The organism is Sinorhizobium numidicum, from assembly GCF_029892045.1.
GTDB classification, from domain to species: Bacteria; Pseudomonadota; Alphaproteobacteria; order Rhizobiales; family Rhizobiaceae; genus Sinorhizobium; species Sinorhizobium numidicum.
In genome coordinates, this window is sequence record NZ_CP120368.1 from 337757 (window position 1) to 392824 (window position 55068).

A 55068-nucleotide genomic window follows, 5' to 3' on the forward strand; every position below is an offset into this window, starting at 1 on the left:
GCGTTCGTGCGCGTCTGCTCGGGCAAGCTCGAGCGCGGCATGAAGGCTCGGCTCTCGCGCACCGGCAAGCAGATGGGGCTCTCAGCGCCGCAGTTCTTCTTCGCTTCGCAGCGCCAACTCGCCGATACCGCCTTTGCCGGCGACGTGGTCGGCATCCCGAACCACGGGACGCTCCGGATCGGCGATACGCTGACCGAGGGCGAGCCGCTCGTGTTCCAGGGCGTACCGAACTTCGCGCCGGAGATCCTTCGCCGCGTCCGGCTTGAGGACGCGATGAAGGCAAAGAAGCTGAAGGAAGCGCTGCAGCAGATGGCGGAGGAAGGCGTCGTGCAGCTCTTCTCGCCGGATGACGGTTCACCTGCGATCGTCGGTGTCGTCGGCGCGCTGCAGCTCGACGTTCTGAAAGAACGACTGCAGGCGGAATATGGCCTGCCTGTCTCCTTCGAAATGTCACGCTTCTCCGTCTGCCGCTGGGTTTCCGCCGATCAGCCAGCCGAGCTCGACAAGTTCATCGCCGCGCGCCGGGGCGACATCGCGCGCGATCTCGACGGCGATCCGGTGTTCTTGGCGCAGGACAGCTTTTCGCTTCGCTATGAGGCGGAACGCTATCCGGCGATCAAGATGGTCGCGATCAAGGAGTATCACGTCGCCAAGGCGGCGTGACACGCACTGCCCGCCGTGCCTCAAAAATCGAAGCGCGGTGCCAGGCGGTCCAATACCGCGCTCCGGGGATCGACCGCCCAGACCGTGCCTATGGCCTCGCCCAGCTGATCGGTAAGCCGCTTGATATCGGTCGGCGCGCCGGCATGCAGCGCTTCGGCGACGATCAGCACGCTTGTCGTCTCGTTGCGCACAGCCGAATAGCCGCTCTGGCGATTGGTCCAGCGCCGCGCATGCGCTCGTCCTTCCTGGTCGGCGAAAATCACCTCGTGTTCCTCCGGATGCTCGATTTCGCCCGCAAAAGTGGCGTAGGTCTCTTTCCCGGATGCATGGCGAACTTCGAGATATCCGCTCACCTTTTGTAAACCGAATACCGCGATCGGAATGGCAAAAGCGAGCGAAGCCGCGTTGCAAAGGTCGATCAGCGGATGAATTTTCGGCAGCGCTCCTTCCTTTCGGAAGCGTCTTAGAAGCGCCTCGGCGGCGCAGCGATATTGTGTCGGTTTCAGCCCCATCCGCGAGAACGCGCGCCGCCAAGCCTGTATTTCCGGGAATTCTCCCTCCGCGTTTCCCGCGAGCCGCGCCCTCGCCACTGACTCGAAACGGGCGGTATGCATGTCGACCGAAACGCCGCTGCTGCGGATGCCCCTTGCATACAGCACGCCTGCGGCGAGTTCGGGATAGTCTTTCCAGATGTCTTCTGAATGGCGGATATACATGGCGATACGTTACCAGCTTGTGGAACAGACAGAGAACATGTTACCGAAGGAGACCCGTTAGGGCTCCGCTCTCCGTCGGCGGCTCGACATTTCGGGTGCGCGAAGCGCCAGGCTAAGAACGGCAATCAGAACGAATGAGATGCCGATCAACTGGTTAGGCGCGATCGATTCCCCGAGGAAGAAGAAGGCGAGAAGAACGGCCGAAACCGGCGCGAGTGCCGTGAACACTGAAGCCTCCGTGCCGCTCACTTTCGCCAGACCCGCATACCAGAGCAGGAAGCCGCCGACCGTGGGCACAAGCGCATAATAGATGACGGCGCCGACAGCGTCGGCCGTTATGGTTGCTGTCCACGGCGTTTCGAGCAGCGCAGCTGGCGCGGCAACTGCAACGCCGAGGCCTGCCATCAAAGTCGACAATGCCAGCGGCGGAATCTCGGTTTTCAGTCGCTTGTTGATAAGGATGAACAGGCCCTCGCAGATGACTGCGCCCAAGATCAGCACGCCGCCGAAAAACGAGTGCCCGCCGCCGCCCCCGTTGAAGACAATTGACAGAACGCCGGCTGCGGCAAGCACGATCGCCAGCAGCGCGAAGCGGTGAGGCCTCTCTCCAAGGATGAGGATAGCGATCGCGGCCGAAACGACCGGGAGCGTGCCGATGATGACACCGGCATCGGCGGCCGGCGTCAGCTTGAGGCCGGAAATGAGCAATGTCGTATATCCGACGCTGCCGGCGCCAGCCTGCACGAGCAGGATGAGCCATTCGCGCGGTTGTGGTTTCGGCCACGCCGTCGCCGTGACGCGCATCGCCAGAAGCAAAAGCGGAAAGGCTATGGCGAACCGCAGCGCGGTTGCGGTGAAAGGCGATAGCCCGGAGGCTATGACCTTGCTCGCGGCCACTGTGCTGCCGACCAGCACCATCGCGAGCGACAAATAAAGATATCCCTGAAGCTGTTTCGACATTTTGCCGCCATTTCCTTCGATGAATGGCAGCAAAAAAATACGATCGCCGCTTTCTGGTCTTGAACGGAATTGCAGCTACAGCGCCGTGCGTCTTTTCAGACGCACAAAGGTCGCTGCAGCAGGCGACGTCAGTTCAGGGCTTGCGCATAGAGACCGGGAGAAAATCCGTATTTGCGCACGAAAACGCGCGTCATGTGGCTCTGGTCGGCGAAGCCGCCGGCAATCGCCGCCTCGGCGAGCGGCGTGCCTTCGGCGATCAGCCGGCGAACGATATCGATCCGCCGCTGCACGAGATAGGCATGCGGCGTCAGGCCGGTTGCCTTGGCAAACCCGCGCACCACCTGGAATCGGCTCAAGCCGCTTTCACGGGCGAGGTCGGCAAGCGTGAGCGAAGCCAGCGGATCGTCGTCTATCAGGCTCCGGGCCTTGGCGATCGACTTTGGCTCCTTGACCGGAGCACTGGATTGCGGCCCAAGACACATCGCCTCGGCGAGCAGCGTCACAGCCAGTTCCTCCCAGCGAAGCATAGCGTCGGGTCTGACCGCTGTCGCCGCAACCGCGAAAATCGCGCGGAAGCGGTTGGCAAGAGCGGCATTCCTCATAACCGGGTCGGCGAACTCGCAATTCGTTCGTCGCCCCTCACTGATGTCGCTGACGACGGCGTCGACCAGGGACGGCTCGAGGTAGAGCATCCGCCAGGAGCGGCCGGCACCGATCGGCGCGCCGTCATGGACCTCGCCCGGATTGACGGTGATCACGTCGCCCGCTTCCGCTTCGACGATCCCGCGCCCGCTCAGCGACTTTTGTGCGCCCTGGTGGATGAGGCCGATTCCGAATTGCTCGTGCGTATGCCGCGCAAAGGCATGCCCTGTAGCAGCCTCGACCACGTCGACCCCGGCCATACGCCGCGGCAGCACCTTGAAATGGCCTTTCGTCATGTTCCGTTCGCCCGCCGCTGATCTTCGTCGCCAATGGCGTTAAGCTGGTATAGCTTTTCCGCGTCTGTGCGGCAAAGCGAATTGCCGAAGCATGGGGCAAGCTCGGCCGGTGCGTCGATGAGCAGGCAAGCTTCGAAGGAGGTTGCAAATGCAATACACGGGGTGGGCCTTGAGGCGCTTGCGGATTTTGCGGGGAATGAAGCAGAGCCACGTGGCGGAGCTCCTCAGCGTGACGCAGGCGACCATGTCGCGCTGGGAGTGTGGCGTCTTGACGCCTTCCGAAAGCCAGCAGATGGCGCTTGCGCGCCTCTTCGAAACGGTCACCACGTCTTCGGCCGACGCCGCCCTCAAGCGGCTGGTCGAAACCTCGACGAGCAAGGTTCATTTGATTTGCGACCGCTCACACCGGCTGCTTGCGGCGTCGCCTGCCCGGCGATCGGAATGGCGGCGCGACATGCTCGGAACCCCGATATTTCGCTATGCCTCGCCAGAAATCCGGAAGACGGAGACCGATCTCGCGAACCTTGGCTGGCACGAAGGCCGAATGGCTTCGCTGATCGTCGACACCGGGCCGAATGCGGATGACGATGTGCCGATCGTTGCCGGCCGGGTCCTTTGGGAGCGCATGCCGCTCGCGGAGGGCGCCACGGGCCGTCTCGTTACCACGCTGACGTGATCCGGCGCATATTTTATGCGTTGCCTCCTTCCTTCGGTCTTGGCTAGCGTTGCGTTACCTCGGAGAGAAGGACGAATGCATGACAATACTGGTAACCGGAAGTGCCGGCCATTTGGGCGAGGCGCTGATGCGAATATTGCGGACGGCGGGACGCGACGCGCGCGGCGTGGATATCAAAGCCTCCGACTTCACCGACCACGTCGGATCGATTTCCGACCGCGCCTTCGTTCATCATGCAATGAAAGGCGTTCGGGCGGTTATCCATGCGGCGACGCTGCATAAGCCCCATGTCGCCACCCATGATTATTCCGAATTTGTCGAGACCAATATCGCGGGCACGCTTAATCTGCTCGAAACGTCGACGGATATCAGCGTCGGCGCCTTCGTTTTTACCAGTACCACCAGCGCTTTCGGATCGGCCCTGACGCCGGAGCCCGGTGCGCCGGCAGCCTGGATCACCGAGGACGTAACCCCGATTCCGCGCAATATCTACGGCGTCAGCAAGGTCGCCGCAGAGCAACTTTGCGAGCTCTTCGCCCGCCGGCACGGCCTTGCGACGGTCATTCTACGCACCTCGCGTTTCTTTCCCGAGGCCGATGACGATGCGGAAATCCGCACCCGCTACGAGACGGACAATGCGCAGGCGAACGAACTGCTCTATCGACGCGCCGACATCGAGGATGTGGCGAGCGCCCATCTGCTGGCGATCGAAAAGGCAAGCGATATTCGTTTCGGCCGCTATATCGTTTCGGCCCCCACGCCATTCACGCGCGCTGATCTCGCCGAGCTGCGGACCGACGCGCGAACCGTCGTTCGGCGTCATTTCCCGGAATGCGAGGCGCTATATGCGGCGCGCGGATGGCACCTTTTCCCGACCATCGATCGCGTCTATGTCAGCGCCCGTGCCATGGCGTCGCTCGGCTGGCGACCGAAATACGATTTCAACCATGTGCTTTCATGCTTGCGGCGCGGCGACGACTTCCGCAGCCCGCTGGCGGGTGAAATCGGCGCCAAGGGTTATCACGATACGGTCTTTGCGGATGGACCCTATCCGGTTGCGTGAGGTGAGCTATTCCCGAGGCCGGCCTGGGAACGCGCTGATCTCGCCGACCCAGGGCAGGGCGGAGGAGCACCAGATCTGCGAGCGCGGCGTAAGCTCGCGCCGCTGGTTGATCGTGCCCAAACGGATGCCGACTTCCTCAGCGTCCTCGTCCGTCCCCGTCGTATAGATCGGTGAACCGCATTGCGGGCAGAAGAACTGCAGGCGCTTGCGCCCATTTTCGGCGACCTTCAGGTAAAGCTTCGGCTCGCCGCCGGTCAGCCGGAAGGCGGCTCGCGACGTGCCCGCGGTCACGCGATAGGCGGAGCCCGTCAATTGCTGGCAGTCGGTGCAATGGCAGATCGATACGTCTTCCGGATCGATCTCCGCCTCATAGGTCACGAAGCCGCAATGGCACTGGCCGTCGATCCGCATCGAAACACTCCTCGTAGCTCTCCCTGACGAAGATACGATAGGGCGCCGGTGCTGTTAGTCCAGAGCGCTTATCGCGGTGCCTCAAACGCCGGTGAACAGCCACTCGTGTTCCTTGGCGTTGTGAAATTTCCAGACCCGCTTCGGGCCGGCCATGACGTTGAGGTAATAGGAGTCGTAGCCGTGCACCGCCGCGACCGGATGATATCCCTTCGGCACGAGCGTCACGTCGCCGTCTTCCACCGCCATCGTCTCGTCAAGCGAGCGATCGTCCGTATAGACGCGCTGCATCGCAAAGCCCTGCGGCGGGTTAAGACGGTGGTAGTAGGTCTCCTCAAGGTAGCTTTCGGCCGGTAGGTTGTCCTGGTCGTGCTTGTGCGGCGGGTAGGAGGAGGTGTGTCCGCCCGGCGTGATCACCTCGACGACGAGCAGCGACTGCGCCGATCCGTCGTCCTCCGGCATGATGTTGGTGACGTAACGGGTGTTGGTGCCCTTGCCGCGCGTCGTCTGCGGATGCGTGCCGGGGCGGATGACCTTGGCCTTGAAGCCTTCGCCGCCGGGCGCCGAGCAGATGGCGAGGTCGAGATCGGTCGTCGCCTCAGCGTGCCATTTGCTGCCTTTGGGCACGTAGACCGCATAGGGCTGGCCCTCGAAGGGCGTCATGCGTTCCCCGAGCTCGCCGAAGTCCTCGCCGTCGACAGAGATTTTCGCCTTGCCGCTGACGAGCACGAGGCAGAACTCCTTCGCGCCCGCTTCGCCGCCGGTCGTCTCCCCGGGCTTCAGCCGGTTGAGCGCGAAACCGACATAGGTCCAACCGGCGCTCTCCGGTGTGATCTCCTGCATCAGGCCGGACTGTGTCTTCGGTTTGACGAGCAGTTTGGACATTTCGACGGTCTCCTGACTTCTATTCTTTAGTCGCCGCATTCCGCGGCCGCCCCTTGCCTTAGGCCCTCTCCCCGCAAGCGGGGAGAGGGGCGTTCGAGCTTGTCGCTTGTCCCTTCGCCCCGCCTGCGGAGAGGACGGATGAGGAGCTTACTTGTCGAGCCCCGTTTCCTTCGCAAATGCCTTCAGCGATTTCAGCCCTAGCGACTGATATTCGAAGGGGTTGCGGACGGCCGAGTCCTGCTCGGCTTCGATCACCAACCAGCCATTATAGCCATGTTCGGCGGCGACTTTCAGCACGGGCAGGAAGTCTACGCCGCCTTCCGCGTCGCCGGGAACCGTGAAGACGCCGCGGCGCACGCCCTCGAGGAAGGAGAGGCCCTCGCTTTCGACGACGGTGCGGATCGCCGGACGGACGTTCTTGCAATGGATGTGGCGGACCCGGTGCATGTATTTCCGCGCCAGTTCGGCCGGATCGGAACCGCCGAACCAGGCGTGGCCGGTATCGAGCAGCAGCTTCGTTGCGGGACCCGTGTTCTGCATCAGCAGGTCGATCTCCTCGCCGGTCTGGACGATTGTTCCCATGTGGTGGTGATAGACGAGATCGATGCCCTGATCGGCGCAATATTCAGCGATCGCTTCGAGGTCGGCGCCGAACTTCGTCCACTCACCGGCCGGCAGCATCGGCTTGTCCTTGACGAGGGACTTGGAGTCGTCGCCATGGATCGCATTCGAGGTTTCGCAGGCGATCGCCACCTTGCAGCCATTGTGCTTCAGGAGGTCGAGATGCGGCTGGATCGCCTTCTTCTCGGCCTCGACGTCATGGGTCAGAAGATTGGTGGAGTGCCAGCCGGAGACGAAGACGAGATCGTAGGCGGCGAGCTTCTGCTTCAGCGCTTCCGGATCGGACGGCATTTTGTGGCCCTTCTCGATGCCGTCGAAACCGATCTTCTGGCAATCGGAAAGGCAATCCTCGAGCGTCAGATGCGCGCCGATCGAATGATCGTCGTCGTTGCTCCAGGCAATCGGGTTGGTTCCGTAGCGGATCATGTATTTCACTCTCTATTGCGTCATTCGCTTGGTGCGGATCGTTCGTTGTCTCTGCGTGGAGCAGTGGTGGCGGTGAGCTGTTTCCCCGGACGTGGAAAAGCGCTCGCGGGAAAACGCGAGCGCCGATTGCTGGCCTCAGCCGAAGCGTTGCGACTGGAGGGCCTTCTCGTAACCTTCTCGGGCCGCCTTCACCTGATCGCGCTCCGATACTTCCGGCACCGCGACGTCCCACCAGTGGCCGCCTGCCTCGGTCGTGATCAGCGGGTCGGTATCGATGACGATGACGGTTGTGCGCGGTTCGCTTGCGGTTTCCGCGAGCGCCGATTCGAGTTCGGGGATCGAGCCGACCTTGCGGGTGACGGCGCCCATCGCAGCGGCATGCGCGGCGAAGTCGATCTGCGGCAATTCCACGTGGTGCGTGTCCCGCAAGAGATTGTTGAAGTTGGCACCGCCGGTTTCCATCTGCAGCCGGTTGATGCAGCCATAGCCTGCATTGTCGAGCAGCACGATGGTGATCTTGGCACCCAGCATGATCGAGGAGGCGATCTCCGAGTTCAGCATCATATAGCTGCCGTCGCCGACCATGACGATCACGTCGCTGTCCGGCTTGGCAAGCTTGACGCCGAGGCCGCCGGCCACTTCGTAGCCCATGGTCGAGAAGCCGTATTCCATGTGATAGCCGCCGGGCTCTTCCGCCTGCCAGAGCTTGTGCAGCTCGCCCGGCAGGCCGCCGGCCGCGCAGACGAGGGTCGTCTTCCGGCCACCGCGTGCGCGCTGGACGGCGCCGATCACCTGGGCATCGGAGGGAAGCGCAACATTGGTCGTGGCCGTCGCCTTGTCGGCCGCCTGCAACCACTCGGCTTTGCCTGCCTTGGCCCTTTCCGTCCAGCTCGCGTCGGCCTTGTAGCCACCGAGCCCGCCCGACATCCGGTTGAGGCCGGCGCGCGCATCGGCGATCAGCGGCAGGCCACTGTGCTTGCCGGCATCGAAAGGCTGGACGTTGAGGCCGATGATCTTCAGCGCATCGTTCTTGAAGAGCGCCCAGGAGCCGGTGGTGAAATCCTGCAGCCGCGAGCCGACGGCGAGCACGACATCCGCTTCCTCAGCAAGCGCATTGGAGACGGATGTGCCCGTCACGCCGACGGAGCCCATATTGAGCGGATGGGAATGCGGCAGCGAGGACTTGCCGGCCTGGGTCTCGACGACCGGAATGCCGTGCTTTTCGGCGAATTCAGAGAGTTCCGCCGTCGCCTCCGAATAGAGCACACCGCCGCCGGCGATGATGATCGGCTTCTTCGCCGCCTTGAGCGTCGCGATCGCTGCGGACAGTTCGTCGAGATCGGGCTCGATCCGCCGCGGTACCCAGACCTTCTCGTCGAAGAAGGACTCCGGATAGTCGTAGGCTTCTGCCTGTACGTCCTGGCAGAGCGAAAGCGTCACCGGGCCGCAATCCGCCGGGTCGGTCAGGACCTGCATGGCGCGGCGAAGCGCTGGGACGATCTGCTCAGGCCGGGTGATGCGATCGAAATAGCGCGAGACCGGACGGAAGCAGTCATTGGCCGAAACCGTGCCGTCGCCGAAGCTTTCCACCTGCTGCAGCACCGGATCGGGCCGGCGGTTGGCGAAGACGTCGCCGGGCAGCAACAGGACCGGCAAGCGGTTGACGTGGGCGAGTGCCGCCGAGGTCACCATATTGAGGGCGCCCGGACCGATCGAGCTCGTACAGGCCATGAAGCGGCGGCGGAAGCTCGCCTTCGCAAAGGCGATCGCGGCATTCGCCATGCCCTGCTCGTTTTGGGCGCGGTAGGTCGGCAAGGTTTCCCTGACGGCATAGAGCGCTTCGCCGACGCCGGCGACGTTGCCATGGCCGAAGATCGCAAAAACGCCGCCGAAGATCGGCACGCGCTTGCCGTTGATGACCGTCATCTGCCGGGTCAGGAACCGCGCCACAGCCTGGGCCATGGTCAGCCGCACCGTTTTCTGGCTCATTTTCTGTTTCCTCCTCGTGGCGAAGTCCTGCTCCGCCATTATAAGTTAAAGCGACATGCGGGTGGAAAACCGCACACGCCTTTCCCGACTCTAGGCGGCCTTTGTTTCACCCAGTTGCAGCCAGAGATCCACCAGAGCCTTGAACTTTGCCGCCATGTCGGAAACGGCCTGCTCGTCGGTCATCGTGCCGGCGAGCCAGGTTTTGGCGGCATCGGCAAAGATCGTCCGGCCGACCGCAAATCCCTTCACCGTCTTCGATGCTCTTGCGGCGGCGAAGCCATCCTTCAGGATCTCGTAAGGCGCCTCAAGGCCGAGGAGGACGACACCCCGGCAGAGCGGATCGCGCTTCTCGATCACGGCGTCGATGGCACCCCAGGCGCCGCGGCTTGCCTGCGGCTCGAGCTTCCACCAGTCCGGCTTCAGCCCAGCATCATAGAGCTCGTTGAGCGCCCGCGGAATGGTCTCATCATCGAGCGTCCCATGCTTGCCGGCGATGATCTCGATCAGGATTTCGCGGCCGACCTTTCGCGCCGCCTCGAAGGCCGAGCGGAGCTTGGCGATCTGGACTGTCTTCAATTCGGCCGGATCATCCGGATGGAAGAAAGAGAGTACCTTGATGCAATGATCGATCGGCCATTCGATGAGGCGGCTGCCGAGGTCCTGGCTGAATTCGAACTGCAGCGGCCGGGAGCCCGGAAGCTCGATCGGCCTGGCGATCCAGAAGTCGCGGTGGGCACCCGCGGCAAAGAGCGCGTCGCGGCCATATTTGTCGTCGATCAACATGCCAAAACCTGGGCGGCCGGCGGCGACCTGGGCCGCGGCCTTGACCGCAAGCACCTTGAAGGCGGGGATGCGCGCCAGAAGTTCCGGTTTGCCTTCAGCAATATCTTCGAGCTGGCTGCGGTGATCGATCGCGAGTGCCATCAGAAGCGGGATGTCGCGGCGGCGGGTGGTTGCCCAGTGAACGTGGTTGATCGCCTCGTCCTTGCGCAGGGCCTTTTCCTTGCTGCCGTGTTCGAGGAAGAACTGCAACTCGGTCCAGGTCGGAATTTCCGGCGCGCAGAGGAGGCGTGAGACCGCGAAGGCGCCGCAGGCATTGGCCCAGGTGGCGGACGTCGCGTGCGGCTCGCCGGTGAGCCAGCCGCGCAGGAAGCCGGACATGAAGGCGTCGCCGGCGCCGAGCACGTTGTAGACTTCGATCGGGAAGCCCTTGCCGACGATGCCGTCTTCGAGATCGTCGGATATCGGCCCGTCATAGACGATGCAGCCCATCGGTCCGCGCTTGAGCACGATTGTGGCCCTTGAAAGCGAACGGATGGTCTTGAGCGCCTGGAGCAGATCTCTTTCACCGGAGGCGATCAGAACTTCCTCCTCCGTGCCGACGATGAGGTCGCAGTCGCCGAGAACGGTTTTCAGATGCGCCGAGACGCGATCGGAAGCGATATAGCGGCTTTCGCCCGCATCGTGGCCTGCAAGGCCCCAGAGGTTCGGGCGATAGTCGATGTCGAAGACGATTCTGGCGCCGCTCTCCTTGGCAATCCGCATCGCCTTGCGCTGGGCGCCGTCCGTGTTCGGTTTGGAGAAATGCGTGCCGGTGACGAGGATTGCCCGGGCGGAACGGATGAAGTCCTCCGCCACATCAGCCTCGCTAAGCGCATTGTCGGCACAATTGTCGCGATAGAAGAGCAGCGGAAAGGATTTATCGTTTTCGACCGCCAGGATCGCGAGCGCGGTCAACCGCTCGGGATCAGTGGCGATGCCGCGGGTCTCCACGCCTTCACGCGCGAGCTGCTCGCGGATGAACCGGCCCATCTGCTCGTCGCCGACGCGCGTCAGCAGCGCTGATTTCAGCCCGAGGCGTGCCGTGCCGACCGAAATGTTGCAGGGGCAGCCGCCGACGGACTTGGCAAAGCTTCCCACGTCTTCGAGACGGGTGCCGATCTGCTGGCCGTAAAGGTCGACCGAGGCTCTGCCGATGGTGATGAGGTCGAGGGGCCTGGCGCCCTTTGCCGATGGAATTTGGGCCGATGGAATCTGGCTCACTGCTTCCTCCCCGCGGACGCCGCGCCGGCGCCGACAATTATGCTTATGCGATGGGCGATGCGGTTATGAAACATAAATTCCGCCGTCTCGTCAATATGGAATTTTCATTCTATAAACTGCTGCGGGCGTCCGAAAGCCGGCGACGCTTCTCGGCGATCGCCACCGTTAGCGCCATGGCGAAAGCCATGCTCGCGGAGAGCGAACGGAAGCCGGCATGATCGGCCTCCACCAGTTCGAACCAGACCTTTGACGACTCGGCGAGCGGCGAAAAGGCCGAATCGGTCAGCGACACGACCGGCACCTTGCGGCTGGCAAGCACCCGCGCCTGGTTGGCGCTTTCCGAGGCGTATGGCGAAAAGCTGACGGCGAAGGCGGCATCCTGCTTGGTCGCCATCGCCAGCATGTCGTCGTCGATGCCGGCGGCTGTACCCACATGCTGATATTTCACCTTCAGCTTGCCGAAGGCGTAGGCCATATAGCTGGAAATTGGATAGGAGCGCCGCTTGGCGATCAGATAGATCGTCTCCGCCTTGGCGAGGATGTCGACGGCGCGATCGAAGGCCTCCGGTTCGACGGATGTGGCGACATTGTCCAGAGAGCGATGGGCGGCCGCCACGAAGCCGTTGAAGATCGAGCCGCTTTCGAGCTTGCTGTGGTCGTTTTGGCTCAGCGCCTTCAACCGTTCTTCGTAACCGGGCGTGCGCTCGCGCAGCCGTGCGCGAAAAATCTGCTGCAGGCTGGAAAACCCCTCGAAGCCGAAATGCTGCGCGAAGCGCACGAGCGTCGAGGGCTGAACATCGGCGGACGTTGCGATGCTGGCTGCCGTACCGAAGGCGATCTCGTCGGGATTGTCGAGCGAGTAGGCTGCCACCTGCTTCAGTCGCTTCGGCAATTGCGCCTTGCGTTCCAGAATGACGGCCTTTAGCGCCTCGAAGTCCTGAGGGACATCGGTGGTCGTCTCCGGCGTTGGCATCGTTTCGCTTCTCCAGGCTTGCTGCTTTCCGTCGGCCTCATTCTAATCGATTAATGATCGCCCGCATAGAACAGACGTTCCATTTTGCGAGGAAGCCGACTGGCGGGCGGTCAGCCGACCTGCACCCATTCGTTCGTCCTTGCCGAGTGGTAGGTCGCCGAGAGAACCTTTTGAACCTCGTAGCCTTCGCGGAAGTCGGTCGACGGCTTGCCGCCTTTGGCGATCGCATGGAGAAACTCGTGGACCTCGATCGCCTTCAGATCGTTGAAGCCGATCTGGTGGCCGGGCGCCACGCAGAATGCGCCATAGGGCGGGTGTTCCGGTCCTGCCCAGATGGTGCGGAAGCCGCGGCTGCGAATGTCGTCGCCGGCATAGTAGACCTTGATCTCGTTCAGCCGCTCCTGGGTGAAGACGATGCTGCCCTTTGAACCGTAGATCTCGAAATCATGCTGCATCTTGCGACCGGTGGCGATCCAGTTCGCCTCGAAACTGCCGGTGGCGCCGCTTTCGAAACGTACGAAGGCGCGGGTGATGTCGTCGACTTCGACAGTACGTGTCGCGCTTGCGCCGCGAGAGACAGGGCGCTCCGGGATCTGGATGACGGTTTCCGCGAGCACCGACTTGATCGGACCGATGAGGTGACGCATGCAGGCGATCATGTGGCTGCCGATGTCCGCGAGTGCGCCTCCGCCGCTGCGCGGATCAAGGCGCCAGCCCCAAGGGACGCTCGCATCTGCCATGAAATCCTCCGCGTGGACGCCGCGGAACGACCGGATTTCGCCGATCTCGCCGCTCTCGATAATATCCTTGGCGAGGAGGATCAGCGGGTTCTTCAGGTAATTGAAGCCGACCTGGGTTACGACGCCAGCCTTTTCGGCCGCCGCGACCATCTCCGCGCAGTCGGCAACCGTCGGTGCCAGCGGCTTTTCGCAATAGACATGCTTGCCGTATGCGATAGCCGCGAGCGCCATTTCCTTATGCAGAAGGTTGGGTGTGGTGATGTCGATGATGTCAATGTCCGGGTCCGTCAGCAGATCGCGCCAGTCGGCGGTCGCCTTGCGGAAACCGAGGCGCGCACGGGCGGCCTCGGCGCTTTCTTCGGTGACGTCGGCGACCGAAACCAGGTCCAGTTCGAAGGACAGCTCGAAGACCCGCGCCGCGATCGTGAAGCCGAGGGCATGGGCCTTACCCATGAAGCCCGTACCGATCAGGCCGATGCCGAGCTTGCGCTTGCCGCTCATATGTTCCTCCCGGGCCGAAGGCCCCATGTGTTTGGGAGAAATGAAATGAATTGTGCGAATAATGTCAATATGGAATATTTGTTCGAAATCGTCTCGTCGCGGTTGTGCCGAACGAAACAGCGCCGAGCTCTCCGGCACGTTATGTGCTAGGCAAGGGTGAATTTGTTAACGCATTTTTACCATGTTCCATTGAAACATCGCTGCTGACGACTGTTAGCGAATCGTCTCAAAGTCATCGTGATCTGGAGCCGAAGCCGGAGTGAGATCGCATGTGCCGCTGGGCAGCCTACCGCGGAGAGCCGCTCTATCTTGAAGAACTGGTGACGTCGCCGGCGCATTCGCTGATCGAACAGTCCCATTGTGCCACCCGAGCGAAGACCGCGACCAACGGCGACGGCTTCGGCATCGCCTGGTATGGCGATCGTCCGGAGCCCGGCCGCTACCGCGATATTCTGCCTGCCTGGTCCGACTGCAATCTAAGGAGCATTGCGCGGCAAATCCGCTCGAGACTCTTCCTCGCCCATGTTCGTGCGGCGACCGGCGGCGGCACGCGGCGCGACAATTGCCACCCCTTCGTCCACGGTCGCTGGTCCTTCATGCATAACGGACAGGTCGGCGATTTCGAGCATCTGCGCCGGCCGATGGAAAACATGCTCGACGACGAGCTCTATACGGCGCGCACCGGCACGACGGATTCGGAACTGCTTTTCCTCCTGGCCCTGCAATTCGGGCTCGACCGCGATCCGCTCGGCGCATGCGCCGAGGCGCTCGGCTTCGTCGAACGGCTTGCCGCGAACCTCGACCACTCGGTGCTCGTTCGCTTCACCGCCGCCTTCTCCAACGGTCACGATCTCTACGCGGTCCGCTACGCCTCGGACTGCAAGGCGCCGACGCTCTACGCAGCGCCAATGGGGCCGAATGGCGGTTATTGCCTTGTCTCCGAACCGCTCAACGACGACAACGCCTGGGCGGAGATCCCCGATGGCTCCGCCGTTATCGTCGGCGAAAATGGCGTTGACGTTCGCCTCTTCGGCGCGGCCGACGTTCCGGCTCGCGGACGCCTTGCCGCCACGCCGCGTCCCTTGGGCGCTGGAGAGGGTGTACAACTCGCCTAGATCAGGATGATTTTAGGTCGGATCGACCTAAAATCATGAACGTGATCGATTTTAATAAGTTAGCGCGGGATGCGGGCGGAAAACCGCGCACACTTTTCCTCATCCCGCGCTGATATCCGGGCGCCGCAGAGCTAGGCGGAAAGCTTCACGGCGATGAGCGCCGCGAGCTTTTCGGCCACTTCGTCCTTGCTCATCTCCGGCCAGTCCTCGGCGCCATCGCGGCCGATCAGCTTCACCCGGTTACGATCGCCGCCCATGACGCCGGTCTTGGGCGAGACGTCGTTGGCCAAAATGTAATCGGCGCCTTTCCTATCGAGCTTTGCGCGGCCATTCTCGGCGACGTTCTCCGTCTCGGCGGCAAAGCCGATGACGAGCCGAGGGCGTGAGCGATGATGCCCGATCGTCTTCAGAATGTCGGGATTCTCGGCAAGCTGGAGCGGCGGCGGGGCTTCGCCGGGCCGCTTCTTGATCTTGTTGCCGGCAGTTGAGGCGACACGCCAATCCGCGACCGCTGCGACCATCACGGCGACATCGACGGGAAGGGCGGCCGCCACCGCGTCGCGCATCTCTTCGGCGCGTTCGACCCGGATGACACGGACGCCGGCGGGGTCGGGAATCGTCACTGGCCCTGAAATGAGTGTGACTTCGGCTCCGAGCCGCGCAAGCGCCGCGGCGATCGCATGGCCCTGCTTGCCGGATGAACGGTTGGCGATATAACGCACCGGATCGATCGGCTCATGCGTTGGCCCGGAGGTGACGATCGCCCTTCGGCCGGCAAGCGGCCCCGCCGCTCCGCCGAGCATTCCTTCGATCGCCGCAACGATCTCCAGAGGCTCCGCCATCCGGCCTTCGCCCGCTTCGCCCCCTTCGGCCATCTCGCCCGCGGCCGGACCGATGAAAGGGATCCCATCGCCGGCTAAGATTGCACGATTGCGGCGAGTTGCCGGATGCATCCACATCTTGGGGTTCATGGCAGGGGCGAGGAGCACCGGCCGATCAGTCGCGAGCAGAATGGTCGAGGCAAGGTCATTTGCGTGACCATTGGCCAGCTTGGCCATCAGATCGGCGGTAGCCGGTGCCACAACGACGAGATCGCATTCCCGCGCAAGCCGGATATGGCCGACATCCTGTTCGTCCTCGCGCGAAAAAAGATCTGTAAACACATGGGAGGCGGAAAGGGCGCCGACGGCAAGCGGCGTGACGAATTGCTGCGCGGCCGCCGTCATCACCGGCCGGACCTCCGCGCCGCGTTCGCGCAGGCGGCGAATGAGGTCGAGGCTCTTATAGGCGGCGATGCCGCCGGAAATGATGAGAAGAATTTGCTTGCCGGAAAGTGTCATTCCGTTTCGGCCTGTTCCGCCGCTCCCGTCCATTTGTGGCGACCCTACTCGACCATCCGGCCAGGTGCAATTGCCGGAACGCCGCGTGCTTTTCACTCGGGAGCGGAAGGGCGCCTTGACACAGTCAGTTTCATGTAACAAACTGAGTTACATGAAACGCGATAGTCGACTTTCCATCACCCTCCACGCTCTGCTCCATATGGCCGAGCGTGAAATCATTACATCGGATGAACTGGCAGTCTGTCTTTCCACGAACCCCGTCGTGGTTCGCCGGACTATGGCAGGCTTGCGTGCGGCAGGCCTGGTCCGCTCGGAGAAAGGGCACGGAGGCGGTTGGTCGCTTGTGCGCGATCTCGCCACGGTGACGCTTGCGGACGTGCATGCCGCGCTCGGCGAGCCTGGCTTTTTCGCGATCGGCAACCGCACCGAGTCCCCCGGCTGCCTGGTCGAGCAGGCGGTCAATGCAGCCATGGATGATGCCTTGCGCGACGCAGAGGCCTTGCTTCTCGAACGGCTAACCAGGGTGAGCCTCGCGGATCTGTCGCGAGATTTTCAACGCCGCATGGCGGACCACTGCAGGAAGATGAAGGAGCCAGACTATGCCGAATGATGTCGCGATCGTGGGTGGAAGCTATGCGGGACTGGCCGCGGCTCTGCAATTGGCGAGGGCGAGGCGCTCGGTGGTTGTTGTCGACGCGGGGCACCGAAGGAACCGTTTTGCCGGAACATCGCATGGGTTTCTCACACGAGATGGCGAAGCGCCTGCGTCTATCGCCGAGAGCGGGCGGCAGCAATTGCTGGCCTATCCCGATGTTCGTTTCGTCGAGGGCGTAGCCGAAATGGCGCGGCCGGAAGGAGAGGGATTCAATATCTCGCTCCAGGGCGAAAATCTCAGCGCACGGCGGCTGATCCTTGCGACCGGGGTGGTCGACGAATTGCCGGCGATTCCCGGTCTTCGGGAGCGGTGGGGCCGGACGGTCTTCCATTGCCCCTATTGCCATGGCCATGAGCTCGCGCGCGGGCAGATCGGCGTATTGGCGACCGGTCCGCACGCCTTTTATCAGGCGATGATGCTGCCGGATTGGGGGTCGACGACCCTCTTTATAAATGGCGCTTTCGAACCGGATGCGTCGCAGTCGGCCATGCTCGCGGCGCGCGGCGTGAAGATCGAAAAGGAGCCGGTTGTCGAGCTGGAGGACTCCAAGGCAACCGTTATCTTGGCCGACGGGCGGAAAGTTTCACTCGATGGCCTGTTCGTCGCGCCGCGGACGCGCATGGCAAGCGACTTGCCCGAGGCGCTCGGGTGCGCGTTCGAAGAAGGGCCGATGGGGCCTTTCATTCGGACCGATCCGATGAAGGCGACGAGCGTTGCCGGCGTCTATGCCTGCGGTGACGCGGCGCGCGCGGCAGGCTCGGTGTCACACGCGGTCGGAGACGGTGTTACGGCCGGTATGGCTGCGCATCAGTCCTTGATCTTCGGTTAGAGGCGAGTGCAGGGCTATCTGCCTTTGCTCGCCTGGCATTGCTGCCATTTGCTTGGAAATGTCAGAGCATCGAGCGGCTGAGACCGCCATCGACCGGCATGGCGACTCCGGTGATGTAGGCGGCTTGGCGGCTCGCCAGGAAGGCGGCAGCAGAGCCGAACTCTGCCGGCGTCCCGTAGCGGCCGACGGGGATCTCCGACTGGCTGCGCGCCGCGACCGTTTCGATGCTCACCCCTTCACTCTCCGCATCCATCCGGTCGAAGCTCAGCGTTCGATCCGTGGCGAGGCGGCCGGGCAACAACATGTTGACCGTAATGCCATCGGCGGCGACCTCGCCGGCAAGCGTCTTCATCCAGCCGGCAAGCGCGCTGCGCAGCGCATTGGAAGCGCTGAGACCCGGAATCGGTTCGCGGATGCTGGTGGATGCGACCGCAATGATGCGGCCCCAGCGGCGTTCGCGCATCGGCGGCAGCAGCCGGTGGGCGATGCGCATTCCCGCGAGCACCAGCGCCTCGAATTGCGCTCGCCAAAAATCCGGATCGACGTCCGAGGCGAGCGTCGGTGGCGGTCCGCCGCCGTTCAGCACCAGAATGTCGATCGATCCGAACTGGGCGGTCAGCCGGTCGAGGAATGGCTCGATCGCCTCCGGCTTCAGGAGGTCGAGCGAAAAGCCAGAGGTAGAAGCGATACCCGCTGCGGCCTTTGCCGCTGTCTGCTCATCCCGACCGGTCAACGCGACAATAGCACCTTCGGCCGCAAGCGCCTCAGCGATGCCGCGCCCAAGGCCCTTGCTGCCCCCGAGCACGAGCGCACGTCTGCCTTCGATGCCGAGATCCATCACTCTTCCCCTCCTATTGCCATCGCCGCGTCCGTTGGAACGCGCCTGCGGCGCGCGGTCAATAGGGGAGAGGAAAAAGAAATCCCAACCAGGAACCCGGAAGAAAGACGAGGGGCCGCAGCCCGGCCGGGCCTCGTCTCCAGCCGTCTAACGGCAGAAGCGGATGCGTTTGATGTAGAGATTGCCGTGATGATCATATCGCCTCACCTTCCTGGTGAAGCAGTAAGCCCCGTAATAGTCATCGTGGTAAGGGCCGCCATAGTAACCGCCGGGAAAGCCGATGCGACCGCCCCAGCCGTGGCCGTGATATCCATGGCCGAAGCCGATCGAAAAACCACCCGCCTCGGAGGGGGCGGCGAAGGAGGTTGCGGCAGCGGCTGCGACGGCGAAAGCGATGATGGTCTTGCGCATTGTGTTCTCTCCTCTGTTTTCGGATGAACGTTCGTCATCCATCCGCAGAAGATCGCGCAATCCGCACATATTCGCAGTTTCGAATGGAACACCGTCGAAATGTACGGCCCCGTCTGCCCCCTATCCAGCCACGGCTGTCACGCGCGCAGCCGTGCCATGGCCAACACGTCGGCGAGCACACCGTCTCGCAAGGCGTAGGACTTCAATACGCCCTCTTTGACGAAACCCGCCTGACGGTAGAGCGCGATCGCCGCCTCGTTGTCGGTAAATACCGTCAACTCGACACGCGAGATGCCGAGCCAGCGGTCCGCCGCGTCGACCAGTTCGTTGAGCAAAGCTTTGCCGATGCCGCGCCGGCGGTAGTCGTCATGCACCGACATGCCGAGTTCCGCAGCATGTTGCCGTCGGCCCTTGTGGCGGTGCAGCCCGGCAATCCCGACGATGCGGCCCTCGAGTTCGGCAACGATGATCGTGTCGGTTTCTGCGAGATTCTCGAGCCATTTTCGCGTCTGCTCCGGGGGCGCGAAGGGCAGGCGCAGCGTCCCGGCGCGAACACCGGGCAAGTCTCTCAAGGCGGCCAGCGCCTCCCAGTCGCCAATGCATGCAGCACGGATGGAGAGTTCGGCGGAAGGTGCCGTCATCGTTTCCTCTTTCGTTCAGGAGCTAACCGAGGAAACAGGGCCAAACCCTGCTCGCCTCGGCAGGGTAGCTTGAAGACAGGTCGCTTAGCGCAGCAGGTCTCCTGCACACCCTGAGGTCTGCGCGGTCACCATCATCACGAGCGAAAAATGCCTGTCCATGGATGGATGCTACTGCAGGATGTGGAAAATCGGAAGGATCTTTTCGCATGAAGCGAGCAGGGTGGCCCCTCACTCCTGCCGCGCCCTTCTCTCCGCAGGCGGGGAGAAGGGACCCGCGGCGCCGCTTTCGCGCAACCGGTCACAAGCGGTGAGGGCCAATCACTAGATTCTATCGTGTCGTGCCCCGGCGTCGCAGCACAGCGCTACCGTTCAGGCAAGCTGCCACGCGATATAGACGAGCGTTGCCGCGATCACCCAGAGTGCTACACGACCGGAGCGGCTATGGCGCGCCTCCGCCTCGCCGATCGCCTCTGCCGTTTCGGCATCGAAGCGCAGGCCGTTTTCGCTCATCGCCATGATTTCGGCGGAAAAGCGTTCCGTCCGAGCGGCGATTTCGGGAACCGCTTCGGCGACCCGCAGCGCGGCATGCAGGCCGTCGCGCAGGTCCGCAACGATGCGTTTCGGGCCGAGATTGTCCCGTATCCATTTGCCCACCACCGGCTCGGATGCCTTCCACATGTTGAAGCGCGGATTGAGCGTGCGGGCGACGCCCTCGACGACAACCATCGTCTTCTGCAGCATGACGAGTTCGGGACGCGTCTGCATGTCGAAGAGTTCCGTCACTTCGAAGAGCAGCGTCAGCAACTTTGCCATGGAGATGGTTTCGGCCGGCTGGCCGTGAATCGGTTCCCCGATGGCGCGGATCGCCTGGGCAAAGCTTGCGGCATCGTGGTGCGAGGGAACGTAGCCGGCCTCGAAATGCACGTCGGCGACGCGCTGGTAGTCGCGGGTGATGAAGCCATAGAGGATCTCAGCGAGGAACCGCCGCTCCTTTTTTCCGAGCCTGCCGACGATGCCCATGTCGACGGCAACGATATGGCCGGCATTGTCCACGAACAGGTTGCCTTGGTGCATGTCCGCGTGGAAGAAACCGTCGCGCAGCGTATGCCGCAGAAAGGACTGGATGAGCGTTTCGGCGAGCGTGTTGAGATTGTACCCCGCTTGCTTCAGACCTTCGATGTCCGACATCTTCACGCCGTCGATCCATTCCATGGTCACGACGTCTCGGCCCGTGCGTTCCCAATCGACCTTGGGCACGCGAAAGCCGGAATCCTCCTTGGTATTGGCGCCGAGTTCGGAAAGCGCTGCCGCTTCAAGCCGAAGGTCCATCTCGATCTTGGTCGTTTGTTCAAGCGTCTTCGTGACCTCGACCGGCCTTAACCGGCGCGTATAGGGCAGAAACCGCTCCTGCATGCGGGAGACAAGATACATCGCCTCGATATCGGCAGCAAAGCGCTGGCGGACGCCAGGACGGATGACCTTGACGGCGACCTTTTCGCGCATACCGTTGCGCATGATCACCGCGGGATGGACCTGAGCGATCGAGGCTGCCGCCATCGGCTCGGAAAATTCGACGAATAGCGAATCGATGGAGCGGCCGAGGGAGCCCTCGATTGCGATCTCGGCATCACTTTTGGGAAACGTGGCCATCCGGTCCTGCAGCAGCGACAGGTCGGCGGCGAATTCGGCGCCGACGACATCCGGGCGCGTCGCCAGAAACTGGCCAATTTTCACATAGGACGGACCGAGCCTCTCGACGGCGCGCGCGAGCCTGCCGCTGCGCTCCTCATATCGCGCTTTGCGGCGGGCGAGGAGCCCGGCGAGCTTCTGTGCGAAACGGGCAATCGGCGGCAGGTGCTCGGCAGGGATAGCCGAAACGACGCCTTCGCGCGCGAGGACCCAGCCGATCCGCGTAAGACGGAAATATGCTCCAGGCGTGCTCATGCGTTCAGATTTTCCAGCCGGAATGCAGTGCCGCGATACCGCCGGTATAATTGGTGAAGGAGACACGGGCGAAGCCGGCGTCCCGGATCATAGCGGCGAAATCGCGCTGATTCGGAAACTTCCGGATCGATTCGACCAGGTATTGATAGGGCGCGTCGTCGCCGGTGATCAGCTTCCCGAACTTCGGGATCGCGTTGAACGACCAGGCATCATAGAAGCGGTCGAGCAGCGGCATCTCGACGTCGGAGAACTCAAGCACCAGCAGCCGGCCGCCGCGCTTCAACACACGATAGGCCTCCTTGAGCGCTACCTCGATGCGCGGCACGTTGCGGATGCCGAAGGCGATCGTATAGGCATCGAAGGAATTCGCTGCGAAGGGCAGTTCCTCGGCATTGGCCTCGACGAATTCCAGATTGGGCAGCAGCCCCCTCTTTCGCGCGCGCTCCTCGCCGACGGCGAGCATCGAACCGTTGATGTCGAGCACGGTTGCATGTGCCTTCCGGCCGGACGCCTCAATGATGCGGAAGGCGATATCGCCGGTACCGCCGGCAACATCGAGCACCCGGTAGTCCTCCCGGCGCGGCGGGTTGAGCGCGGCGATCATCGCGTCCTTCCAGACGCGGTGCAGCCCTGCCGACATCACGTCGTTCATCATATCGTAGCGCTTGGCAACTTTATGGAAGACGTCGTTGACGAGCGGCTGCTTTTCGCCCGCGCCGACTTCGCGGAAACCGAAGGAGGTTTCCATTCCGCCATCGGCCGATACGCGCTCATCCGTCATACGAAAACTCCACCTGAACCAATTTGCCGGCACCATAGCGAAATCGCCCCACCCGCGCTATCTCAGCGACAGGGATAAGGCTGCGGCATAGCGCACCTATAGGACATCAACGTTGCCAGATCACGATGATTTTGGGTTGATCAATCCAAAATCACATGCGCGATCGATTCTGATAGGTTGAAGCGCTGGATGCAATGTGAGACACCGCTCCGCTTTTTCTCCTGCCGGCGTCAGAAATGCCGTATACCGCCGCGCGCGAACGCAAGAAGGAAGACGATCAATGCCGGAATTGCCCGAGGTCGAGACGGTCAGGCGCGGGCTGGCGCCGACGATGGAGGGGGCTCTCCTTGTGCGCGCCGAGTTGCGCAGGCCGGACCTGCGCTTTCCCTTTCCGGTGAATTTTTCGGCATCCGTCTCCGGCCGCCGCATCGTCGCGCTGTCGCGCCGGGCCAAATATCTGATGATCGATCTCGAAGGCGGCGACGTGATCGTCGCGCATCTCGGCATGTCGGGTTCGTTCCGGATCGAGGCCGGCGAGGGCCCTGCCACGCCCGGTGCCTTCCATCACCCGCGCGGCAAGGACGAGAAACACGACCACGTCGTTTTCCATCTCGAGGGGCGGTCCGGTCCGGTACGGGTGATCTACAACGATCCGCGCCGTTTCGGCTTCATGGATCTGGCGCGCCGCGACACGCTCTCCGAACACGCCTTTTTCCGTGAATTGGGCGCTGAGCCGACGGGCAATGCGCTCGACGCGGCCTATCTGGCGGCGCGCTTTGACGGCAAAGCGCAGCCGCTCAAGGCGGCGCTCCTCGATCAGCGGACCATTGCCGGCCTCGGCAACATCTATGTCTGCGAGGCGCTGTGGCGGGCGGGCCTGTCACCGCTGAGAGCGGCTGGAAGTTTGGTCGACAAGCGCGGCCGTCCCAGGCAGGGACTTCTCACGCTTACGGAAGCGATCCGCCAGGTGATCGCCGATGCGATCGCCGCCGGCGGCTCATCACTCAAGGATCATATTCAAGCGGACGGCAGCCTCGGCTACTTCCAGCACAGCTTTTCCGTCTACGATCGGGAAGGCGAGGCTTGCCGCACGCCCGGTTGCGACGGTACGGTGGCCCGCATCGTTCAGGCGGTACGCTCGACTTTCTTTTGTCCGCTCTGCCAGAAATAGATCCTGACCTACTGCATGTTTCCTTAAATCGGAACCGATTTAAGGATAAAAACATGCAGCAATTCAAAGTGCTACAGCAACCTTTGTGCGTCTGAAAAGACGCACGGCGCTGTAGAGCGGCATGAGGAAAAGTATGTGCGGTTTTCCGCCCGCATCCCGCTCTCACTCATCAGAACCGAGATCGAAGTGGAGGAGACGACAATGAGCTACGAGACGCTGCTGGTCGAAACGCGCGGGCGCGTGGGCCTGATCACGCTAAATCGTCCGCAGGCGCTGAACGCGCTTAACTCGACCCTGATGCGCGAACTGGACGCTGCCTTGAGGGCGTTCGACGCCGACAAGGGCGTCGGCGCGGTCGTCATCACCGGCTCGGAAAAGGCATTCGCCGCCGGCGCGGACATCAAGGAAATGCAGGCGCTCGATTTCGTCGACAGCTATATCGGCGACTTCCTGGCGGGATGGGAGCAGGTCGCGACCGCCCGCAAGCCGATGATCGCAGCCGTTTCCGGCTTCGCGCTCGGCGGGGGCTGTGAACTCGCCATGATGTGCGATTTCATCATTGCTTCGGAGACGGCGAAGTTCGGCCAGCCGGAAATCACCCTCGGCGTCATCCCTGGCATGGGCGGGTCACAGCGTCTGACGCGCGCGGTCGGCAAGCCGAAGGCGATGGACTTGGTATTGACCGGCCGCATGATGGATGCGGCCGAGGCAGAGCGCTCGGGGCTCGTTTCGCGTGTGGTCGCGCCGGAAAAGCTGATGGAAGAGGCGCTTGCAGCCGCCGAGAAGATAGCGTCCTTCTCGCTGCCGGCGGTGATGATGGCCAAGGAGGCGGTCAATCGCTCGCTGGAGGTGACGCTGGCGGAGGGCTTGCGCTTCGAGCGGCGGCTTTTCCAGTCGCTTTTTGCAACTGAGGACCAGAAGGAGGGAATGGCCGCCTTTGTCGGAAAGCGCAAAGCGGAGTTCAAACACAGGTGAGCCCGGGGGGCGAGGCCAGTTTTCTCAAATTGCGCGTTGACGCGAGGGCGGTTTCCCGTTATACGCCGCCCTCAGTTTGGAACGCCGTCACGCAAGGCTTTCCGATAATGCTCCCGAATTGCTTTGGATGACAGGTCGCAGTGACCCGGCACGGCGAAGGCGGAGTTCATGTCAGTTTTCGAAGAGAGGCATCGATGGCCAATACAACTTCGGCGAAAAAGGCGACCCGCAAGATCGCACGCCGCACTGCAGTGAACAAGGCGCGCCGTTCGCGCGTCCGCAGCTTCATCCGCAAGGTTGAGGAGGCAATCGCTTCCGGCGATCAGGCAGTCGCAGCCGCCGCTCTGAAGGCGGCACAGCCCGAGCTGATGCGCGCCGCCACCAAGGGTGTGCTGCATGCCAACACGGCATCGCGCAAGGTTTCCCGTCTGGCACAGCGCGTGAAGTCCCTTTCGGCATAACCCGGCTAAATAAAAAACTGTTGATGAAGAGCCCGGCCTTTGCGCTGGGCTTTTCGGATTCATACTTCTGCGATGGCCATGATTAATCTTCCCAGCCGAGGTTGTGTCATTGCCGTGACATAAATTACTAAGTAATATCAAAGGATTGCGCGAGGTGCTTGCGAAGATGGCATCTCTACACGCGGGCAGACTGAGTCCGAACTGAGTCAAGCGAATTTTTATTTTTTTTCTTTTTCGCCAGCTAAGCAAGACTGCAAAAAACAAAACCCTTGATTCGACAGGGATTCTTGTTGGACTCGGAAAGCGGCAAGCAAAAGGTGAAGCGAGAGTCAACCGGCGGCGTTTAACGTTGGGTAAAAATCCCGATTGATCTTGCCGGGCGATCCTGCCTAAATGCCTCCCACAGGGGACACAGACCATATCTGTACAAGAGAGTGTGAGAGTCATTTCAACGAGATGGCTGCGGACTTTCTGTTCTCTGTGGCGGGGTAGCTCCACGTCGTTCAATCAACAAGTCGAGACGATACATCCGGACGAAGCTTCGTCGCGGAACGAGGACGTTTCGCCTTATGGTTGCCGGCGTGGATCGCGATATATGAAAGGCCGTTGAGGCCTTCAGATAACAAGGAGAGAGTGGGCTGTCCGCTTCGTACGAGGGTGCGGCGCAGCCGATGATGAGGAATGTGATTCCGACGGCTTGAAAACAGTCGGCTGGGATCGCTAAGGCGAGGCGCGAGGGGACATCCGTTGGCTCAGGCGAGCGGATGCGCGTAGCGCGCACCGCGGCGGGGTACGAGGAACCCGGTTCGGTGCGACGGGGCGTTCGTCGGACGCGGAATGGCCCTAGGGCAGCCGTGGCAGACGGGCATAAGAGATGACGCCGGCAGAAATGACGGCATCCGAAGATGAAATTTGGAAGGCGGCAACATGCAGATGAATTTGGCGACGGTACCTGACGCGTTTCAGGCCGGAAGCAATCAGTCTCAGGCGGCGGGGGAAAAACACGATATGCGGCATGACGCACTTTTCGAGCGGGTAAGTGCGCGTTTGAAAGCCCAGGTCGGTCCGGATGTCTTCGCAAGCTGGTTTGGACGTCTCAAGCTCCACTCCGTATCCAAGAGCGTCGTGCGCCTTTCGGTGCCGACAACGTTCCTCAAATCGTGGATCAACAATCGCTATCTCGATCTCATCACCAGTCTCTTCCAGCAAGAGGACGGCGAGATCCTGAAGGTGGAGATCCTCGTCCGCACGGCGACCCGCGGTCAGCGCCCGGCCGCCCATGAAGAGGCAGTGCCGGCGCCCGCCGAAACGGCACCGGCGGCTCCGACCCGCCGTTCGGCCTCGGCCCAGCCGCTTGCCGCGGCCGCGGCGGCAACGGTTGCCACCGTCCAGAGACCGACGCAGGCGCCGCTTTTCGGCTCGCCGCTCGATCAGCGCTACACGTTCGACAGCTTTGTCGAAGGCTCTTCCAACCGGGTCGCACTCGCCGCCGCGCGCACGATTGCGGAGGCCGGCGCCGGCGCCGTGCGCTTCAATCCATTGTTTATCCATTCGAGCGTCGGCCTCGGCAAGACGCACCTGCTGCAAGCCGTCGCGCTTGCTGCCCTGCAAAGCGCCCGGGCGCCGCGCGTCGTCTATCTGACGGCCGAATATTTCATGTGGCGTTTTGCGACCGCGATCCGCGACAACGATGCTCTGTCGCTCAAGGAATCCTTGCGCAACATCGATCTTCTCGTCATCGACGACATGCAGTTCCTGCAGGGCAAGTCGATCCAACACGAGTTCTGCCATCTCCTGAACATGCTGCTCGACTCCGCCAAGCAGGTCGTCGTCGCTGCTGACCGTGCGCCTTGGGAACTGGAGTCGCTCGACAGCCGCGTCCGTTCGCGGCTTCAGGGCGGCGTGGCGATCGAGATGGAAGGCCCCGACTACGAAATGCGCCTGGAGATGCTGAAGCGCCGCCTCGAAGCGGCCCGTCAGGACGATGGCACGCTTGAGATTCCGGCCGAGATCCTGTGCCACGTTGCACGCAACATCACCGCAAGCGGCCGGGAGCTGGAAGGCGCCTTCAACCAGCTTCTCTTCCGCCGTTCCTTCGAACCGCAGCTCTCGATCGAGCGCGTCGATGAACTGCTCGGCCATCTCGTCAATGCCGGCGAGCCGCGCCGCGTTCGTATCGAGGACATCCAGCGTGTCGTCGCCAAGCACTACAATGTCTCGCGGCAGGAACTGGTCTCCAATCGCCGTACCCGCGTCATCGTCAAGCCGCGCCAGATTGCCATGTACCTGTCCAAGACCTTGACGCCGCGCTCCTTCCCCGAAATCGGCCGTCGCTTCGGTGGCCGCGATCACACCACCGTGTTGCATGCCGTGCGCAAGATCGAGGAACTGATCTCCGCGGACACCAAACTCAGCCACGAGATCGAATTGCTGAAGCGGTTGATCAATGAGTAGGTAAGTCACCACTGACGAAGAAAATGGCCCGGTCGTCCCGGGCCATTTTCTTTGCATCTTGGATTTGCGTCAGCAATGGAATAGGCCGACGATCACGCCGACCGCCGGAGACCGCGCTTCATATCGCCCGGTTTGTGCGGGCTTCATCCAAAATCCATGTCCGGAAGGATGCAACCGTCGGTCGGTCGAGCGCCGCCGGCGGATAGACCAAGTGGTAGGCGAGGTCGGTCGCAATGCCATTGGGAAAAGGGGCGATCAGAACGCCGTCCCGAAGCTCGCGCGCCACCAGCGAAAGCCGCACCAGCGCAACCCCATCTCCCGCTTTAGCCGCTTCGATGGCGCCGTTGCTGTTGACGAAGACCGGCCCGCCGGAACTGACAACCTCATTTGCGCCGACGGCATCCAGCCACAATCGCCAATCCTGCCTCTGAACGTCATGAAGAAGGACATGGTCACGAAGGTCGGCCGGTTCGGCAAGCGGCCGTGAACGCATGAGCGCCGGACTGAGGACCGGAACGAATTCGTCATCAAGCAGGCGTTCGCTGACCAAACCCTCATATCGGCCGAAACCATGGCGGATCGCCACGTCCACCCCGTCCCTTTCGAAATTGGTCAAGCGGTTGGAGGCGTTGAGACGGACATCGATGCCAGGCACGCTTTTTTCGAAATCGTTCAGCCGCGGTACCAGCCATTGGGCTGCAAAGGTTGGGGTGCAACTGATCGTCAAACTCGGCGGGCGGTTTCGCATGGCAAGATCTTCCGTCGCCTCGCGGATCATCCGGAAGGCTCGCCTCAGTGTAGCGAAATAGGCGTTCCCTTCGTCGGTCAGAAAGAGCTGCCGCGGCCTTCTCTCAAACAGTCTCACCCCGAGAGCATTCTCGAGTTCGCGCACCTGCAAGCTAACCGCTCCGGGCGTGACATTGAGCTCGCGTGCGGCCAGCGTCACGCTCAGATTGCGGGCGGCCGCCTCGAAAGCGCGCAGCGCCGCCAGGGAGGGGAGGGGTGCTGCCATAGTTTAGCGCAACTCAATCGTCCGATGAGAATTTCTCGCTTCGTGTGGGAGCTATTCTGCTGATAATAAGCCGGTCCGGTCAAGATATATCCTGACAGTGGAATAGACCAGCTAAATCATAGAGGGTAAATCATGAGCAACTTGGCAACGGGAAAGATCATGAGTGCACGAGAATGGGGCATGCTGATCGCCCTGTCGGTGCTCTGGGGCGGCTCCTTCTTTTTCGTCGGCATCGCGGTGAAGGCGTTGCCACCCTTCACCATCGTCGCGCTGCGTGTGACGCTTGCCGCTGCGGCCCTGGTTCTTTCATCCGTTTTCTTGGCCTATCGCTGCCGCGCCGCCGTGACATATGGCTGGCCTTTTTCGGCATGGGACTGCTCAACAACCTCATTCCCTTCTCGCTGATCGTCTGGGGGCAGACCCATATAGCGAGCGGCCTTGCCTCCATTCTCAACGCCACGACGCCGCTTTTCGGCGTTGTTGTTGCCCATCTTCTGACGGATGACGAGAAGATGACGGCAAACAAGCTCACCGGCGTGCTGATCGGCTTCGTCGGTGTCGCCGTGATGATCGGGCCCGCGGTGCTCGGCGGCCTTGGCTCGAATGTGTTGGCGCAGTTTGCCGTGCTGGGCGCCGCATTCTCCTATTCCCTCGCGGGCGTTTTTGCCCGCCGGTTCAAGCGAATGGGCGTCGCGCCGCTGCTGACGGCAACCGGTCAGGTCAGCGCTTCGAGCATGATGCTGGTGCCGCTCGCTCTGATCGTCGATCGCCCGTGGACACTAGCCTGGCCGGGACTTGACGTCTGGGCAGCCCTCGTCGGCATCGCACTGATTTCGACCGCGCTCGCCTATGTGCTGTTCTTCCGCATTCTCGAAACGGCGGGCGTCACCAATTTGATGCTGGTAACCTTCCTTATCCCCGTCAGCGCCATCCTCCTCGGTGCCGTGTTTCTCGGCGAGCGGCTCGAGCCAAAGCATTTTCTCGGCATGGCCCTGATCGCTGCCGGCCTGGCGGCCATCGACGGCCGGCTGCTCGCCCGGTTGAGGTTCGGCGCTGCAAAAGCTCCGGGAGTGGGACTTGGCTGCAGGAAGGGGCTTTAACCGAGCCCGCGCATTTCCGCCTACGTCCGAATGGGGCGACACATGTGGGTGTCGTCCCTATTTTTTTCGCCGCGCTTGTCGGCTATCTCTTGCACCATTCGTCTTTCAAACAAGAGCAGGAGACTTCTCGATGCTTTACGCGGTGCTTTGCTACAATTCGGAAGATGTCACCGGCACCTGGACCAAGGAGGAGGATGGCAAAGTCATGCGTGACATGGCCGCCGTCGAGCGCAAATACGCCGGCAAGCTCGGTCCGGTCGCGCGCCTCCTCCCGACGACCGCGGCAACCACGCTTCGCCACGGGGGCGGCGAGCCGATCGTGATCGACGGACCCTTCGCCGAAACGAAGGAGCAACTCCTCGGCTTTTTCATCATCGACTGTGAGTCTCTGGACGAGGCGATCGCCTTTTCCCGCGAACTCGGGGAGGTCAATCCGAGCGCGGGCGCCTATGAAATCCGACCGCTTGCCATCTACAAGCCGAGTGAGCGTCCCTCATGACCGACACTGCCTGGATCGATCTCGCACTGGTTTCCGCACGGCCGCAGGCAATGGGCGCGCTTCTGCGCTATTTCCGCAATCTCGACATGGCCGAGGAAGCCTTTCAGGAGGCCTGCATCCGGGCATTGAAGGCTTGGCCGAAGAGCGGACCGCCGCGCGACCCGGCCGCCTGGCTGATTTTCGTCGGTCGCAACAGCGGCATCGACACGGTGAGGCGGCAATCGCGCGAGACGGCGCTGCCACCCGAAGAACTGCTTTCCGATATCGATGATAGGGAAAGCGAACTCGCCGACCGCCTCGACGGATCGCATTATCGCGACGACATCCTGCGTCTGCTTTTTGTCTGCAGCAATCCGGCCCTGCCGGCGACGCAGCAGATCGCGCTCGCCCTCAGGATCGTTTCCGGCCTCTCCGTCAGGCAGATCGCCCGAGCTTTTCTCGTCAGCGAAGCGGCAATGGAGCAGCGCATCACCCGCGCCAAGGGGCGCGTTGCGGCGGCCGGCATTCCGTTCGAGACGCCCGATGCTGCCGATCGCCCCGAGCGGCTCGCGGCTGTTGCGACAATGATCTACCTCCTCTTCAACGAGGGCTATTCGGCGATGAACGGTCCCGAAGGCGTTTCCGCCGATTTCTGTGACGAGGCCATACGCTTGTCGCGGTTGCTCCTGCGGCTGTTTCCGGCCGAACCGGAGATGATGGGACTGACGGCATTGCTGCTGCTCCAGCATTCGCGTGCCCGCGCGCGCTTCGATGCAAGCGGCGCCATCGTCCTGCTCGAGGATCAGGACCGGCGACAGTGGAACAGGTCGATGATCACGGAGGCGCTTGCGATGATCGACAAGGCGATGCGCCATCGCCGCCCCGGTCCCTATCAGATCCAAGCCGCAATCGCGGCGCTCCACGCGCGCGCCGAGCGTCCGGAGCTGACGGATTGGGAAGAGATCGACCTGCTTTATCAGGCGCTTGAACGGTTGCAGCCATCGCCCGTCGTCACGCTCAACCGCGCGGTTGCCGTGTCCAAACGCGAAGGGCCGGAGGCAGCGCTGGCGCTGATCGAGCCGCTCTGCGACAAGCTCTCCGGCTATTTCTATTATCACGGCCTGCGCGGCGGCCTGCTCAAGCAGATGGGCCGGCGGCGCGAGGCGCGCATTGCCTTCGATCGCGCGATCGCATTGGCGACCAATGCGGCCGAGGCTGCCTACATCCGCATGCAACTTGATCAAATTGCTGCGGAAACAGGCTCATCCGAGTTCGCGGAAGAAAAAAGATAAAAAATTCCCCCGGCGTTGTCGGAACCCGGCCGTCCCATTCGTCCTTGGCTCAAACCACTCAAGGAGATGCGAAATGACTGTAGCGACTGACACCAAGCCCGCCGGCGAACGCGAACTGGTTTTGACCCGCCTGATCGATGCCCCGCGTGAGAAGGTCTATCGTGCCTTTACGGACCCGGAGCTCCTGAAGCAATGGTTCGCGCCGTTGCCGTGGACGATCACGGAAGCGGAGCTCGATGTGAGGGCCGGTGGCACCAATCGTTTTGTCATGCGCTCGCCGGAGGGCGAGCTCTATCCAAATCAGGGCGTCTATCTGGAGGTCGTGCCAAACGAAAAGATCGTCGTAACCGACGCATATACGGAAGCCTGGAAGCCGTCCGAGAAGCCGTTCATGACCGCGGTGATGACCTTCGAGGACGAGGGCGGCAAGACCCGCTACACAGCCCGCGCCCTCCACTGGAGTGTGGAGGACCGGGAAGTGCATGAGAAGATGGGCTTCCACGAGGGCTGGGGCCAATGCGCCGATCAGCTCGCCACTCTGGTCGCGAAACTCTGAAGCGGCCTGCATGTCAGGTTTCCTCGTGTCGACAAGGAGCTGAACGATGTCCACCACCGGAAACGAAGCCGCCATTGAGGAAATCCGGGCGGTAATCGAGGATTGGGCGGAGGCCCTGCGCCAGAAGGATGCGGAGCGCGTCCTGGCCCATGGCACGGAGGATTGCCTCGTCTTCTCGCTGGCGCCGCCCCTGACAGCATCGGACGGGGATGGCGAGGGGCTTGAGCAGTGGTTCTCGACCTGGAAGGGCCCGATTGGCTACCGGCTTGAGGAAGTCGATATTTCCGCGAGCGGCGATGTCGCCTTCGCGACGGCGCTGGCGCATCTTTCCGGCGAAAAACATGACGGCGAGAAGGCCAGCCTCTGGTACCGCCAGACGCTCGGCCTGAAATGGACCGAAAAGGGCTGGAAGATCGCGCACCAGCATGAGTCCGTCCCCTTCTACATGGACGGAAGCTTCAAGGCCGCGGTCGACCTCGACCCGAGGTCTGAGGTCGACTGGCAATCGCCGTCGCACCCGCCCATGGCCGGTGTCATCGCCTATCTCGGCGTCCAGGACGCCAATGCCACGGCGGAGTTCTATGGCCGGGCCTTCGGGGCTAAGGAAGTGGACCGCAAATACGCCGAAGATGGCAAACGGCTGATCCATTGCCATCTGACGATCAATGGCGGCGCGCTGATGCTGAACGATCCCTTCCCCGAATTCGGCTATCAGTGGAGGCCGCCGGAAGGTTTCGTCCTGCACCTCGTTGTCGATGATGCCGATTTCTGGTGGAAGCGTGCAGTTGCTGCAGGGGCGGAAGTGACGATGCCGTTGGAGATCGCCTTCTGGGGCGACTATTACGGCCAGCTCCGCGATCCTTTCGGTATCACTTGGGCGATCGTCGCACCGGTGAAAAAGGGCGACTGAGCCGATAGAGCGGGGGGGCAAGACATTATCTCCCACCAAACAAACGTGCACGGCGGGCCGCGGAACAAGCAGGTTTCTCGCGGCTCATGTATCTTTGCGAGAGGCTGCACGAGCTGTTATGCGGGGCAATATGATCCTTTACTATCAGACCCATTCTCCCTTTGCCCGCAAGGTGCTCGTCTTCGCTAACGAGGCCGGGATAGCGAACCGGCTGGAGGTCATTCACCACGAAACCAGCCCGACTCTGCGTAATGAGCAGGTCTATGCGGAAAACCCGCTCGGCAAGGTGCCCGTGCTGCTTCGCGCCGGCGCGCCGGCAATCTTCGATTCCGATGTGATCTGTGCCTATCTCGACACGCTCCACGGCGGCAGGAAGCTCATTCCGGAGAGCGGAGAGGCCCGCTGGCAGGCGCTGGTGCTGCAATCCGTCGCACAGGAGCTGGCGCAGACGGGGATCAATCTCCGCTGGGAGACGGTCAGGCGGCCAGAACCGCTGCGCTATGCGGCGCTTCGGGACGGTTATGCCGAAAAGATTGACGCAAGCTATGATTGGCTGGAAGCGACGCCGGCGTTGCAGGCGCCGCTTCATTTGGGCCATATCGCCCTGGCGACGGCGCTCTCCTGGATGGCGTTTCGTGACTTGCTGTCGTTTCGGGCTCGCCCGAAGCTTACTCGATGGTTCGACGAATTCGAGCGACGGCCCTCGATGCTGGCGACGCCGCTTTCCGGCGAGACGCATGACTGAGCGCCGAGTCAACGATTCCGTCACGCTGTGACGCCGGATGAGGGGACAACCGCAAGCGCATTTCTGGCTAGCAAGCGAGATCTGCGACCACTGCGTCGAGGATCAGCATGCCGGCCGGCGTGCAGCGCAAGCGCGAATTGCCGAGCCGCTCGATGAAACCGTGCTCGATCAGGAACTGTTCGCGCGCCGGATCCGGGTCCCGCCCCGAAAGTGTCTGCCAGCGAGCGAGGTCGACGCCTTCCTTCAGCCGGAGCCCCATCAACAAAAGCTCGTCGGCCTGGGCTTCGAGATCGAGCAGTTCGCGCTCTACCATGCCGTCGCCACGTTCTTCGACGAGGCGAAGCCATTCTTCCGGCTTCCGTTCCGTTGCCGTCGCGATCTTGGCGCCGGCGGTCGTCAGACGCCCGTGGGCACCCGGGCCAATACCGGCATAGTCGCCATAACGCCAGTAGGTGAGGTTGTGGCGGCTTTCGGCGCCTGGTCGGGCATGATTGGAGACTTCATAGGCCGGCATGCCGATCGCCGCCGTTATTTGCTGCGTCGCTTCGTAAAGCACCGCCGACTGCTCGCCATCCGGCACGACAAGCTTGCCCGCCTTATGCAGGCCGTAGAACGGTGTCCCTTCCTCGATCGTCAACTGGTAGAGCGAGAGATGGTCGACGGCGTAGGAGACGGCTTCCCTCAACTCACGCTCCCATTCCTCGACCGTCTGGTTGGGGCGGGCATAGATCAGGTCGAAGGACATCCGCGGAAATATCTCGCGCGCGAGCCGAACCGCCTTCAGTGCGTCCTCGACATTGTGCAGCCGGCCGAGGAATTTGAGGTCCCGGTCGTTCAGTGCCTGAACGCCGAGCGACACGCGGTTGACGCCGGCGGCGCGATAGCCATGGAAACGCGTTGCCTCAACGCTCGAAGGATTGGCCTCCATGGTGATCTCGATGCCGTGGGGCACGTACCAGTGCTGAGCGATGCCGTTGAGGATGGTCTCGACAGTCGTCGGATCCATCAGCGACGGCGTGCCGCCACCCATGAAAATGCTCGTGACGGTCCGCGGACCGGAAAGCGCCCGAACTGCCGCCATCTCCTTGAGGAACGCAGCGACAAAGCGCGGCTGGTCCACCGGCTGATGGCGAACGTGGCTGTTGAAGTCGCAATAGGGGCATTTGGCCGCGCAGAACGGCCAGTGCACATAGACGCCGAAACCCGGGTCCATGCCGTCACCGATCGCCGAAAGCGGGGCCGTCTGCATTGTCTTCGTTCCTTAGATCACGATGATTTTGGTTCGGATTGACCCAAAAATCATAAAACGTGATTGATTCTCACAAGCTAGCGCGGGATGCGGGCGGAAAACCGCACACACTTTTCCTTATCCGCTCTAGGCGCCGAGGCAGGTTTCGGCGAAAAGCTTGAAGGCGCGGGCGCGATGCGAAAGGGCTTCTTTATCGCCCGGCCTCCAGCCGTGTTTTTCTTCCGCGCTCATTTCGCCGAATGTGGTGTCGTAACCCTTCGGTTGGAAGATTGGATCGTAGCCGAAACCGCTCGTGCCGCGCGGCGGCCAGACGACGTGGCCCTCGACCTCGCCGCGAAAGAGCTCCACGTGCCCGTCCGGCCAGGCAAGGCAGAGCACGGAGACGAAGCGCGCGGTGCGGCTTTCGGGCGTCACCGCGCCCTTCTCCTGAAGCGCGCCTTCGACCTTTTCCATCGCTATAGCAAAGTCGCGGCTGCCATCTTCGCGCTCGGCCCAATTGGCCGTGTAGACGCCAGGCGCGCCGCCGAGCGCGTCGATTGCCAGGCCGGAATCGTCCGAAAGCGCCGGCAGGCCCGAGGCTCTTGCAGAGGTAAGCGCCTTGATCATCGCGTTTTCCTCGAAGGTCGTGCCGGTTTCATCCGGTTCGACGAAATTGAGATCGGCCGCGGACTTCGCCTCAAAGCCGAGCGGGCCGATCAGATCGCGAATTTCGCGGATCTTGCCGGCATTGTGACTTGCGACGACGAGCGTCTTGTCATCCAGTTTGCGCATCCTGTTGCGTTCCATTTCGAGCGGTAGCGATCGCAATTCAATCTTCAACGGCCCAGAGGCCCGGTTCCGCGCATTCGATGCTGTTGCCGGCAGGGTCGCGGAAATAGAAGGAGCGGGCGCCGTTCGGCCAGCGAATGTCTGCCTCGATCGCAACGCCTGCCTGTTCCAGTTTCGTCTTCCATGCATCGAGCGCCTCTGCGGCGACACGGAAGCACATATGTCCATGCCCGTTCGTGCCATGGGGAGGCACGGGGAGCGCATCGGCGGCAGGCGGCTTCATCGTTTCTGCCGGATTGAAGATCAGAAGCACGCTGTCGCCGCAGCGGAAGAAAACGTGTCGGTTGCCGGCGCGGGTGATCCGCTGCAAGCCGAGCACCGTGCCGTAAAAGGTCTCGGCGCGGTCGAGATCCTCCGCATAGAGCGCAGTTTCCAGAATGCCTTCAAGCGCCGGGGCCAATTCGCTTCCTTTCGCTCAACCGGCAATCGCCTGCTTCTGCAGTTCGATAAGCTCGGCGATGCCCTTCTTTGCGAGGCTCATAAGACTCGCGAATTCTTCCTCGCTAAAGGGTTTGCCCTCGGCCGTTCCCTGGATCTCGACGAGGCCGCCGCTGCCGGTCATGACGAAATTGGCGTCGGTTTCGGCCGCCGAGTCCTCGAGATAATCGAGGTCGATCACCGTCTGATTGGCAAAGATGCCACACGAAATCGCCGCGACGTGGTCCCTCAGAACCTTTTCCACCTTGACCATGTTACGCGCCTCCATCCACTTCAGACAGTCGTGCAGCGCGATCCATGCCCCGGTGATCGAAGCAGTGCGTGTACCGCCATCCGCCTGGATGACATCGCAGTCGATGGAAATCTGACGCTCGCCAAGCGCCGGCAAGTCGACGACGGCACGGAGCGAGCGCCCGATCAGCCGCTGAATCTCCTGCGTCCGGCCGCTCTGCTTGCCGCTCGCCGCTTCGCGCCTCATCCGCTCGCCGGTCGCGCGCGGCAGCATGCCGTATTCGGCCGTGACCCAGCCCTTGCCGCCGTTGCGCAGCCATGCGGGAACTTTCTCTTCAAGGCTCGCGGTGCACAGCACATGCGTGTCGCCGAAGCGCACGAGGCAGGAGCCCTCCGCGTGCTTGGAGAAATTGCGCTCGAAGGAAACCTTGCGCATTTGGTCGGTTTTTCTGCCGGATGGCCGCATCGTCAACTCCTGTCGTATCTCGGAGCCTTCTAGAGCATGGCGCCACTAAAGGGAACCAGTTGATATCGGAGGACGAGCGCGATTTTTCCCTTTTGCCATCGCCAGCGCGGATCACTATATTTCTGCCAGACACAAATCACCGTTCTCACGGAGTAACATGGTACTGCGCAACTCTGGAGCGAAGGAGATCGCGGCGGCACTCGATGAGCGCTCCGGCGACATATTTCGTCGCATCGTCGAGAGCTATCTCGAAAGCGGCGAGCCGGTCGGCTCACGCAATCTTTCGCGGCTGCTGCCGATTTCGCTGTCGCCCGCCTCCGTGCGCAACGTGATGAGCGATCTCGAGGACCTAGGCCTCATCTATTCACCGCATGTCAGCGCGGGGCGGCTTCCGACGCAGACGGGTTTGCGCTTCTTCGTCGACGCCTTCATGCAGGTCGGTCATCTTTCACCGGAGGACCGCGCTTCGATCGAGCGACAGGTCCGCCGGGGAGATCGGGATCAGCCGGTTGAAAGCCTGCTCGCCGAGGCAAGCCAGATGCTTTCCGGCATGTCTCGCGGTGCCGGCCTCGTTATCACCACAAAGAGCGACCCGGTGTTGAAGCACGTCGAGTTCATCCGCCTGGCGCCGACCAAGGCGCTTGCGGTCCTCGTCGGCGAACATGACCAGGTGGAAAACCGCATCATCGAACTGCCGGCGGGTGTCACGAGCGCGCAGCTGACCGAGGCGGCCAACTTCCTCAACGCCCATCTTTCCGGGCAGACGATCGCGGAAGTGCGGACGCAACTCGAAAAGGTCAAGAAAACGGTGCGCGGAGAGCTTGACGCCCTGTCGCAGGACCTCGTCGAACGCGGCCTCGCGATCTGGTCGGGCAGCGAAGGCGACGAGAAGCCGACGCGGCTCATCGTCCGTGGCCGCGCCAACCTGCTAGAGGGCCTCGAAGGTGCCGAGGATATCGACCGGCTACGCATGCTGTTCGACGATCTCGAAAAGAAGGACAGCCTGATCGAGCTCCTCAATCTCGCAGAAAGCGGCCCGGGCGTGCGCATCTTTATCGGATCGGAAAACAAGTTGTTTTCGCTTTCGGGATCATCGCTGATTGTCGCGCCCTACCGCGACAGCGATGACCGCATCGTCGGCGCCGTCGGCGTGATCGGCCCGACTCGGCTCAATTATTCACGCATCGTACCAATGGTCGATTACACCGCCCAGCTCATGTCGCGGTTGTCGCGTTGAACGCACCCTTTTAATGGGCAGACCGATTGCACCCTTGATTTTTCGGGCTCAAACCTCGATATCGGCTTCGAACCCTGGCAACTGAACGTTCAAGCAGAGCGACTTCCGCTGGTTTGATGATGCCGAAGACACGCAAGAAAAGATATTCGGAGAACGTCATGACCGACGAAACGAAGAAGAACGGACCTGAGGCCGCGGCTCAGGCAGAGAAAATGGCCGCTGCCGCGCCGGAAACGGCGGAAAGGCCGGAAGCCGATGTGTCCGCCGCCGCGCCAGATCCGCTGGAGCTCGCCAAAGCGGAGAATGCGGAATTGCGCGACAAATATCTTCGCCTCGCCGCCGAGATGGACAATCTGCGCCGGCGCACCGAGCGCGACATCAAGGATGCGAAGGCCTATTCCGTCGCCGGCTTCGCGCGCGACATGCTGGCGGTATCCGACAATCTGCGCCGCGCGCTCGAGGCCATTCCGGCCGAAGCGAGGGAAAGCGGCGAAGCAGGTCTCACGGCTCTGATCGAGGGTGTGGAGATGACCGAGCGGGCAATGCTCGCCGCGCTTGAGCGCCATGGCGTGAAGAAGCTGGAGCCGACTGGTCAGAAGTTCGACCCGAACTTTCATCAGGCGATGTTTGAAGTTCCGAACGCGGACGTTCCGAACAATACCGTCGTTCAGGTGATCCAGGCAGGCTACACGATCGGCGAGCGCGTTCTGCGGCCGGCGATGGTCGGTGTTGCAAAGGGCGGCCCGAAAGCGGCAGCAGCCGAAAACGAGACGCCGGCGGCCTGACGCCGCTGACGATACCTGAATAAATATAAGGAGGCGCCGCGTGCGAACGCGGCGCCTCTTTCTTTAATACCCGCTATCGCGGGAATTCCTCCCTGAAATCCGACGCGACTATCTCAGGCAAAGAGCTGACGGAGATGATCGTTGAGGAAGCGGCCCTCCGGATCGACCCTGGCCCTGAGCGCGCGGAAATCGCCGGCGCGCGGGTATAGTACCGTGACGTCCTCGGTGGCGAGGAAGTGCAGCTTGCCCCAGTGCGGCCGCGAACCGTACTGGCGGAGGATTGTGTCGACGTCCTTCAGATATTCCCAGTAATCGGTGCCGGGCTCGCCTGAGACGGAGAGCGTGATCGAATCCTGTTCGTAGAACGGGCTTATCCAGCCGGAATCGCCTGCCGTGAAACGATATTCGATCGGGTAAACGCAGGTCGGATGCTTTTCCAGCATCAGCTTGCGCACGGCCCGCACCGCATCCTTGCCGTGCGCGACCGGCACCGCATATTCCAGCTCGTGGAAGTTGGGTACGTATTCGATCGGATAGATCTCCGACGAATAGGCGATCTTTTCGAATGCCTGCTCCATCGGCGGCCGCTCGGTGATGTCGATCACCTTCATCTCGCAGACGTCCGAGGTCTTGCTGGTCGTCGAGACCGCGGAGGTGTCCGGCAGGCAATAGCAATGCCTGCTTTCGAGAACCGGGCACCAGAAGAAGCCAAAATGCCGGTGCTTGGCCGCAAGCTCGTCGTGTTGTTCCATGCATTCGTCAAAGTCGCACCGCCACAACTTCTCATGCAGATTGTAGCTGTCCATGGCCTGCAGCGTGATTTCCGAGACCACGCCGAGCATGCCGATGGAGACGCGCGCCGCTTCAAGCAGGTCGGGCGTCGTTTCGTCGACGACGAGGATGCTTCCGTCGGGTTGAACAAGGCGCATGCCGACGATCTGCGAGGCCATGTTACCGAGCGCGGCGCCGGTGCCGTGAGTCCCGGTGGTGAGCGCGCCGGCAAGCGCTTGGCTGTCGATATCGCCTTGGTTGATGAGAGACAGCCCGCTGGACTTCAGCACCTTGCCAAGCTGGTTGATTGTCGTGCCGGCCTTGACCGAGACGCGCTTGCGCGCCTGATCGATATTGACGACGCCCTGCATGCCGGAAAGCGTCAGCAACAGCCCGCTCGTCGCGACGACCGGCGTGAACGAGTGGCCGGAGCCGGCGCAACGCACGTTGAGCCCGGCGGATGTCGCCTCCCGGACCATCTCGGCAAGTGCGGCTTCGCTCTCCGGCGCGCCGTTGTGACGCACGATGCATGATTGATTGCCGACCCAGTTTCTCCAGTGGCCACCTGCCTGCAGCATTATTTTCGTCTCCCTCAGACTGCGGTGAAGCAATTATCAACGAACAGGTGCGTGCCGTTGACGAAGCTCGATTCGTCGCTCGCCAGGAACAGCGCTGCACGGGCGACTTCCATCGGGTCGCACATCCGCCCCTGTTGGGCGGCAATTGCGGCTTCGGATACGTCGACGCCGTATTTGCTTAGACCCGCGATCTCACGCTTGCCGTGGTCCGTGGCTATGAAGCCGGGGCAGACGGCATTGCAGCGGATGCCCCGGTCGCGGAACTCGACAGCGATCGCGCGGGCAAACATATGGCAGGCGCCCTTCGTCGTGTCGTACAGCACTTCCATCGGCGTTGCGGCGACCGCCGAAATCGACGAGGTGCAGACGATGCTGCCACCGCCCGCCTTGAGCATGCCTGGAAGCACGGCCTTGGTCATCAGGAACATGCTGCGGACATTCACCGCCATCAACCGGTCCCATTCGTCCTCCTCCGTTTCGAGGAGAGGACCGACGGCAAGGATGCCCGCATGGTTGAACAACACGGTGATCGGCCCAAGAGCATCTTCGACGGCACCGACCGCAGCACTGACCTGCGCCGAAACCGAGACATCGGCGGCCGCGAACACGGCACTGCCACCCTCGGCGCGAATGGCTGCGGCAACCTCCTCGCCCTTGCTGTGCGGCAAATCGACGATGCCGACTTTGGCGCCCTCACGGGCGAACAATCGAGATGCCGCCAGTCCGCAGCCGCCAGCGCCGCCGCTGATTAGTGCAATCTTGCCTGAAAGCTTGCCCGTCATCACGTTCCTCCTTCCGCATCCCGTTGCCGAAAGCTCTGACGGGCTGCCGTATCAACCGCTTGTTTCGGGAATTATCATTGACGAAGCGAAGGCTGTCGATATCCCACGGGGGATACGCGCAACCCTACAGCCGCCTGCATCTTTTCAGACGCACAAAGGTTGCTGTAGCACTTTGAATTGCTGCATGTTTTTATCCTTAAATCGGCTGCAGTAGTTGCAGGAGGGAAGTCATTCGATGTTGGCAAGGGAACTGGCGGATATCTCGGCAATGATCGGCGGTATCGGCACCCCGGATTTCGGCCCGGCGCTTGATGCAATGTTGCGGGCTGTCGTCCCTTTCGATCTGTCGGTGGTCTTTGCTTTCCCTTACGACGCCCGGCCGATCCTGTTGCATGACGGCTATACGCATGAAGTCGCGCCGCATGCGCTGGCGGCCTATCTCGGCGGGGCCTATCTGCTCGATCCGTTCTACGTTGCTTGCAACAACGGTCAGGAGGCAGGCCTATGGCGCATGCGGGAGCTCGCGCCGGACCGCTTTTTCCGCTCGGGCTTCTCATCCTCGGCGGAGGTTCACCCTTGCGTCTCGCTGGAGAAGGGTTCGCTTATCGAGGAGGTGGGGTTCGTCATTCCGCTGCAAGAAGGCATGCAGGCGACGTATTCGCTGATGCGCTGCCGCGGTCGGTCGTTCAGCGGGCGGGAACTGGATCGCTTGAGGCTCTACGAACCGATCGTGCGACAGGCTGTACGTTCGAATTGGCGTCGACAGGACACGGCGGCCGCGGTGCCTCGGGACGAGGCAGCCGATGCGATGGAACGTGCCTTCGAGAGCCTTTTTTCCGACCGGTTGACCAAACAGCAGCGCAATATTGTCCGGCTGATCCTGCGCGGCCACAGCAATCTATCGATCGGCAAGGCGATGAACATTGCCGAAGGGACCGTTCGGATCCACCGCAAGAATATTTATCGCCGGCTTGGTATTTCCGGCCAAGGCGCGCTGTTCCGAATTTTCATAGATCACCTGAACCGGCGCCAGTTCTACTAGTTGCTGGCCGGCTTGACATTGGCACTAATCCAAAGCGTCGTGCCCTGCCTGCCGCAGCTTCATGCGGCGTGCGAAGTCGTGTCGTCGTTGAGCAGGGTGTAGATCGCGCTGGCGGAATCACTCGCCCGGATCTTCGCCACCATGTCATGGTCGCGCAGCACGCGCGCGATGCGAGACAGTGCCTTCAGGTGGTCGGCACCGGCGCCTTCCGGCGCGAGCAGCAGAAAGACGAGATCGACCGGCTGGTCGTCGAGCGCCTCGAAATCGACCGGCGTGTCGAGCCGTGCGAAGATGCCGACGATCGACGGAAGATTGCTGAGCTTCCCGTGCGGGATGGCGATGCCGTTGCCGACGCCGGTGGATCCGAGCCGTTCCCGCTGCAGGATGACGTCGAAGATTTCCCGCTCCGGCAAACCGGTGAGTTTGGATGCTTTTGCCGCCAGTTCCTGAAGGAGTTGTTTCTTCGAGTTGGCCCTCATGGCCGGGATGATCGCATTTTGATGCAGCAAGCCTGCCAATGCCATTCTTTTGTCCTCGTTCGCCGGTTAGAGCCTGACAACTTCATCACAAATGTGTCGTGATGGCTCTATCCATCTTTATCTTGGCGGGTACCATGCACAGAAAAGTCGAGCTTTTCCGGCTGTCCGCTGATCCGAGCGGCGGGGTAGGCCGGACGTATCGGCCTCCCCCGGCCCTGCTCATGCCTTGATATTGGCGGCGTCGATCCAGCCAATATTTCCATCGTTGCGCCGATAGACGATATTCAGATCTTTGTTGCCGGGACTGCGAAACATCAGTACCGGTTCGTCCGTCATGTCGAGTGCCATGACAGCGCTTGCAACGGACATCGTCCTCAGTTGTTTCGTGCTTTCGGCAACGATCGTCGGTGCATAATCCTCCGGAACTTCCTCGTCCGCATCAGGCACCGAATCCATCACTGTGTAGGCCACCTCGGCAGCGCTCTGGCCGTTGCCGTTATGATGATCCTTGAGCTTGCGCTTGTAGCGTCGAAGCCGCTTTTCGATACGCTCCGCAGCCCCATCAAAGGCTAGCTGAGGCTCGTTCGCCTGGCCGTTCGCCTGCAATACCACGCCCGTGTCGAGATGAAGCTTGCAGTCCGCGCTGAAACGCGATCCAGACTTTTCCACAGTGACCTGGCTTGAATATCCTCCGTCGAAATATTTGGTCACGGCCTGCTGTATCTGCTCCCCAATACGGGCGCGGAACGATTCGCCGATTTCCATATGTTTACCGGATACACGCACACTCATGGAGTTTCCTCTCTCGTTCGTGATTGCGCGTCCAGTCTATTCCAAGCGCTTCCGTCATCCAAGCGTTTCAGCAAGGGCGCGCATGCGCCGCCGGAAGATCGCGCGGAACCGCCGAAGTGGAGTTTGCGTCCTTCGGCAATTGCGGCGGCCTCATATCCCTTGTGTCGCAGGGAGTCAATTGCCGGTCGCAAAAATATCGACGCAGGCCCCCTCCCTTCAAACGAGGCGGGGCGTGAGGAGACTAGCACTTGCCCGCTTCGCCCCGCTGGCGGGGAGAAGGTGGCCGGCAGGCCGCTGAGGGGAATCCGGACGAGAAGCCGCTCGTCGGCAATCAGAAGCCGGCAGCCTTGGCGAGTGCCCGCTTCTCGCGCCGTCGCTGGACGGAGGAAGGTATGTTCATCGCCTCGCGATATTTGGCGACGGTCCGCCGGGCGATGTCGACGCCGGCCTGCTTTAAGCTCTCGACGATGTCGTCGTCGGAAAGCACCGCGCCTGCGCTTTCCTGATTGATCATCGTGCGGATCCGATGACGAACGGATTCCGCCGAGTGTGCATCCCCATTCTCGGCCGAGCCGATCGAAACGGTGAAGAAGTACTTCAATTCGAATAGCCCGCGAGGCGTCAGCATGTATTTGTTCGATGTAACTCGGCTCACCGTCGATTCATGCATCTTGATCGCGTCGGCGACTATTCTGAGGTTGAGTGGGCGCAGGTGGTCGACGCCGTTGACGAGAAAGGCGTCCTGCTGCCTGACGATCTCGCTCGCCACCTTCATGATCGTCCTGGCGCGCTGGTCGAGGCTGCGCGTCAGCCAGTTGGCATTCTGCAAGCATTCGCTGAGAAAGGCCTGGTCGGCACTGTTTTTCTGGGTGCCGCGCGAGATCTCGGCGAAATAGTCGTGATTGACGAGAACCCGGGGCAGGGCGTCAGGATTGAGTTCGACCAGCCAGCTACCGTTCGGCGCCGCGCGTACGGTGACGTCGGGTATGATCGCCTCGCTGACGCAGGTTTCGAAGCTGGTGCCCGGTTTCGGGTCGAGCTTGCGGATTTCGGCGAGCATGTCGATCAGATCTTCCTCGTCAACGCCGCAGATTTTCTTGAGGCTGGCGAAATCGCGGCGCGCCAAAAGCTCCAGATTGGCGACGAGCGCGTCCATCGCCGGATCGAGGCGGTCGCGCGCGCGCAGCTGAATGGCGAGACATTCGCTGAGGCTGCGTGCGAAGACGCCCGGCGGATCGAATTGCTGCAGGACGAGCAGCACGCGCGTCACGTCTTCTGTCGCCGCGCCGAGCCTGGCCGCCGTCTCCCGCAGGTCGGCGTGCAGGTAGCCTGCTTCATCGAGCTGGTCGATGAGATGTTGGGCAATCAGTCGGTCTCCGGGCGTGCCGAGCGCGAAGGGAAGTTGTTCGAGAAGGGCCTCCCTCAGAGTTTTTCGGCCGGCGACAAAATCGTCGAGATCGTATCCCTCGCCATTGTCGCCGTCGCCCCCGCCGGGCATCGATTTCCATTGGCCGAGCAACTCCGGAGCATCGGCGCGCTGCGGCGTCGTGTCGTCCGGGAAGACGTTTGCGAAGTCGGCGTCGAGCTGTTCGCTGAGCCTCTCGCCGGTGCTCGATGTGGCGCTATCGTAAAGGTCGCGCTGGGTGCCAGCCTCGTCCGCGTCGCTTCCGGTGTCGCTGCCAGTGTCGACGGAGAGGGATGCCGCTTCCTCGCGGCCGGCGCGATCCTGCGGGATTACCATTTCATCGCCGGACTGACATTCGAGCAGCGGATTCTTCTCGACCTCCTGGGCGATGAACTGATTGAGCTCCAGATGGGTCATCTGCAGCAGCTGGATCGACTGCATCAGTTGCGGTGTCATGATCAGCGACTGCGACTGTCGCAAATGAAGGCTGGCGGACAAAGCCATGCTGACGCGAAACTCCCGTCCAATCTCGAGGGCCCGGATCGTTTTTCGATCGCTTTGCACGGGCCGTTTATTATTACAGCGCCATGCGTTTTTCAGACGCACAAAGTCGCTGTAACATTTTGAACTGCTGCATGGTTTTATCCTTAAATCGGTTCCGATTTAAGAAGCCATGCAGTAGTTGGCCCAAAAATTGCTTATTAAGGGGATTTGGTCAAGCGTGGTCGCGAGCCGCAGCGACAAATTCGCTGCCGCGAGGCACTCAGAGACTGAAGTTATCGCCGAGATAGAGCCTGCGTACGTCTGGGTTGGTAACGATGTCGTTGGCGCGGCCATGCGTCAGCACTTCGCCGGCATGGATGATATAGGCGCGATCGATCAGTCCGAGCGTCTCGCGCACGTTGTGGTCGGTGATGAGAACGCCGATGCCGCGCGAGGTCAGATGCCGCACAAGCGCCTGGATATCGGCGACCGAGATCGGGTCGACGCCCGCGAAAGGCTCATCGAGCAGCATGAATGTCGGGTCGGTCGCGAGCGCCCGCGCGATTTCGAGACGCCGCCGTTCGCCTCCGGAAAGGGCGATCGCCGGAGACTTGCGCAGGTGGGTGATCGAAAATTCACCAAGCAGATCGTTGAGCTTGCTCTCTCGGCGGTCGAGGTTCTCGTCGTGAACTTCGAGCACGGCGCGGATATTTTCCTCGACCGTCAGCCCGCGGAAGATTGAAGCCTCCTGCGGCAGATAGCCGACCCCAAGGCGGGCCCGACGATACATCGGCATCGAGGTGACATCATTGCCGTTGATCTCGATCGAGCCTTCGTCGACGGGCACTAGGCCGGTGATCATGTAAAAGCAGGTCGTCTTGCCGGCGCCGTTCGGCCCAAGCAGGCCGACGGCCTCGCCACGGCGCACGACGAGCGATACGCCATTGACGACCCGGCGCGAGCGATAGGACTTTGTGAGGCTGCGGGCGATCAGCGTGCCGTCATAGCGTGCCTTGTCGACCGCGTGGGCAGCTATGGCTGCCGCCGACGGCTTTCTGACCCGTTTGCGTTTGTGAAGAAAAGGAATGTGCACGAGCGGGTCTACGTCAGTTCTTCTTGCGGGACTGCGGATCGAGTTGGATCTGCACGCGGCCGCCGCAGGCTTCCAACTGGGCTTCACCCGTATCCATCTGCACGTTCAACTGGCAGCCGACGAAAACATTCTTGCCTTCCGACAACACCACTTTCTCGCCCTTGAGCACCAGTGTCTGCTTGGTCAGGTTGAAGGAGCCGGTGTCGGCGGTCGCCTGCTGAGTGCCGGAATCGAGGAGCACGCGATTGCTCACCTCGATACGATCGATATCGGCGCTGCCACTCGAAATGGTACCGCCGCCTGTCTTGTAAAACACCGTCATGCTGCCGGCCTGCAGCGTTGTCGTGCCCTGAACGACTTTGACATTGCCCGTGAAGATCGCCTTGCTTTCGGGATCCTTGATTTCGAGCTTGTCGCTCTCGATCTGGATCGGCTTGTCGTTGGAGAGCTGGAGGCCCTTCATGTTGCTGGACGTCGCCTGCGCGGACGCATCGGAGACAATCATCAAGGCGCCGATCCCGGCAATGACCAGGCTGGCGGAAATCTTAAAAAAAACGGTAGCTTTGACCGACATGGGTGCACCGGGTCCTATTATTTTGCGTTCTTGCGGATGGTGCTGGGTTCAACATTCACCCGTACCATGCCCTCGAATGTTACAATACGTCCCTTATCTGTCATTCGCAGCTTCTGCGCAATGATCGATCCGCCGTTCATGCTGATCGCGATCGGCTGTTTCGTTTCCATTTCGCCCGCATTGATGTCCAGATAGGCCGATCGGAAATCGGCATTGACGCCATTATTCATGGAAATCGTGAACGGTGCGTTCATATCGAGCGTGTTGGCACCACGATCATAGATGCCGCTTGCCGCGTCCACTGTCGCAATCAGCGTCTCGTTGACCGGCATTTCCGCGTGGATCGTCTCGAGAGTGATGATGTTCGGATTCGCGATATCCTGCAGCGCGCGCTGCGCCTTCATCGAATAGCTGATATCCTGCTTGTTGCGGCCGGAGATCGCCGGGTTCTGCATCACGATCTTGCCGTTCTCGATCGTTGCCGTTTCAAGCTGCAGTTGCTCCGGCAGAAAGGCGCGTACGAAGGAGACCGCCACAAAAATCAGCGCGATAGTGCCCGCAGCGAGCGGCAATATCACTTTCAGGCGCCTGACCAGCGCCGAATGCCGCGCCGCCGAGGCGTAGGCATCCGAAGAGCTCGTGCCCGAATCGCTAAAGATTGCGGGAAATCGTGCTTCGTTCAGCATGAAAGGGCCTGTTGGTTCCGTTTGATATCCGCGAACCCAACGGGATCCGCATTTACATACACTGGCGTAAGTCACGGCAAATATGGTTATTTTCTTGTCGTCCGGCAATGGAGCGACAAAAACTTTGAAATGCAGCGAAAAAGCCGTCGGTGACTTTCGCTCGCCGCCAACCGCGACTATCTAGCTTGCCGCAGCGCGCGCAGATAGCATGTTCCGCTGGAAACTGACAGGACCCGCGACAAGAAATCGGGAGATACTCATGGATGAACTTGCCATTGCCGACCGCCGCAGCCTGCGCAGAAAACTAAGCTTCTGGCGTTGGGCGGCTGCGGGCCTCCTCGTCGCCGGCGCCCTCGTACTGTTTGCCCTTTCCGGTTGGGGCGAGGTGGCGGAGCGCACCCGCGATCACGTAGCGCGCGTGACCGTTTCGGGCCTCATCCAGGATGATCGGGAACTGGTCGAGCGCCTGGATAGGATTGCGGAGAACGATTCCGTCAAGGCTTTGATCGTGACGATATCATCCCCGGGCGGGACCACCTATGGCGGTGAAGTGCTCTACAATGCGATCCGCAAGGTGGCTGCCAAGAAGCCGGTCGTCTCGGATGTACGGACACTTGCTGCGTCCGCCGGATACCTGATTGCACTTGCCGGCGATCGGATCGTCGCCGGCGAGACCTCCATCACCGGATCCATCGGCGTCATATTCCAGTACCCGCAGGTCAAGAACCTGATGGACAAGCTCGGCGTGTCGCTCGAATCGATCAAGTCGAGACCGCTCAAGGCGGAGCCCTCTCCATTCCATCCGCCAAGCGACGAGGCCCGGGCGATGATCCAGACGATGATCGACGACAGCTATGCCTGGTTTGTCGATCTGGTGGCAGAACGACGCAAGCTGCCGCGGCCGGATGCGCTCGCGCTGGCGGACGGCCGGATATTTACGGGGCGGCAGGCGCTCAAGGACAAACTCGTCGATACACTCGGTGGTGACGACGAGATCAGGGCGTTTCTGGCTGATCGGAAGGTGCCAAAAGAGCTTGCGGTCGTGGACTGGGAGGAGTCAGGCGGCAAACTGCCATTCGGCCTTGGCGCACTCGTCTCCGAATGGATCAAGATGTTGGGATATGACGCTTTTCCGTCGATGAGGGCGTTCGAAAAGATCGGCGGAGAGAAGTTGTTTCTTGACGGTCTTGTTTCGGTTTGGCAGGTTGATGGCCAATTGAAAAGGCAAGATATCTTGCCCTGAGCGACGGGGCCGCAACTACAGACCCGGGGCGTCGGGCGATACCCTTCCGAAAGTCACAAAGCAAAACAGAACAAGATAAGAGAACCAAGGGGGCGACAGTGATCAAGTCAGAACTGGTGCAGATTGTCGCGGCGCGCAATCCGCATCTCTACCACCGCGATGTCGAAAATATCGTCAATGCGGTTCTCGATGAGATCACAGATGCGCTCGCGGCAGGAAACCGGGTCGAGCTCCGCGGCTTCGGCGCCTTCTCGGTCAAGAACAGACCGTCGCGCTCCGGCCGCAACCCGCGCACGGGCGATTCCGTTTTCGTAGAGGAAAAATGGGTGCCTTTCTTCAAGACCGGCAAGGAACTGCGTGAGCGGCTCAACCCGGACATGAACGGCGACGATGAGGACTGACGGGCGAGAGGCGCTGTAACGGCGCACGGCGGCGCGATACGCCTTGCAGGCGCATGAGCGCTCATCTCTTCAATTTGCGCGTCGTGTCTGGCGAAGATCGTTCCGCGTCGACGCTATAGCCGGAGCGAGTGCATGTTCAAGAAGCTGATCAATATCGTCGTTCTCGTGCCGGTCGGGGTGATCCTGATCGTGCTGAGCGTTGCCAACCGCCAAATGGTGACTTTGGCCCTCAATCCGTTCAATACGGCCGATACCGTGCTCTCTGTCTCGGCACCGTTTTTCGTTTTCCTCTTCCTCGCTGTCATACTCGGCCTGATCGTCGGGGCGACGGCGATGTGGATCAATCAGGGAAAATACCGGCGCCGCGCCCGCAATGAAGCGAACGAAGCGCTGAAATGGCACCGCGAGGCGGAAAAACAACGCAGGCAGGCGGAAAGTCAGGCACAGCACACGGCTTTGCCGACGCCACGGACCTGACGGAGTCGTTGCGCTTTTTACCCCGCGCAAAGCCGGCGCGAAACGGGACCGGGAAGCCGCACGCATCTTGCTCCGCGGGCTAGCTCGCCGCTTCGGCTGCGCCCGTGACGGCCAGGTTGAAGTCGGAAAAGAACTGCTGCGCGAGCTTCCTCGACGTCGAATCGATCAGGCGCGACCCGAGCTGAGCGAGTTTGCCGCCGACCTCCGCCTTGACATCATAACGCAGCACCGTTTCGTCACCCTCCTCTGAGAGCGTCACGTCGGCACCTCCCTTGGCGAAACCGGCGACGCCGCCTTTGCCCTCGCCGGATATCCTGTAGCTGGCGGGTGGATTGAGGTTGGAAAGGATGACATTGCCGTTGAAGGTCGCCGAAACCGGACCGATCTTGACCTTGACCACCGCCGTAAGCTCCGTCGGCGATATCATCTCGAGCAACTGGCAGCCCGGAATGCATCGTCTTAAAATTTCCGGATCGTTCAAGCACTGCCAGACTGCGTCCCGGCGCGCCGCGATACGTTCCTCGCCCGTCATGTCCATGCCGCGTCCTCCACCTGCTTCTCGCCTGATCATGGCAAATCGGAAACGGCTTTGCCAAGAGCACCGGCAATGCTATTTGCACGGCTTGAAATGTTTCGCGCATGGATTCCGGCGCGGGAACGGCGTATGAGCACGGCTTCCGCCCGCCGGCGGGGTCGAGAGCGGGTGCGTCGGATGGTTTGAGCAGAGTCCAAGGATCAGCGCGTGAAGGAAAAAGATCGGCGATCGAAGAACGCCTCGGTCACGGCGGCGAAGGGCCGGGGCGCCGAGGCGCGCGGCGGTCGTCACGAGCAAAGACAGCCGCCGGCAAAGGGCGTCCCATTCAAGGGCAAGCCCGCCGCAACGCCGCCCTCGAAGGCCGTGCTGCAGCGCTCCTCCTTGAAGGAGGCCGCCGCGGTGCGCGTCGTCAAGCCGAGGACCGGAGAGAAGCCGGCCGAAACCGTGCCGCTCATCCTCGAAACGGTTGCTACCGCCGGCTATCACCTGATCGATAGCGGCGATGGGGAGAAGCTCGAGCAATATGGTCCCTATCGCGTCGTCCGGCCGGAGGCTCAGGCACTGTGGCCGAAGTCGCTGCCGGCATCGGTCTGGGAAAAAGCGGACGCCGTCTTCACCGGCGATACCGACGAGGACGGCATGGGACGCTGGCGTTTTCCGGGGGAGGTGCTCGGCGAAACCTGGCCGATGAAGCTTCTAGATACGGATTTCCTCGGCCGTTTTACTTCGTTCCGGCATGTCGGCGTTTTTCCAGAGCAGCTTGCCCATTGGTCATGGATGCGGGATCAGGTGGCGACGGCCGACCGGCCGCTCAAAGTTCTCAATCTCTTCGGCTATACCGGCGTCGCCTCACTGATTGCCGCCAAGGCGGGCGCAGAAGTCACGCATGTCGACGCTTCCAAGAAAGCGATCGGCTGGGCGCGCGAGAACCAGACGCTGGCGCGTGCCGAAAAACTGCCGATCCGCTGGATCTGCGACGACGCGATGAAGTTCATCCAGCGTGAGGAGCGGCGCGGCAGCCGCTACGACATCATCCTGACGGATCCGCCGAAATTTGGTCGCGGCCCGAACGGCGAGGTTTGGCAGCTTTTCGATCATCTGCCGGCGATGCTGGACACCTGCCGCGAGATCCTGTCGCCGGAGGCGCGCGGCTTGGTGCTCACCGCCTATTCCATCCGTGCGAGCTTCTATTCGATCCACGAGCTCATGCGCGAGACGATGCGCGGGCGCGGCGGCCGGGTGGAATCGGGCGAGCTCATCATCCGCGAGGGCGGTCTCGACGGCAAAGAGCCGGGCCGGGCGCTCTCCACCTCCCTTTTCAGTCGCTGGGTACCCGAATGAACAATGACAGAGGCGATCACGGCACGTCGCGCGTCGGCCAGGTGAAGGAGGTTACCAGCCTCACCAATCCGATCATCAAGGACATCCGCTCGCTTGCCCAGAAGAAGCACCGTGACGAGACGCGCTCCTTCATGGCCGAGGGCCTGAAGCTGGTAATCGACGCGCTCGATCTCGGCTGGAAGATCAAGACGCTCGTCTATGCCAAGGCGGCGAAGGGCAAGCTGCAGGTCGAGCAGGTGGCGGCGAAGACAGTGGCTAAAGGCGGTCTCGTCCTCGAGGTCAGCGAGAAGGTGATTTCGACAATCACCCGGCGCGACAATCCGCAGATGGTCGTCGGTATTTTCGAGCAGCGTTATCGGCCGCTCAAGGATATCCACCCGCAGGAGGGCGAGACCTATGTGGCGCTCGACCGTGTTCGCGACCCCGGCAATCTCGGAACAATCATCCGCACCGCTGACGCCGCGGGCGCGTCGGGCGTCATTCTCGTCGGCGAGACCACAGACCCTTTCTCGCTTGAAACCGTGCGGGCGACGATGGGGTCGGTGTTTGCCATGCCGATCGTCCGTACCAATGCCGAGGACTTCATAAAATGGCAGAAGACGACCGGCGTTCGCGTTGTGGCGACGCATCTGGCAGGCTCGGTCGATTACAGGACGATCGACTATAAGTCGAAGCCCGTCGTGCTGTTGATGGGCAATGAACAGGCCGGCCTGCCGGTGGAACTCGCGCGCGAAGCGGGCGCACTCGCCCGTATTCCGCAGGCCGGACGTGCGGACTCGCTCAATCTTGCCATTGCCACTGGCATTATGCTGTTCGAAGCGCGGCGCCACCTCTTGTCTCTGGATGCTGGCGCATGAGTGGAGGCAAGACCCTGTTCTCCCGGCCGCTGCCGATTGCGGTCTTCATTCTGATTGCGATCGCCGCGGACCAGATCGTCAAGTATCTCGTGGAGGCTTTTCTGCCGTTCCAGCAGGCGGTGCCGGTCATTCCGATGCTGGCTCTCTATCGGACCTATAATTATGGCGTGGCCTTCTCCATGCTTTCCGGCATGGAAGCGTGGTTCATCGTCGGCATCCGCCTCGCTGTTGTCGCCTTCGTGCTGTGGCTGTGGCGGCGCACGCCGAAGGATCGCTTCTTCGCCCACCTCGGCTATGCGATGATCATCGCCGGCGCGTTGGGCAACCTCGTCGACCGGCTGCTCTTCGGCTACGTCATCGACTATGTTCTGTTCCACACGGCGACATGGTCATTTGCGGTCTTCAACCTCGCGGACAGTTTCATCACGGTCGGGGCAGGTGCGATCATCCTGGACGAACTTCTGCAGGCCAAAAAGGAACGTTCGCTAAAACTTTAGAGATGCGTTGAAGGCATTCGGAAGGCCCACCGTGCTACGCCGGTGGCATGAGCGAACGGCCACGATTGAAGCACCGGATAAGCCCTGGCGATAGACTGTCACCGTCTGCGGCGGTAGACGTCGGCCCCTCGCTTGGCCGCAGCGTTTGCGCCATCGGTGGAATCATGGCCGCGGCACTTCTCGTCGCCGTCGGTGCGAGCGCCGGCTTCCATCTGCTTCCGGCGTTGATCGCCGTCGGCGGCCTTGCCGGTGCTTTCCTGCTTCTTGCCGACGAGGTCGGGCCGGCTGGACGGACGGGTGCGGAGGACGAGAGCCCGTACGCGCCCGAGCGGCAGCGTGGCGAAGCTCCGGCTCCATTTTCACCAATTCACGACGCGTTGGGCGACCTTGCCGTCATCCGCGGCATGGACGGCACAATCGTGTGGGCCAATGTGATTTTTCATCAGGTTTGCGCCCGCGCGGATGTGAGCGGGCTAACCTGCGCGGCCGTGGGCCTGAGCTTCGAACCAACGCCTGAGCCGGACCGCTATCTCGCGCGCCTCGCGACGGCGACGGGCGTCCGTCTCTACGACTGGCACGACGTCATCGCACGCGAGCCCGCGAGCGGCCGGCTGACGCGTCACAGCATTGGCCGCGACGTGACCGAGGAGGCGCGGGCGGCGCGCGAAAGGGAGGAGGCCCGTAGGCGCGCGGAAGAGGCGAGCCAGGCGAAATCGCGCCTACTCGCCACTGTTAGTCACGAAATCCGCACGCCGCTCTCCGGCATTCTCGGCATGAGCCATCTGCTCGCCCAGACGCAATTGTCTGCCGAACAGCACAACTATCTTGCCGGCATGCGTCAGTCCGGCCATGCGCTGGTCCAACTGGTCGAGGACCTCATCGATTTCTCTTCGCTTTCGGCCGGACGGTTTAAGTTGCGCCCGTCACAACAGGACTTGCGTGGCGTCCTAGAGGGTGTGGTGGAGATGCTCTCCCATCGCGCGCATGAGAAGGGCATCGAGGTCGGCGCAACGGTTGCGGCCGATGTGCCCGCAAGCATGGAATTCGATGCGGCACGTCTCCGGCAGGTTTTATTCAATGTGATCGGCAATGCGGTGAAGTTCACGGAAACCGGCGGTGTCTTCGTCGCAGCCGATATCGACGAAGGTTGCGTGCGCATCCGCATCGACGATAGCGGCCCTGGCATGTCGGCCGAAGAACTCGGGCGCGTCTTCGAGGAGTTCGAGCAGGCCGGCGACGATGCCCAGCGCGCTAAAGGCACTGGCCTCGGTCTCGCAATATCGCGGCGTATAATGGAAGCCTTTGGCGGCAGCCTGACCGCTTGCAGCACGGCCGGTGTCGGAAGCCGTTTCGAGGTTTGCTTTCCGCTCGAGGGCGCCGAGCCATCTTCCGCCCTCGCCAGACGCGGCATGCTATCGGGTATGCATGTGCTGGTGTTGGCGCCGGATGGCCCCGCTTCGGCGGCGCTTGCTGCCACGATCGCAACGCTCGGCGGCAAGTGCCATCGGGCAGCGACGCTCGCCGTTGCCGAAAGCTTCGCCGCCGCGGCGCTGACAAACAGCCTGCCTTTGACCGACATCATTGTCGACCACCGCCGTGCGGGCCAGTTCCGCGAGCTTCTGTTCAGGCTGCCGGCTATCGGCGCGCTCAGATTGCGCAAGACTTATCTCATTAATCCTGAAGAACGCACCAGCCATCCCGTGAACCAGATGGGCGGCTATGAGGCCTGGCTGATTCGTCCGTTGCGCGAAAAGTCGCTGGTGGAGGTTTTGCTCGGACGCCTGAAAGGCATCGAAAAGCGGGATGCGATCAACGACAACAGGCCCGTTCTCAGGGAGGAGCCGCCTGTGGCCGTGGCTAAGGGAGCTCGTGCCATCCTGGTCGCCGAGGACGATCCCGTCAATGCGCTGATCCTGCGGACGATCCTTCGGCGGGCGGGGCATTCTGTGCAGCAGGTCGGCGATTTCCGGGCGCTTGAAGCCGCCATCCATGGGCAGGACGGCGCGTGCGTGGCGCCCTCTCTCATCGTCACCGACCTCAACATGCCGGGTGGTGACGGGCTCGCCGTGCTGAGACGTCTTCGCGAGAAGGAAGCGGCCGGAGATATGGTGCGCGTGCCCGTCATCGTGTTGACGTCGGACGTCCGCGGCGACCTGCACCAGCTTCTGCTTGCAGCCGGTGCCGATGGGGTGTTGTCCAAGCCCATTGAACCGGCGCGGCTCGTCACGGAAATCGCTGACCTTCTCGAGGGCGAAAAGACGTAGCCTTCGTAGGTTCCCAGCATCGCCGTGTTGGGGTTGCCCACAGCTATCGTGTCACTATCTTGTTGCAGAAACGTGGTCTAAGCCCGGCAGGCATTTGGCTATTCGGGATGACCAGGAATGACGATCGAACTTCTGGATTCGACGAGCGTGGTTGACACTTCACAGGCTTGCATGCGCAAGACCGTTGCGGGTCCGGCAACCGAGGTTCTCGGGCGGATCGCCAA

The 55068-nt window shown here is 61.9% G+C and carries 56 protein-coding genes and 1 pseudogene (2 of these 57 only partly in view); 27 read left to right on the top strand and 30 right to left on the bottom strand.

Going from position 1 to position 55068, the window contains the following annotated elements:
* Window positions 1-663, top strand: the 3' portion of a protein-coding gene (locus PYH37_RS12735; RefSeq protein WP_280735312.1) for a peptide chain release factor 3. The gene continues 921 nt to the left of window position 1, outside the view; only the last 663 of its 1584 coding nucleotides appear in the window; the start codon falls outside the window, past its left edge; it ends in the stop codon at window positions 661-663.
* A gap of 20 nt (window positions 664-683) precedes the next feature.
* Here PYH37_RS12735 and PYH37_RS12740 read toward each other — a convergent pair whose 3' ends face one another.
* From PYH37_RS12740 to PYH37_RS12750, 3 genes are all read right to left on the bottom strand, one after another.
* Window positions 684-1379 carry a B3/B4 domain-containing protein gene (locus tag PYH37_RS12740; RefSeq protein ID WP_280735313.1) on the bottom strand — a complete coding sequence of 232 codons (696 nt, stop codon included), beginning with the start codon at window positions 1377-1379 and terminating at the stop codon, window positions 684-686.
* Window positions 1380-1436: 57 nt separating this feature from the next.
* The gene (locus tag PYH37_RS12745; RefSeq protein ID WP_280735314.1) at window positions 1437-2339 is read right to left on the bottom strand and encodes a DMT family transporter; all 903 of its coding nucleotides are present in this window, start codon (window positions 2337-2339) and stop codon (window positions 1437-1439) included.
* 128 nt (window positions 2340-2467) lie between these two features.
* Window positions 2468-3277 (bottom strand): AraC family transcriptional regulator, encoded by an 810-nt coding sequence (locus PYH37_RS12750; RefSeq protein ID WP_280735315.1) that lies wholly within the window; start codon window positions 3275-3277, stop codon window positions 2468-2470.
* A gap of 148 nt (window positions 3278-3425) precedes the next feature.
* Between PYH37_RS12750 and PYH37_RS12755 the strand changes: the two genes are divergently transcribed.
* Both PYH37_RS12755 and PYH37_RS12760 read left to right on the top strand, forming a co-directional pair.
* Window positions 3426-3953: a helix-turn-helix transcriptional regulator gene (locus PYH37_RS12755; protein WP_280735316.1), complete on the top strand. Its 528-nt coding sequence runs from the start codon at window positions 3426-3428 to the stop codon at window positions 3951-3953.
* A gap of 79 nt (window positions 3954-4032) precedes the next feature.
* Window positions 4033-5016 carry an NAD-dependent epimerase/dehydratase family protein gene (locus PYH37_RS12760; protein WP_280735317.1) on the top strand — a complete coding sequence of 328 codons (984 nt, stop codon included), beginning with the start codon at window positions 4033-4035 and terminating at the stop codon, window positions 5014-5016.
* A gap of 6 nt (window positions 5017-5022) precedes the next feature.
* Here PYH37_RS12760 and PYH37_RS12765 read toward each other — a convergent pair whose 3' ends face one another.
* The 7 genes from PYH37_RS12765 to PYH37_RS12795 all read right to left on the bottom strand — a co-directional run bounded on the left by PYH37_RS12765 (window position 5023) and on the right by PYH37_RS12795 (window position 13602).
* The gene (locus PYH37_RS12765) at window positions 5023-5427 is read right to left on the bottom strand and encodes a GFA family protein (protein WP_280735318.1); all 405 of its coding nucleotides are present in this window, start codon (window positions 5425-5427) and stop codon (window positions 5023-5025) included.
* Between the two features lie 81 nt (window positions 5428-5508).
* Complete coding sequence (iolB, locus tag PYH37_RS12770) at window positions 5509-6309, bottom strand: 5-deoxy-glucuronate isomerase (protein ID WP_280735319.1); 801 nt, start codon at window positions 6307-6309, stop codon at window positions 5509-5511.
* Between the two features lie 147 nt (window positions 6310-6456).
* Window positions 6457-7356 (bottom strand): myo-inosose-2 dehydratase, encoded by a 900-nt coding sequence (gene iolE, locus PYH37_RS12775; RefSeq protein ID WP_280735320.1) that lies wholly within the window; start codon window positions 7354-7356, stop codon window positions 6457-6459.
* A gap of 135 nt (window positions 7357-7491) precedes the next feature.
* A complete protein-coding gene (gene iolD / locus PYH37_RS12780) occupies window positions 7492-9345 on the bottom strand; it encodes a 3D-(3,5/4)-trihydroxycyclohexane-1,2-dione acylhydrolase (decyclizing) (protein ID WP_280735321.1) in 1854 nt (617 codons plus the stop codon).
* 90 nt (window positions 9346-9435) lie between these two features.
* Complete coding sequence (locus tag PYH37_RS12785; protein ID WP_280735322.1) at window positions 9436-11388, bottom strand: bifunctional 5-dehydro-2-deoxygluconokinase/5-dehydro-2-deoxyphosphogluconate aldolase; 1953 nt, start codon at window positions 11386-11388, stop codon at window positions 9436-9438.
* A gap of 109 nt (window positions 11389-11497) precedes the next feature.
* A complete protein-coding gene (locus PYH37_RS12790) occupies window positions 11498-12361 on the bottom strand; it encodes a MurR/RpiR family transcriptional regulator (protein ID WP_280735323.1) in 864 nt (287 codons plus the stop codon).
* Between the two features lie 110 nt (window positions 12362-12471).
* The gene (locus PYH37_RS12795; RefSeq protein WP_280735324.1) at window positions 12472-13602 is read right to left on the bottom strand and encodes a Gfo/Idh/MocA family protein; all 1131 of its coding nucleotides are present in this window, start codon (window positions 13600-13602) and stop codon (window positions 12472-12474) included.
* A gap of 269 nt (window positions 13603-13871) precedes the next feature.
* Here PYH37_RS12795 and PYH37_RS12800 point away from each other — a divergent pair, with 269 nt between their 5' ends.
* Window positions 13872-14717, top strand: coding sequence for a class II glutamine amidotransferase (locus PYH37_RS12800; protein ID WP_280735325.1), 846 nt, complete (start codon window positions 13872-13874; stop codon window positions 14715-14717).
* Between the two features lie 131 nt (window positions 14718-14848).
* On the opposite strand, the gene coaBC is transcribed toward PYH37_RS12800, so the two are convergent.
* The gene (coaBC, locus tag PYH37_RS12805; protein WP_280735326.1) at window positions 14849-16057 is read right to left on the bottom strand and encodes a bifunctional phosphopantothenoylcysteine decarboxylase/phosphopantothenate--cysteine ligase CoaBC; all 1209 of its coding nucleotides are present in this window, start codon (window positions 16055-16057) and stop codon (window positions 14849-14851) included.
* 151 nt (window positions 16058-16208) lie between these two features.
* Here coaBC and PYH37_RS12810 point away from each other — a divergent pair, with 151 nt between their 5' ends.
* Both PYH37_RS12810 and PYH37_RS12815 read left to right on the top strand, forming a co-directional pair.
* Entirely contained in the window at window positions 16209-16667 is a 459-nt protein-coding gene (locus PYH37_RS12810) for an Rrf2 family transcriptional regulator (RefSeq protein WP_280735327.1), read from the top strand.
* The gene (locus PYH37_RS12815; protein WP_280735328.1) at window positions 16657-17541 is read left to right on the top strand and encodes an NAD(P)/FAD-dependent oxidoreductase; all 885 of its coding nucleotides are present in this window, start codon (window positions 16657-16659) and stop codon (window positions 17539-17541) included. Before PYH37_RS12810 ends, PYH37_RS12815 begins: the two co-directional genes overlap by 11 nt.
* A gap of 61 nt (window positions 17542-17602) precedes the next feature.
* On the opposite strand, the gene PYH37_RS12820 is transcribed toward PYH37_RS12815, so the two are convergent.
* The 5 genes from PYH37_RS12820 to ubiE form a co-directional block, all read right to left on the bottom strand.
* Window positions 17603-18379, bottom strand: coding sequence for an SDR family oxidoreductase (locus PYH37_RS12820; protein WP_280736026.1), 777 nt, complete (start codon window positions 18377-18379; stop codon window positions 17603-17605).
* 147 nt (window positions 18380-18526) lie between these two features.
* Window positions 18527-18790: a hypothetical protein gene (locus PYH37_RS12825; RefSeq protein ID WP_280735329.1), complete on the bottom strand. Its 264-nt coding sequence runs from the start codon at window positions 18788-18790 to the stop codon at window positions 18527-18529.
* A 137-nt stretch (window positions 18791-18927) separates the two neighbouring features.
* Complete coding sequence (locus PYH37_RS12830; protein ID WP_280735330.1) at window positions 18928-19431, bottom strand: GNAT family N-acetyltransferase; 504 nt, start codon at window positions 19429-19431, stop codon at window positions 18928-18930.
* A gap of 369 nt (window positions 19432-19800) precedes the next feature.
* On the bottom strand, window positions 19801-21375 hold the full coding sequence (gene ubiB, locus PYH37_RS12835) for a 2-polyprenylphenol 6-hydroxylase (RefSeq protein ID WP_280735331.1): 1575 nt from the start codon (window positions 21373-21375) through the stop codon (window positions 19801-19803).
* Between the two features lie 4 nt (window positions 21376-21379).
* Complete coding sequence (gene ubiE / locus PYH37_RS12840) at window positions 21380-22156, bottom strand: bifunctional demethylmenaquinone methyltransferase/2-methoxy-6-polyprenyl-1,4-benzoquinol methylase UbiE (RefSeq protein WP_280735332.1); 777 nt, start codon at window positions 22154-22156, stop codon at window positions 21380-21382.
* Between the two features lie 280 nt (window positions 22157-22436).
* On the opposite strand from ubiE, the gene mutM reads away from it, so the two are divergent.
* From mutM to dnaA, 4 genes are all read left to right on the top strand, one after another.
* The gene (mutM, locus tag PYH37_RS12845; protein ID WP_280735333.1) at window positions 22437-23327 is read left to right on the top strand and encodes a bifunctional DNA-formamidopyrimidine glycosylase/DNA-(apurinic or apyrimidinic site) lyase; all 891 of its coding nucleotides are present in this window, start codon (window positions 22437-22439) and stop codon (window positions 23325-23327) included.
* A gap of 201 nt (window positions 23328-23528) precedes the next feature.
* Window positions 23529-24302: an enoyl-CoA hydratase gene (locus tag PYH37_RS12850; protein WP_280736027.1), complete on the top strand. Its 774-nt coding sequence runs from the start codon at window positions 23529-23531 to the stop codon at window positions 24300-24302.
* A 194-nt stretch (window positions 24303-24496) separates the two neighbouring features.
* Window positions 24497-24763: a 30S ribosomal protein S20 gene (gene rpsT, locus PYH37_RS12855; RefSeq protein ID WP_280735334.1), complete on the top strand. Its 267-nt coding sequence runs from the start codon at window positions 24497-24499 to the stop codon at window positions 24761-24763.
* A 1008-nt stretch (window positions 24764-25771) separates the two neighbouring features.
* Window positions 25772-27217: a chromosomal replication initiator protein DnaA gene (dnaA, locus tag PYH37_RS12860; protein WP_342394671.1), complete on the top strand. Its 1446-nt coding sequence runs from the start codon at window positions 25772-25774 to the stop codon at window positions 27215-27217.
* 118 nt (window positions 27218-27335) lie between these two features.
* On the opposite strand, the gene gcvA is transcribed toward dnaA, so the two are convergent.
* Window positions 27336-28229, bottom strand: coding sequence for a transcriptional regulator GcvA (gene gcvA, locus PYH37_RS12865; RefSeq protein WP_280735336.1), 894 nt, complete (start codon window positions 28227-28229; stop codon window positions 27336-27338).
* A 159-nt stretch (window positions 28230-28388) separates the two neighbouring features.
* Here gcvA and PYH37_RS12870 point away from each other — a divergent pair.
* The 6 genes and pseudogenes from PYH37_RS12870 to PYH37_RS12895 all read left to right on the top strand — a co-directional run bounded on the left by PYH37_RS12870 (window position 28389) and on the right by PYH37_RS12895 (window position 33310).
* Window positions 28389-29329 (top strand): annotated as a pseudogene (locus tag PYH37_RS12870) (DMT family transporter).
* A gap of 130 nt (window positions 29330-29459) precedes the next feature.
* Window positions 29460-29828 carry a YciI family protein gene (locus tag PYH37_RS12875; protein ID WP_280735337.1) on the top strand — a complete coding sequence of 123 codons (369 nt, stop codon included), beginning with the start codon at window positions 29460-29462 and terminating at the stop codon, window positions 29826-29828.
* Window positions 29825-31099 carry an RNA polymerase sigma factor gene (locus tag PYH37_RS12880; protein WP_280735338.1) on the top strand — a complete coding sequence of 425 codons (1275 nt, stop codon included), beginning with the start codon at window positions 29825-29827 and terminating at the stop codon, window positions 31097-31099. The genes PYH37_RS12875 and PYH37_RS12880 overlap by 4 nt, the downstream gene beginning before the upstream one ends.
* A 73-nt stretch (window positions 31100-31172) precedes the next feature.
* On the top strand, window positions 31173-31655 hold the full coding sequence (locus PYH37_RS12885; protein ID WP_280735339.1) for an SRPBCC family protein: 483 nt from the start codon (window positions 31173-31175) through the stop codon (window positions 31653-31655).
* Between the two features lie 46 nt (window positions 31656-31701).
* Complete coding sequence (locus PYH37_RS12890) at window positions 31702-32565, top strand: nuclear transport factor 2 family protein (protein WP_280735340.1); 864 nt, start codon at window positions 31702-31704, stop codon at window positions 32563-32565.
* 130 nt (window positions 32566-32695) lie between these two features.
* Window positions 32696-33310: a glutathione S-transferase family protein gene (locus tag PYH37_RS12895; RefSeq protein WP_280736028.1), complete on the top strand. Its 615-nt coding sequence runs from the start codon at window positions 32696-32698 to the stop codon at window positions 33308-33310.
* 67 nt (window positions 33311-33377) lie between these two features.
* On the opposite strand, the gene hemW is transcribed toward PYH37_RS12895, so the two are convergent.
* The 4 genes from hemW to rph form a co-directional block, all read right to left on the bottom strand.
* Complete coding sequence (gene hemW, locus PYH37_RS12900; protein WP_280735341.1) at window positions 33378-34559, bottom strand: radical SAM family heme chaperone HemW; 1182 nt, start codon at window positions 34557-34559, stop codon at window positions 33378-33380.
* 126 nt (window positions 34560-34685) lie between these two features.
* The gene (rdgB, locus tag PYH37_RS12905; RefSeq protein ID WP_280735342.1) at window positions 34686-35330 is read right to left on the bottom strand and encodes an RdgB/HAM1 family non-canonical purine NTP pyrophosphatase; all 645 of its coding nucleotides are present in this window, start codon (window positions 35328-35330) and stop codon (window positions 34686-34688) included.
* A gap of 37 nt (window positions 35331-35367) precedes the next feature.
* Window positions 35368-35787, bottom strand: coding sequence for a VOC family protein (locus tag PYH37_RS12910; protein WP_280735343.1), 420 nt, complete (start codon window positions 35785-35787; stop codon window positions 35368-35370).
* 15 nt (window positions 35788-35802) lie between these two features.
* A complete protein-coding gene (rph, locus tag PYH37_RS12915; protein WP_280735344.1) occupies window positions 35803-36522 on the bottom strand; it encodes a ribonuclease PH in 720 nt (239 codons plus the stop codon).
* Between the two features lie 157 nt (window positions 36523-36679).
* Between rph and hrcA the strand changes: the two genes are divergently transcribed.
* Both hrcA and grpE read left to right on the top strand, forming a co-directional pair.
* Window positions 36680-37759 (top strand): heat-inducible transcriptional repressor HrcA, encoded by a 1080-nt coding sequence (gene hrcA, locus PYH37_RS12920; RefSeq protein ID WP_280735345.1) that lies wholly within the window; start codon window positions 36680-36682, stop codon window positions 37757-37759.
* 158 nt (window positions 37760-37917) lie between these two features.
* The gene (gene grpE / locus PYH37_RS12925) at window positions 37918-38544 is read left to right on the top strand and encodes a nucleotide exchange factor GrpE (RefSeq protein WP_280735346.1); all 627 of its coding nucleotides are present in this window, start codon (window positions 37918-37920) and stop codon (window positions 38542-38544) included.
* Between the two features lie 113 nt (window positions 38545-38657).
* Here grpE and PYH37_RS12930 read toward each other — a convergent pair whose 3' ends face one another.
* Both PYH37_RS12930 and PYH37_RS12935 read right to left on the bottom strand, forming a co-directional pair.
* Complete coding sequence (locus tag PYH37_RS12930) at window positions 38658-39893, bottom strand: D-arabinono-1,4-lactone oxidase (RefSeq protein ID WP_280735347.1); 1236 nt, start codon at window positions 39891-39893, stop codon at window positions 38658-38660.
* A gap of 14 nt (window positions 39894-39907) precedes the next feature.
* On the bottom strand, window positions 39908-40675 hold the full coding sequence (locus PYH37_RS12935) for an SDR family NAD(P)-dependent oxidoreductase (protein WP_280735348.1): 768 nt from the start codon (window positions 40673-40675) through the stop codon (window positions 39908-39910).
* 235 nt (window positions 40676-40910) lie between these two features.
* Between PYH37_RS12935 and PYH37_RS12940 the strand changes: the two genes are divergently transcribed.
* Complete coding sequence (locus tag PYH37_RS12940) at window positions 40911-41717, top strand: helix-turn-helix transcriptional regulator (RefSeq protein ID WP_280735349.1); 807 nt, start codon at window positions 40911-40913, stop codon at window positions 41715-41717.
* A gap of 59 nt (window positions 41718-41776) precedes the next feature.
* Here PYH37_RS12940 and ptsN read toward each other — a convergent pair whose 3' ends face one another.
* From ptsN to lptC, 6 genes are all read right to left on the bottom strand, one after another.
* Window positions 41777-42241, bottom strand: coding sequence for a PTS IIA-like nitrogen regulatory protein PtsN (ptsN, locus tag PYH37_RS12945; RefSeq protein WP_280735350.1), 465 nt, complete (start codon window positions 42239-42241; stop codon window positions 41777-41779).
* A 174-nt stretch (window positions 42242-42415) separates the two neighbouring features.
* Window positions 42416-42988, bottom strand: a complete 573-nt coding sequence (gene hpf / locus PYH37_RS12950) for a ribosome hibernation-promoting factor, HPF/YfiA family (protein WP_280735351.1) — start codon at window positions 42986-42988, stop codon at window positions 42416-42418.
* Between the two features lie 331 nt (window positions 42989-43319).
* Window positions 43320-44897, bottom strand: coding sequence for an RNA polymerase factor sigma-54 (rpoN, locus tag PYH37_RS12955; RefSeq protein WP_280735352.1), 1578 nt, complete (start codon window positions 44895-44897; stop codon window positions 43320-43322).
* 259 nt (window positions 44898-45156) lie between these two features.
* Window positions 45157-45963 carry an LPS export ABC transporter ATP-binding protein gene (lptB, locus tag PYH37_RS12960; RefSeq protein WP_425336151.1) on the bottom strand — a complete coding sequence of 269 codons (807 nt, stop codon included), beginning with the start codon at window positions 45961-45963 and terminating at the stop codon, window positions 45157-45159.
* A gap of 19 nt (window positions 45964-45982) precedes the next feature.
* Window positions 45983-46543 carry an LptA/OstA family protein gene (locus PYH37_RS12965; RefSeq protein WP_280735354.1) on the bottom strand — a complete coding sequence of 187 codons (561 nt, stop codon included), beginning with the start codon at window positions 46541-46543 and terminating at the stop codon, window positions 45983-45985.
* Between the two features lie 17 nt (window positions 46544-46560).
* Window positions 46561-47229, bottom strand: coding sequence for an LPS export ABC transporter periplasmic protein LptC (gene lptC, locus PYH37_RS12970; protein WP_280735355.1), 669 nt, complete (start codon window positions 47227-47229; stop codon window positions 46561-46563).
* 259 nt (window positions 47230-47488) lie between these two features.
* Between lptC and sppA the strand changes: the two genes are divergently transcribed.
* From sppA to PYH37_RS12985, 3 genes are all read left to right on the top strand, one after another.
* Complete coding sequence (gene sppA, locus PYH37_RS12975) at window positions 47489-48472, top strand: signal peptide peptidase SppA (RefSeq protein ID WP_280735356.1); 984 nt, start codon at window positions 47489-47491, stop codon at window positions 48470-48472.
* Window positions 48473-48570: 98 nt separating this feature from the next.
* The gene (locus PYH37_RS12980) at window positions 48571-48873 is read left to right on the top strand and encodes an integration host factor subunit beta (protein ID WP_280735357.1); all 303 of its coding nucleotides are present in this window, start codon (window positions 48571-48573) and stop codon (window positions 48871-48873) included.
* 132 nt (window positions 48874-49005) lie between these two features.
* The gene (locus tag PYH37_RS12985) at window positions 49006-49350 is read left to right on the top strand and encodes a DUF1049 domain-containing protein (protein WP_280735358.1); all 345 of its coding nucleotides are present in this window, start codon (window positions 49006-49008) and stop codon (window positions 49348-49350) included.
* Between the two features lie 79 nt (window positions 49351-49429).
* Here the strand turns inward: PYH37_RS12985 and PYH37_RS12990 are convergent, their stop codons facing one another.
* Window positions 49430-49888: an SRPBCC family protein gene (locus tag PYH37_RS12990; protein ID WP_280735359.1), complete on the bottom strand. Its 459-nt coding sequence runs from the start codon at window positions 49886-49888 to the stop codon at window positions 49430-49432.
* A gap of 204 nt (window positions 49889-50092) precedes the next feature.
* Between PYH37_RS12990 and PYH37_RS12995 the strand changes: the two genes are divergently transcribed.
* From PYH37_RS12995 to olsB, 5 genes are all read left to right on the top strand, one after another.
* Window positions 50093-51226 (top strand): RsmD family RNA methyltransferase, encoded by a 1134-nt coding sequence (locus PYH37_RS12995; protein WP_280735360.1) that lies wholly within the window; start codon window positions 50093-50095, stop codon window positions 51224-51226.
* Complete coding sequence (locus PYH37_RS13000) at window positions 51223-52083, top strand: TrmH family RNA methyltransferase (protein WP_280735361.1); 861 nt, start codon at window positions 51223-51225, stop codon at window positions 52081-52083. Before PYH37_RS12995 ends, PYH37_RS13000 begins: the two co-directional genes overlap by 4 nt.
* Entirely contained in the window at window positions 52080-52580 is a 501-nt protein-coding gene (lspA, locus tag PYH37_RS13005; protein WP_280735362.1) for a signal peptidase II, read from the top strand. Before PYH37_RS13000 ends, lspA begins: the two co-directional genes overlap by 4 nt.
* A 164-nt stretch (window positions 52581-52744) precedes the next feature.
* Window positions 52745-54844 carry a hybrid sensor histidine kinase/response regulator gene (locus PYH37_RS13010; protein ID WP_280735363.1) on the top strand — a complete coding sequence of 700 codons (2100 nt, stop codon included), beginning with the start codon at window positions 52745-52747 and terminating at the stop codon, window positions 54842-54844.
* Between the two features lie 117 nt (window positions 54845-54961).
* Window positions 54962-55068, top strand: the start of a protein-coding gene (gene olsB, locus PYH37_RS13015; protein ID WP_280735364.1) for a l-ornithine N(alpha)-acyltransferase. The gene runs 784 nt beyond the window's last position; only the first 107 of its 891 coding nucleotides appear in the window; it begins with the start codon at window positions 54962-54964; the stop codon falls past the right edge of the window.

Coding starts and splice junctions, on each gene's coding strand:
- PYH37_RS12935 (WP_280735348.1), bottom strand. CDS start 40,675: ATGACGGGCAAGCTTTCAGGCAAGATTGCACTAATCAGCGGCGGCGCT.
- PYH37_RS12930 (WP_280735347.1), bottom strand. CDS start 39,893: ATGCTGCAGGCAGGTGGCCACTGGAGAAACTGGGTCGGCAATCAATCA.
- PYH37_RS12830 (WP_280735330.1), bottom strand. CDS start 19,431: ATGACGGCACCTTCCGCCGAACTCTCCATCCGTGCTGCATGCATTGGC.
- PYH37_RS13010 (WP_280735363.1), top strand. CDS start 52,745: ATGGCCGCGGCACTTCTCGTCGCCGTCGGTGCGAGCGCCGGCTTCCAT.
- PYH37_RS12990 (WP_280735359.1), bottom strand. CDS start 49,888: ATGGACATGACGGGCGAGGAACGTATCGCGGCGCGCCGGGACGCAGTC.
- mutM (WP_280735333.1), top strand. CDS start 22,437: ATGCCGGAATTGCCCGAGGTCGAGACGGTCAGGCGCGGGCTGGCGCCG.
- ptsN (WP_280735350.1), bottom strand. CDS start 42,241: ATGGCATTGGCAGGCTTGCTGCATCAAAATGCGATCATCCCGGCCATG.
- PYH37_RS13000 (WP_280735361.1), top strand. CDS start 51,223: ATGAACAATGACAGAGGCGATCACGGCACGTCGCGCGTCGGCCAGGTG.
- PYH37_RS12760 (WP_280735317.1), top strand. CDS start 4,033: ATGACAATACTGGTAACCGGAAGTGCCGGCCATTTGGGCGAGGCGCTG.
- iolB (WP_280735319.1), bottom strand. CDS start 6,309: ATGTCCAAACTGCTCGTCAAACCGAAGACACAGTCCGGCCTGATGCAG.
- PYH37_RS12880 (WP_280735338.1), top strand. CDS start 29,825: ATGACCGACACTGCCTGGATCGATCTCGCACTGGTTTCCGCACGGCCG.
- coaBC (WP_280735326.1), bottom strand. CDS start 16,057: ATGACACTTTCCGGCAAGCAAATTCTTCTCATCATTTCCGGCGGCATC.
- iolD (WP_280735321.1), bottom strand. CDS start 9,345: ATGAGCCAGAAAACGGTGCGGCTGACCATGGCCCAGGCTGTGGCGCGG.
- rpsT (WP_280735334.1), top strand. CDS start 24,497: ATGGCCAATACAACTTCGGCGAAAAAGGCGACCCGCAAGATCGCACGC.
- PYH37_RS12940 (WP_280735349.1), top strand. CDS start 40,911: ATGTTGGCAAGGGAACTGGCGGATATCTCGGCAATGATCGGCGGTATC.
- ubiE (WP_280735332.1), bottom strand. CDS start 22,156: ATGACGGATGAGCGCGTATCGGCCGATGGCGGAATGGAAACCTCCTTC.
- PYH37_RS12800 (WP_280735325.1), top strand. CDS start 13,872: ATGTGCCGCTGGGCAGCCTACCGCGGAGAGCCGCTCTATCTTGAAGAA.
- PYH37_RS12765 (WP_280735318.1), bottom strand. CDS start 5,427: ATGCGGATCGACGGCCAGTGCCATTGCGGCTTCGTGACCTATGAGGCG.
- iolE (WP_280735320.1), bottom strand. CDS start 7,356: ATGATCCGCTACGGAACCAACCCGATTGCCTGGAGCAACGACGACGAT.
- gcvA (WP_280735336.1), bottom strand. CDS start 28,229: ATGGCAGCACCCCTCCCCTCCCTGGCGGCGCTGCGCGCTTTCGAGGCG.
- grpE (WP_280735346.1), top strand. CDS start 37,918: ATGACCGACGAAACGAAGAAGAACGGACCTGAGGCCGCGGCTCAGGCA.
- PYH37_RS12755 (WP_280735316.1), top strand. CDS start 3,426: ATGCAATACACGGGGTGGGCCTTGAGGCGCTTGCGGATTTTGCGGGGA.
- PYH37_RS12745 (WP_280735314.1), bottom strand. CDS start 2,339: ATGTCGAAACAGCTTCAGGGATATCTTTATTTGTCGCTCGCGATGGTG.
- ubiB (WP_280735331.1), bottom strand. CDS start 21,375: ATGAGCACGCCTGGAGCATATTTCCGTCTTACGCGGATCGGCTGGGTC.
- sppA (WP_280735356.1), top strand. CDS start 47,489: ATGGATGAACTTGCCATTGCCGACCGCCGCAGCCTGCGCAGAAAACTA.
- PYH37_RS12825 (WP_280735329.1), bottom strand. CDS start 18,790: ATGCGCAAGACCATCATCGCTTTCGCCGTCGCAGCCGCTGCCGCAACC.
- PYH37_RS12795 (WP_280735324.1), bottom strand. CDS start 13,602: ATGAGCGGCAAGCGCAAGCTCGGCATCGGCCTGATCGGTACGGGCTTC.
- PYH37_RS12890 (WP_280735340.1), top strand. CDS start 31,702: ATGTCCACCACCGGAAACGAAGCCGCCATTGAGGAAATCCGGGCGGTA.
- hemW (WP_280735341.1), bottom strand. CDS start 34,559: ATGCAGACGGCCCCGCTTTCGGCGATCGGTGACGGCATGGACCCGGGT.
- lspA (WP_280735362.1), top strand. CDS start 52,080: ATGAGTGGAGGCAAGACCCTGTTCTCCCGGCCGCTGCCGATTGCGGTC.
- hrcA (WP_280735345.1), top strand. CDS start 36,680: ATGGTACTGCGCAACTCTGGAGCGAAGGAGATCGCGGCGGCACTCGAT.
- rpoN (WP_280735352.1), bottom strand. CDS start 44,897: ATGGCTTTGTCCGCCAGCCTTCATTTGCGACAGTCGCAGTCGCTGATC.
- PYH37_RS12985 (WP_280735358.1), top strand. CDS start 49,006: ATGTTCAAGAAGCTGATCAATATCGTCGTTCTCGTGCCGGTCGGGGTG.
- dnaA (WP_342394671.1), top strand. CDS start 25,772: ATGCGGCATGACGCACTTTTCGAGCGGGTAAGTGCGCGTTTGAAAGCC.
- PYH37_RS12895 (WP_280736028.1), top strand. CDS start 32,696: ATGATCCTTTACTATCAGACCCATTCTCCCTTTGCCCGCAAGGTGCTC.
- PYH37_RS12875 (WP_280735337.1), top strand. CDS start 29,460: ATGCTTTACGCGGTGCTTTGCTACAATTCGGAAGATGTCACCGGCACC.
- rph (WP_280735344.1), bottom strand. CDS start 36,522: ATGCGGCCATCCGGCAGAAAAACCGACCAAATGCGCAAGGTTTCCTTC.
- PYH37_RS12810 (WP_280735327.1), top strand. CDS start 16,209: ATGAAACGCGATAGTCGACTTTCCATCACCCTCCACGCTCTGCTCCAT.
- lptC (WP_280735355.1), bottom strand. CDS start 47,229: ATGCTGAACGAAGCACGATTTCCCGCAATCTTTAGCGATTCGGGCACG.
- PYH37_RS12750 (WP_280735315.1), bottom strand. CDS start 3,277: ATGACGAAAGGCCATTTCAAGGTGCTGCCGCGGCGTATGGCCGGGGTC.
- PYH37_RS12790 (WP_280735323.1), bottom strand. CDS start 12,361: ATGCCAACGCCGGAGACGACCACCGATGTCCCTCAGGACTTCGAGGCG.
- PYH37_RS12850 (WP_280736027.1), top strand. CDS start 23,529: ATGAGCTACGAGACGCTGCTGGTCGAAACGCGCGGGCGCGTGGGCCTG.
- PYH37_RS12820 (WP_280736026.1), bottom strand. CDS start 18,379: ATGGATCTCGGCATCGAAGGCAGACGTGCGCTCGTGCTCGGGGGCAGC.
- PYH37_RS12885 (WP_280735339.1), top strand. CDS start 31,173: ATGACTGTAGCGACTGACACCAAGCCCGCCGGCGAACGCGAACTGGTT.
- hpf (WP_280735351.1), bottom strand. CDS start 42,988: ATGAGTGTGCGTGTATCCGGTAAACATATGGAAATCGGCGAATCGTTC.
- PYH37_RS12815 (WP_280735328.1), top strand. CDS start 16,657: ATGCCGAATGATGTCGCGATCGTGGGTGGAAGCTATGCGGGACTGGCC.
- PYH37_RS12740 (WP_280735313.1), bottom strand. CDS start 1,379: ATGTATATCCGCCATTCAGAAGACATCTGGAAAGACTATCCCGAACTC.
- PYH37_RS12965 (WP_280735354.1), bottom strand. CDS start 46,543: ATGTCGGTCAAAGCTACCGTTTTTTTTAAGATTTCCGCCAGCCTGGTC.
- rdgB (WP_280735342.1), bottom strand. CDS start 35,330: ATGCGCAAACTGGATGACAAGACGCTCGTCGTCGCAAGTCACAATGCC.